This is a genomic window from Caballeronia sp. J97, from assembly GCF_905220305.1.
GTDB lineage: Bacteria > Pseudomonadota > Gammaproteobacteria > Burkholderiales > Burkholderiaceae > Caballeronia.
In genome coordinates this window covers 1-56,824 of sequence record NZ_CAJMZL010000029.1, presented here as the reverse complement: position 1 = coordinate 56,824, position 56,824 = coordinate 1, and the positions used below count along the sequence as shown (strand labels likewise).

General features: G+C 64.7%; 53 protein-coding genes, 1 pseudogene and 1 riboswitch (1 of these 55 cut by a window edge). Of the genes and pseudogenes, 26 read left to right on the top strand and 28 right to left on the bottom strand.

Annotated features, from left to right (window positions below; translation table 11 throughout):
- The 3 genes from U4Y90_RS28325 to U4Y90_RS28315 form a co-directional block, all read right to left on the bottom strand.
- Positions 1–241: the start of an AraC family transcriptional regulator gene (locus tag U4Y90_RS28325; protein ID WP_321799615.1), read on the bottom strand. 632 nt of this gene lie to the left of the window's left edge; only the first 241 of its 873 coding nucleotides appear in the window; its start codon is at positions 239–241; its stop codon lies beyond the left edge, outside the window.
- A gap of 71 nt (positions 242–312) precedes the next feature.
- Positions 313–1,119 (bottom strand): enoyl-CoA hydratase/isomerase family protein, encoded by an 807-nt coding sequence (locus tag U4Y90_RS28320; protein ID WP_321799613.1) that lies wholly within the window; start codon positions 1,117–1,119, stop codon positions 313–315.
- Positions 1,120–1,310: 191 nt separating this feature from the next.
- Positions 1,311–3,257, bottom strand: a complete 1,947-nt coding sequence (locus tag U4Y90_RS28315) for a hypothetical protein (protein WP_321799612.1) — start codon at positions 3,255–3,257, stop codon at positions 1,311–1,313.
- Here U4Y90_RS28315 and U4Y90_RS28310 point away from each other — a divergent pair.
- Complete coding sequence (locus U4Y90_RS28310) at positions 3,256–3,444, top strand: hypothetical protein (protein ID WP_321799609.1); 189 nt, start codon at positions 3,256–3,258, stop codon at positions 3,442–3,444. The two genes, U4Y90_RS28315 and U4Y90_RS28310, sit on opposite strands and share 2 nt — an antisense overlap.
- A 40-nt stretch (positions 3,445–3,484) precedes the next feature.
- On the opposite strand, the gene U4Y90_RS28305 is transcribed toward U4Y90_RS28310, so the two are convergent.
- From U4Y90_RS28305 to U4Y90_RS28255, 11 genes are all read right to left on the bottom strand, one after another.
- Positions 3,485–4,624 carry a porin gene (locus U4Y90_RS28305; protein ID WP_321799608.1) on the bottom strand — a complete coding sequence of 380 codons (1,140 nt, stop codon included), beginning with the start codon at positions 4,622–4,624 and terminating at the stop codon, positions 3,485–3,487.
- A gap of 28 nt (positions 4,625–4,652) precedes the next feature.
- Positions 4,653–6,152: an aldehyde dehydrogenase gene (locus U4Y90_RS28300; protein WP_321799606.1), complete on the bottom strand. Its 1,500-nt coding sequence runs from the start codon at positions 6,150–6,152 to the stop codon at positions 4,653–4,655.
- 62 nt (positions 6,153–6,214) lie between these two features.
- Positions 6,215–7,021, bottom strand: a complete 807-nt coding sequence (locus U4Y90_RS28295; protein WP_321799605.1) for a gamma-glutamyl-gamma-aminobutyrate hydrolase family protein — start codon at positions 7,019–7,021, stop codon at positions 6,215–6,217.
- Positions 7,022–7,069: 48 nt separating this feature from the next.
- Positions 7,070–8,026, bottom strand: coding sequence for a PDR/VanB family oxidoreductase (locus tag U4Y90_RS28290; RefSeq protein WP_321799603.1), 957 nt, complete (start codon positions 8,024–8,026; stop codon positions 7,070–7,072).
- Positions 8,023–9,057, bottom strand: coding sequence for a Rieske 2Fe-2S domain-containing protein (locus U4Y90_RS28285; RefSeq protein ID WP_321799601.1), 1,035 nt, complete (start codon positions 9,055–9,057; stop codon positions 8,023–8,025). Before U4Y90_RS28285 ends, U4Y90_RS28290 begins: the two co-directional genes overlap by 4 nt.
- Before the next feature lie 28 nt (positions 9,058–9,085).
- Positions 9,086–9,901 (bottom strand): SDR family NAD(P)-dependent oxidoreductase, encoded by an 816-nt coding sequence (locus U4Y90_RS28280; RefSeq protein WP_321799599.1) that lies wholly within the window; start codon positions 9,899–9,901, stop codon positions 9,086–9,088.
- Between the two features lie 17 nt (positions 9,902–9,918).
- A complete protein-coding gene (locus U4Y90_RS28275) occupies positions 9,919–10,338 on the bottom strand; it encodes a VOC family protein (RefSeq protein WP_321799597.1) in 420 nt (139 codons plus the stop codon).
- A 34-nt stretch (positions 10,339–10,372) separates the two neighbouring features.
- Complete coding sequence (locus U4Y90_RS28270; protein ID WP_321799595.1) at positions 10,373–11,446, bottom strand: C45 family peptidase; 1,074 nt, start codon at positions 11,444–11,446, stop codon at positions 10,373–10,375.
- Positions 11,443–12,282 carry a polysaccharide deacetylase gene (locus U4Y90_RS28265; RefSeq protein ID WP_321799594.1) on the bottom strand — a complete coding sequence of 280 codons (840 nt, stop codon included), beginning with the start codon at positions 12,280–12,282 and terminating at the stop codon, positions 11,443–11,445. Before U4Y90_RS28265 ends, U4Y90_RS28270 begins: the two co-directional genes overlap by 4 nt.
- 123 nt (positions 12,283–12,405) lie before the next feature.
- The gene (locus tag U4Y90_RS28260) at positions 12,406–14,049 is read right to left on the bottom strand and encodes an APC family permease (protein ID WP_415749421.1); all 1,644 of its coding nucleotides are present in this window, start codon (positions 14,047–14,049) and stop codon (positions 12,406–12,408) included.
- Between the two features lie 540 nt (positions 14,050–14,589).
- Positions 14,590–15,057 carry an Lrp/AsnC family transcriptional regulator gene (locus tag U4Y90_RS28255; RefSeq protein ID WP_321799592.1) on the bottom strand — a complete coding sequence of 156 codons (468 nt, stop codon included), beginning with the start codon at positions 15,055–15,057 and terminating at the stop codon, positions 14,590–14,592.
- Between the two features lie 284 nt (positions 15,058–15,341).
- Between U4Y90_RS28255 and U4Y90_RS28250 the strand changes: the two genes are divergently transcribed.
- The 13 genes from U4Y90_RS28250 to U4Y90_RS28190 all read left to right on the top strand — a co-directional run bounded on the left by U4Y90_RS28250 (position 15,342) and on the right by U4Y90_RS28190 (position 29,184).
- Positions 15,342–15,503, top strand: a complete 162-nt coding sequence (locus U4Y90_RS28250) for a hypothetical protein (RefSeq protein WP_321799591.1) — start codon at positions 15,342–15,344, stop codon at positions 15,501–15,503.
- Between the two features lie 80 nt (positions 15,504–15,583).
- Complete coding sequence (locus U4Y90_RS28245; RefSeq protein WP_321799589.1) at positions 15,584–16,954, top strand: glutamine synthetase family protein; 1,371 nt, start codon at positions 15,584–15,586, stop codon at positions 16,952–16,954.
- Positions 16,955–16,982: 28 nt separating this feature from the next.
- Complete coding sequence (locus U4Y90_RS28240) at positions 16,983–18,296, top strand: FAD-binding oxidoreductase (RefSeq protein ID WP_321799587.1); 1,314 nt, start codon at positions 16,983–16,985, stop codon at positions 18,294–18,296.
- A gap of 306 nt (positions 18,297–18,602) precedes the next feature.
- On the top strand, positions 18,603–19,016 hold the full coding sequence (locus tag U4Y90_RS28235) for a DoxX family protein (protein ID WP_321799585.1): 414 nt from the start codon (positions 18,603–18,605) through the stop codon (positions 19,014–19,016).
- A gap of 235 nt (positions 19,017–19,251) precedes the next feature.
- Positions 19,252–21,636 carry a bifunctional salicylyl-CoA 5-hydroxylase/oxidoreductase gene (locus U4Y90_RS28230; RefSeq protein WP_321799583.1) on the top strand — a complete coding sequence of 795 codons (2,385 nt, stop codon included), beginning with the start codon at positions 19,252–19,254 and terminating at the stop codon, positions 21,634–21,636.
- 2 nt (positions 21,637–21,638) lie between these two features.
- A complete protein-coding gene (locus tag U4Y90_RS28225; protein WP_321799582.1) occupies positions 21,639–22,400 on the top strand; it encodes an SDR family NAD(P)-dependent oxidoreductase in 762 nt (253 codons plus the stop codon).
- On the top strand, positions 22,397–22,957 hold the full coding sequence (locus U4Y90_RS28220; protein WP_321799580.1) for a MarR family transcriptional regulator: 561 nt from the start codon (positions 22,397–22,399) through the stop codon (positions 22,955–22,957). The genes U4Y90_RS28225 and U4Y90_RS28220 overlap by 4 nt, the downstream gene beginning before the upstream one ends.
- An 11-nt stretch (positions 22,958–22,968) precedes the next feature.
- Positions 22,969–23,820, top strand: a complete 852-nt coding sequence (locus U4Y90_RS28215) for an enoyl-CoA hydratase family protein (RefSeq protein WP_321799579.1) — start codon at positions 22,969–22,971, stop codon at positions 23,818–23,820.
- Between the two features lies 1 nt (position 23,821).
- Positions 23,822–25,003 (top strand): acyl-CoA dehydrogenase family protein, encoded by a 1,182-nt coding sequence (locus U4Y90_RS28210; RefSeq protein ID WP_321799578.1) that lies wholly within the window; start codon positions 23,822–23,824, stop codon positions 25,001–25,003.
- On the top strand, positions 25,000–25,449 hold the full coding sequence (locus tag U4Y90_RS28205) for a thioesterase family protein (protein ID WP_321799576.1): 450 nt from the start codon (positions 25,000–25,002) through the stop codon (positions 25,447–25,449). Before U4Y90_RS28210 ends, U4Y90_RS28205 begins: the two co-directional genes overlap by 4 nt.
- On the top strand, positions 25,446–25,841 hold the full coding sequence (locus U4Y90_RS28200; RefSeq protein WP_321799574.1) for a RidA family protein: 396 nt from the start codon (positions 25,446–25,448) through the stop codon (positions 25,839–25,841). Before U4Y90_RS28205 ends, U4Y90_RS28200 begins: the two co-directional genes overlap by 4 nt.
- A gap of 12 nt (positions 25,842–25,853) precedes the next feature.
- Positions 25,854–27,491: an AMP-binding protein gene (locus U4Y90_RS28195; RefSeq protein WP_321799573.1), complete on the top strand. Its 1,638-nt coding sequence runs from the start codon at positions 25,854–25,856 to the stop codon at positions 27,489–27,491.
- An 85-nt stretch (positions 27,492–27,576) separates the two neighbouring features.
- Positions 27,577–29,184: an ABC transporter substrate-binding protein gene (locus U4Y90_RS28190; protein ID WP_321799571.1), complete on the top strand. Its 1,608-nt coding sequence runs from the start codon at positions 27,577–27,579 to the stop codon at positions 29,182–29,184.
- Here U4Y90_RS28190 and U4Y90_RS28185 read toward each other — a convergent pair whose 3' ends face one another.
- The gene (locus U4Y90_RS28185; RefSeq protein ID WP_321799569.1) at positions 29,185–29,460 is read right to left on the bottom strand and encodes a hypothetical protein; all 276 of its coding nucleotides are present in this window, start codon (positions 29,458–29,460) and stop codon (positions 29,185–29,187) included.
- 328 nt (positions 29,461–29,788) lie between these two features.
- On the bottom strand, positions 29,789–30,403 hold the full coding sequence (locus U4Y90_RS28180; protein WP_321799568.1) for a DJ-1/PfpI family protein: 615 nt from the start codon (positions 30,401–30,403) through the stop codon (positions 29,789–29,791).
- Positions 30,404–30,501: 98 nt separating this feature from the next.
- Between U4Y90_RS28180 and U4Y90_RS28175 the strand changes: the two genes are divergently transcribed.
- Positions 30,502–31,839 carry a PLP-dependent aminotransferase family protein gene (locus U4Y90_RS28175; RefSeq protein ID WP_321799566.1) on the top strand — a complete coding sequence of 446 codons (1,338 nt, stop codon included), beginning with the start codon at positions 30,502–30,504 and terminating at the stop codon, positions 31,837–31,839.
- Between the two features lie 373 nt (positions 31,840–32,212).
- Positions 32,213–34,708, top strand: a complete 2,496-nt coding sequence (locus tag U4Y90_RS28170; RefSeq protein ID WP_321799564.1) for a PAS domain S-box protein — start codon at positions 32,213–32,215, stop codon at positions 34,706–34,708.
- Here the strand turns inward: U4Y90_RS28170 and U4Y90_RS28165 are convergent.
- The gene (locus tag U4Y90_RS28165) at positions 34,650–36,605 is read right to left on the bottom strand and encodes a CoA transferase (RefSeq protein WP_321799562.1); all 1,956 of its coding nucleotides are present in this window, start codon (positions 36,603–36,605) and stop codon (positions 34,650–34,652) included. The two genes, U4Y90_RS28170 and U4Y90_RS28165, sit on opposite strands and share 59 nt — an antisense overlap.
- A gap of 65 nt (positions 36,606–36,670) precedes the next feature.
- Here U4Y90_RS28165 and U4Y90_RS28160 point away from each other — a divergent pair, with 65 nt between their 5' ends.
- Positions 36,671–37,576: a LysR substrate-binding domain-containing protein gene (locus U4Y90_RS28160; protein WP_321799560.1), complete on the top strand. Its 906-nt coding sequence runs from the start codon at positions 36,671–36,673 to the stop codon at positions 37,574–37,576.
- Here the strand turns inward: U4Y90_RS28160 and U4Y90_RS28155 are convergent.
- Positions 37,573–38,376: an enoyl-CoA hydratase/isomerase family protein gene (locus U4Y90_RS28155; protein WP_321799559.1), complete on the bottom strand. Its 804-nt coding sequence runs from the start codon at positions 38,374–38,376 to the stop codon at positions 37,573–37,575. The genes U4Y90_RS28160 and U4Y90_RS28155 overlap by 4 nt on opposite strands.
- A 19-nt stretch (positions 38,377–38,395) precedes the next feature.
- The gene (locus U4Y90_RS28150; protein ID WP_321799557.1) at positions 38,396–39,151 is read right to left on the bottom strand and encodes an SDR family NAD(P)-dependent oxidoreductase; all 756 of its coding nucleotides are present in this window, start codon (positions 39,149–39,151) and stop codon (positions 38,396–38,398) included.
- Between the two features lie 191 nt (positions 39,152–39,342).
- On the opposite strand from U4Y90_RS28150, the gene U4Y90_RS28145 reads away from it, so the two are divergent.
- Positions 39,343–40,644, top strand: a complete 1,302-nt coding sequence (locus tag U4Y90_RS28145; protein WP_321799555.1) for an MFS transporter — start codon at positions 39,343–39,345, stop codon at positions 40,642–40,644.
- Between the two features lie 33 nt (positions 40,645–40,677).
- A complete protein-coding gene (locus tag U4Y90_RS28140; protein WP_321799554.1) occupies positions 40,678–41,850 on the top strand; it encodes a thiolase family protein in 1,173 nt (390 codons plus the stop codon).
- Here U4Y90_RS28140 and U4Y90_RS28135 read toward each other — a convergent pair.
- The gene (locus tag U4Y90_RS28135; RefSeq protein ID WP_321799553.1) at positions 41,831–42,610 is read right to left on the bottom strand and encodes a DeoR/GlpR family DNA-binding transcription regulator; all 780 of its coding nucleotides are present in this window, start codon (positions 42,608–42,610) and stop codon (positions 41,831–41,833) included. The genes U4Y90_RS28140 and U4Y90_RS28135 overlap by 20 nt on opposite strands.
- Positions 42,611–42,876: 266 nt before the next feature.
- Here U4Y90_RS28135 and U4Y90_RS28130 point away from each other — a divergent pair, with 266 nt between their 5' ends.
- From U4Y90_RS28130 to U4Y90_RS28115, 4 genes are all read left to right on the top strand, one after another.
- A complete protein-coding gene (locus tag U4Y90_RS28130) occupies positions 42,877–43,875 on the top strand; it encodes a 2-keto-3-deoxygluconate permease (RefSeq protein WP_321799552.1) in 999 nt (332 codons plus the stop codon).
- Complete coding sequence (locus tag U4Y90_RS28125; RefSeq protein WP_321799550.1) at positions 43,872–45,125, top strand: four-carbon acid sugar kinase family protein; 1,254 nt, start codon at positions 43,872–43,874, stop codon at positions 45,123–45,125. The genes U4Y90_RS28130 and U4Y90_RS28125 overlap by 4 nt, the downstream gene beginning before the upstream one ends.
- Positions 45,126–45,151: 26 nt before the next feature.
- Complete coding sequence (pdxA, locus tag U4Y90_RS28120; RefSeq protein ID WP_321799548.1) at positions 45,152–46,153, top strand: 4-hydroxythreonine-4-phosphate dehydrogenase PdxA; 1,002 nt, start codon at positions 45,152–45,154, stop codon at positions 46,151–46,153.
- A 64-nt stretch (positions 46,154–46,217) separates the two neighbouring features.
- Positions 46,218–47,597, top strand: a complete 1,380-nt coding sequence (locus U4Y90_RS28115; protein WP_321799546.1) for a CoA transferase — start codon at positions 46,218–46,220, stop codon at positions 47,595–47,597.
- A gap of 65 nt (positions 47,598–47,662) precedes the next feature.
- On the opposite strand, the gene U4Y90_RS28110 is transcribed toward U4Y90_RS28115, so the two are convergent.
- The 3 genes from U4Y90_RS28110 to U4Y90_RS28100 all read right to left on the bottom strand — a co-directional run bounded on the left by U4Y90_RS28110 (position 47,663) and on the right by U4Y90_RS28100 (position 49,949).
- The gene (locus U4Y90_RS28110; RefSeq protein ID WP_321799544.1) at positions 47,663–48,109 is read right to left on the bottom strand and encodes a hypothetical protein; all 447 of its coding nucleotides are present in this window, start codon (positions 48,107–48,109) and stop codon (positions 47,663–47,665) included.
- Positions 48,110–48,695: 586 nt separating this feature from the next.
- Positions 48,696–49,319, bottom strand: a complete 624-nt coding sequence (locus U4Y90_RS28105) for a LysE family translocator (protein WP_321799543.1) — start codon at positions 49,317–49,319, stop codon at positions 48,696–48,698.
- A gap of 3 nt (positions 49,320–49,322) precedes the next feature.
- A complete protein-coding gene (locus U4Y90_RS28100; protein ID WP_321799541.1) occupies positions 49,323–49,949 on the bottom strand; it encodes an FMN-binding negative transcriptional regulator in 627 nt (208 codons plus the stop codon).
- 85 nt (positions 49,950–50,034) lie between these two features.
- On the opposite strand from U4Y90_RS28100, the gene U4Y90_RS28095 reads away from it, so the two are divergent.
- Positions 50,035–51,492, top strand: a complete 1,458-nt coding sequence (locus U4Y90_RS28095; RefSeq protein ID WP_321799540.1) for a PLP-dependent aminotransferase family protein — start codon at positions 50,035–50,037, stop codon at positions 51,490–51,492.
- On the opposite strand, the gene U4Y90_RS28090 is transcribed toward U4Y90_RS28095, so the two are convergent.
- Both U4Y90_RS28090 and alr read right to left on the bottom strand, forming a co-directional pair.
- Complete coding sequence (locus U4Y90_RS28090) at positions 51,489–52,517, bottom strand: MerR family transcriptional regulator (RefSeq protein WP_321799539.1); 1,029 nt, start codon at positions 52,515–52,517, stop codon at positions 51,489–51,491. The two genes, U4Y90_RS28095 and U4Y90_RS28090, sit on opposite strands and share 4 nt — an antisense overlap.
- 55 nt (positions 52,518–52,572) lie before the next feature.
- Entirely contained in the window at positions 52,573–53,676 is a 1,104-nt protein-coding gene (gene alr, locus U4Y90_RS28085) for an alanine racemase (protein ID WP_321799538.1), read from the bottom strand.
- A gap of 175 nt (positions 53,677–53,851) precedes the next feature.
- Between alr and U4Y90_RS28080 the strand changes: the two genes are divergently transcribed.
- The gene (locus U4Y90_RS28080) at positions 53,852–54,280 is read left to right on the top strand and encodes a DUF6632 domain-containing protein (protein ID WP_321799536.1); all 429 of its coding nucleotides are present in this window, start codon (positions 53,852–53,854) and stop codon (positions 54,278–54,280) included.
- Here the strand turns inward: U4Y90_RS28080 and mntP are convergent.
- Positions 54,246–54,815: a manganese efflux pump MntP gene (mntP, locus tag U4Y90_RS28075; RefSeq protein WP_321799534.1), complete on the bottom strand. Its 570-nt coding sequence runs from the start codon at positions 54,813–54,815 to the stop codon at positions 54,246–54,248. The two genes, U4Y90_RS28080 and mntP, sit on opposite strands and share 35 nt — an antisense overlap.
- Before the next feature lie 9 nt (positions 54,816–54,824).
- Positions 54,825–54,994, bottom strand: a riboswitch (yybP-ykoY riboswitch).
- A 113-nt stretch (positions 54,995–55,107) separates the two neighbouring features.
- Here mntP and U4Y90_RS28070 point away from each other — a divergent pair.
- On the top strand, positions 55,108–55,554 hold the full coding sequence (locus tag U4Y90_RS28070; RefSeq protein ID WP_321799533.1) for an ester cyclase: 447 nt from the start codon (positions 55,108–55,110) through the stop codon (positions 55,552–55,554).
- On the opposite strand, the gene U4Y90_RS28065 is transcribed toward U4Y90_RS28070, so the two are convergent.
- Complete coding sequence (locus U4Y90_RS28065) at positions 55,551–56,036, bottom strand: hypothetical protein (RefSeq protein WP_321799531.1); 486 nt, start codon at positions 56,034–56,036, stop codon at positions 55,551–55,553. The two genes, U4Y90_RS28070 and U4Y90_RS28065, sit on opposite strands and share 4 nt — an antisense overlap.
- Before the next feature lie 76 nt (positions 56,037–56,112).
- Positions 56,113–56,824 (bottom strand): annotated as a pseudogene (locus tag U4Y90_RS28060) (pyrrolo-quinoline quinone); the annotation flags it as partial.

Sequence of the window (56,824 nt, the reverse complement as noted above, 5' to 3'; positions counted from 1 at the left end):
CCGTGCGCTGCTCGGCATGCTCGATATGACGATATGCATGCGGCTCCCACGGATTGACCAGGACCGCGGTGTCGGCGGTCAGCGGCTGGAGTTCGTCGTGAACGGAAAAGAACGTGTCCGGCCCTGCCGCCTTGATCAGAAGATGGCAGTGATGATGCGCGTGCTGAATGAGCGGCGCATCCATATCGAGCAGCGCCACTCGTCCAAAACGTCCTTGATAGATCTTGATCGCACTAGACACTCGTTTCGCCTCACTCCGTGCCGCTGCCGCTTTGCGCGGCTTATCTTGTATCGAGTCTGAATCCGTCCCGCTCAGGAGCCCTTGAACGCGGCCTTGCGTTTCTGATGAAACGCTTCGACGCCCTCGCGGAAATCGTCGGAACTGCGCAAGCGGCTGTAGTTGAGCCCCTCCAGTTCGATGGCGACGGAAAGCGGCGCATCTTCCGTATCGTTCAGCAGCTTCTTCGCGGTGCGCTGCGCGAGGGGCGAGAAGGCGAGCAATTCGCGCACGAGGGAATCGGTGGCGCTTTCCAGCTCGGCGTCGGCGACGAACTCCGTCGCGATGCCCCACTCGTAGGCCTGCGATCCGGTGATGCGGCGCGAGCGCATCACGATGTCTTTCGTGCGGCCGATACCCACCATCTTCTGCAGGCGCGCGGAGCCTCCCGAACCGGGAATCTGCCCGAGCTTTTGTTCGGGCAATGCATAGAGCGTCGTTTCTGTTGCGATGCGGAAATCGCACGCGAGCGACAGTTCGAAGCCGACCCCGAAGCAATAGCCGCGATTCGCCGCGATGACCGGCTTGCTGCAACGCGCGGGCGACGCGATGTTCCAGGCGAGCTTCGCCACATGCTCCGGCGATGCCTCGATGAAACCTTTAATATCGCCGCCGCTGGAGAAATGCTCCCCTTTCGCGCGCACGACGATCACCCGCACGGCGTCGTTGGCGTCGAGCGCTTCGAACGTCAGGCGCAATTGCTCGCGCTGATGCATCGACACGATATTGAACGGCGGCCGGTCCAGAACGATGTCGGCGCGCGAATCCGCGGAATTGAACTCGACGTGAAAGCCGTCGAGTTCAGCGAGCAGCGAATGAGCTGGGTGAGCGAGCTGAGTCATGAAATGTCCTTCGGTGAGCGATGCCTGAACGGAATCGGTTGCTTGAAGCCTTGGCTCAAGTATCGGCGCGTTGCTGACATCCTGCTTACCCGGAATTCCGGCGAGTTACCCTCGAGTCTGATTTTGCAACCGGGTAGACCTCTACTCGCGCCCGTTGTTGTGGCGCTATATTCGATCGTGTGTCATGGTTTTCACCGACCGAGCACCGTCACCGCTGGAAATCTCATCAGATACGAAACGTCGCGACTGTCTCCCAGATAACGACTCTCGAGCAGCTTCTCCGGGCGAACGGAAGCGGCCGTCATGCCGCGAGCCAGCAAGCGTTTCAGGACATCGTGACGCAACCAGAAAAGCGTCCCGTCATAAATCGCGGGCCGATAGTGCGTCTGGAATTCGGCAACGGAGTGTATGCCGCTGTCGCGGGTCCATACGCCATGCGTTTCGATGACTTCCGGGCGTTCCTCGCTCAGATAGTCCGCAAAGCCCGCGTACCCGCGACGCGCGAGCGATGGGTTGGTCAACAGCCCCGTATCCAGAATGTTCAAACGTTCACAGCACAACGCGGCGCCGCCCACGTCCGGCGTCATGAACTTGAGCGTCGGTTGCCCGAGATACTCGCGCAGCGTATCGACGGAAGTACCTGTCATCGCGAAGTTCAGTGGCGTGATACCGCGCCAGTCGCCGGGGGACTCGTGCCACACTCGTTGCCGGATCGTGCCCGCCGTGGCGCTCAGCGAAGCCGGCAGCGAGCCACGCATCGCCGCACCGAGGATGACCGTGTCGACGTTTTCGCGCAGCATCGCAACGTTGAAGAGGATGGTTCCAACGAGGCATAGCAACAGCCCGCGGAACACGCGTGGTCGGCGCATGTTCGCAAAACGTTCCGCGAGAGAAAGGACGATGATGGGCAGCACCGCCATGAACATCCGTCCGGTATAGCCCCAGTTTCTTCCCGATATGAGTGCGAATGCGCCGAAGGCAACGATCAGGAGTACGGGCATCGGATCCAGACGGCGCTCTTCGTTGCCCTTTCGGCTCAGGTAAAAGCCAGCGAGAAGCGCAGCGTTCACGAGGAAGAAATCCTTCAGCCCGCGCAGCTTTTCCAGTATGCCGTCCCACCCTTCTTTGCTGTAGGGCGCTTGAAGCTTGGCCAGGATGGTGTTCGGCAACAGCGCCCCGAAGGTCCAATAGCGCCAGGCGGTCAGCAGCAGAAAACAAAGCATGAGCCAGATACACATTCGAATGGCACGCGGCCTTTCATGCGGGCAAAGCACGACCATCCAGCCGAGCGCAAAACCCAGATAGAACACCGGTTCGAAGCGAACCAGCATGAGAAGCGGCAAGAGTGCATAGGCGAGCGTCGATTGCGCGCGCCAGGAGAGCACGAACGCGAACAGCAGCAACGCGAAGACCGTCATCTCCATGCCATTGACGATCTCGGCCTGGCAAGTGGGCAACAGCCCAAGCAGGCACACGACGACGAGGCGATGCGTCGAGCTCGGCAGGGACGGTCGAAGTGCGCGCCACACGAGCACCAGAGTGGCGCTGAGTGCAACGAAGGAGAGAATCTGCGCCGCCCTGATCGCCTCAATAAAGCCGGGATGAAACAGCCATTGCCCGATCGCCAACATCGCCGTGAAGAGCAAACTCGACGTGCCCTCGGCCGACACCGAAGCCGGCGTCAACGCAAAGACCCCGTGCCGGCCCAGCGTATGCGCGTAGGCGACAGTAACGGCGCCATCGTCCCAGCCGTAAGGGCCGACCAGCGCAATCGCAGTCAACGAGAGCGCCGCATACGCGATAACACAGAGGAGCCCGATGGAGCCCTCTTTCGCATCGATCCTGTGTGTGAGGTGCTCGGGCATGGTCAGCCGGCGCAAGTGACTTGACCGATAGTACATCGAGCAAAAACGGGCGGCCCCGTCGGCGCACACGCGCACGCCTGATTGGAGCCGGATCGCACCGGAATCGTGCAGACCTTGAAGCGCTCGCCCAGGCTCGAAGAATCCGGCGCGTTCATCGATTGTTCTGCGTGCTCCCCTCCCGTCAAGAGTAGGGCGCTTCAGCCGTCCTCGCTCGATAATCAATCCGGCTTCGAAGGACTCCAGCAAGCAAACCTCATCGAACGGATCAATCATGAAACACGAAACCGACGCAAAAAACGCAGTCCGACAGGCGAATGACGAGTGCAATCATGCGCAAAGCGGCCGCATCGGCGGTTTTGGCAAGGCGCTTTCCTCTCACGACCGAAACTGGGCGTGGACGACCTCAGGCAGCGCGTATGACTGGATGGACTCCCATGCGCCGTTCGCGCATCTCGACTAGACGTCGACGAAGGCATGTCGGCGCACCCAGGGCACAGTGCTCAAAACGAGTGGGTCATACCGATACGCGCCACCAGCTGATGCGAATTCGACGACGGACTCGCCGCTCCGGGAATGAACGCGGTATCGAGCGGCGTTCCGGTATTGCCTCCGCTCAGCTTCTGATACACCACCTGCGTGTAGATACCCGTGCGTTTAGACAGCAGGTATTGTCCCATCAAGCCGATCTGATTCCAGTGCAGCGCTGTCTCGACGCCGTTCTGCTTCAGATGCGCCATCGTGTAGGTGTACATGCCGCCCACGACCACGTCGGGCTGAATCAGGTACTTCACGTTGAACTCTGCGTTATCGAAACGCAAACTTGCATTGTTCAAGCCGAGAGTGCCGAGATATACCGACGAAGTCGGCTGCTGCAAGCTCGAATGCGTGTAGACAAGGCCGAAGGTCGCCGGCCCCGCGCCATAGCTCGCGCCGATGCCGACTATCTTCTGATTCGCCGCGACGAAGCCTGCGTCGTCGGAGGCCACCGCGCCCGCCGATGTCGCGCCGGGATTCGAAAGATCTTCATACACGGCGCCGACCGAAAAGCTTGCGTAGGTGTATTTCAGGCCGGCGCTAACCATGCGATTGCCCGCGAAGGCGCCAGCCTGATTGCTGAAGCCGTACAACGCGGTGGCCGAAAAACCGCCGTACTCGTTGCTCGTGAACTTGACCGAGTTGTTCGCATGAAACGTGGCGTCGGTGTTGTCGTTGTCGAGCGGATGCGAGAACAGATATCCGCCCCAGTTGCCATTCGCCGTCATCAGGCCGATGACATCGGTCACCGTGTCGAACTGCCGCCCGAACGTGAGCGTGCCGAACGTGTCGGAAGCAAGCCCGACATACGACTGATAGCCGAACAGACGTCCGCTGTAGTAGGCGCTGCCGTTGTCCAGCGTGAAGCCGCTTTCCAGATCGAAGATCGCGTGCAGGCCGCCGCCGAGATCCTCGCTGCCTTTCAGGCCCCATCGACTGGTCACGAGATCGACGCTCGATGTCTGCCACGCCCGGCTTCCGCCCGCGTTGCTCGTGAAGTTGAGCCCTTCGTCCAGCACGCCGAACAGCGTGACGCTGCTTTGCGCATGCGCGGCGGCGGACGCGCACAGCATCCCCGCTGCCATCACTATCATCTTGGCATTCATGGTGTTTCTCTCCGGCTTTTGGGTAAGGTCAGGCGAGGCGAATCAAGGTGGATTTGAGTTCGGTGTATTTGTCGAGCGCATGCAGCGACTTGTCGCGGCCATTGCCCGACTGCCGATAGCCGCCGAACGGAAAGTTCATGTCGCCGCCTTCGTCGTAGCAATTGACCCAGACGGTGCCCGCCCGCAGCCTGCGCGAGACGTCGTGCGCGGTGTTCAGGTCCGCGGTCCACACTGCGGCGGCCAGTCCGTAGTCGCTTGCATTGGCGAGGCGCACGGCTTCATCGATCGTGTCGAACGTGATGACCGACAGCACCGGCCCGAAGATCTCCTCGCGTGCGATGAGTGCGTTGCCGTCGGTCGTATCGAAGATGGTCGGCTCGATATAGAAGCCGCCGTCGATTACCTGCGCGCGCGAACCGCCGAGCACGAGGTTCGCCTCTTGCCGCCCTGCCTCGATGAAGCCGAGCACGCGGTCGAGTTGAGACTGATCGATGATCGCGCCCATCGCGGTAGCCGGATCGAGCGGGTTGGCCGGCGCGTAGCGCCGCGCCGCATTCACCAGCCGATCCAGAAACGCCTCCTTGATGTCGCGATGCACGAGCAGCCGCGAACCCGCCGTGCACATCTCGCCCATGTTGTAGAAGATGGCGCTCGCGGCGGTCTTCACCGCGCGGTCCATGTCGGGGCAATCGGGCAGCACGATGTTCGGCGACTTGCCGCCGAGTTCGAGCCACACGCGCTTGAGGTTCGACTCAGCGGCGTACTGCATGATCCGCTTGCCGACCGGGGTCGATCCCGTGAACGCGATGCAGTCCACGCCGCGATGCAGCGCGAGCGCCCTGCCCGCGTCGCCGTTTCCGGGCAACACGTTGAACACGCCCGGCGGGATGCCCGCTTCGAGCGCGAGCTGCGCGACACGAATCGCCGTCAACGGTGACTTCTCCGATGGTTTCAGCACGACGCTGTTGCCGGCCGCGAGCGCGGGCGCGAACTTCCAGGCGGCCATCAGCAGCGGAAAATTCCACGGCACGACGGCAGCGACGACACCGATCGGCTCGCGCGTGACGAGACCGACGAGGTGATGATCCGCGGGCGCGATGTCGCCGCCGAACTTGTCGATGGCCTCCGCGAACCATTCGATGCAATACGCGACGCCGGGCACGTCGACGCTGGTCGTATCCGCGATCGGCTTGCCGGCATCGAGCGTTTCGAGCAGCGCGAGTTCGTCGCCGTGCTCGCGGATCAGCGCGGCCCAGCGCAGCAGGATCGCCTTGCGGGCACGCGGATTCAGGCCGGCCCATATGTTCGCGTCGAATGCGCGGCGGGCGGCCGCTACCGCATCGTCGGCGTCGGCCAAGCCGCATGAGGCGATGTGCGCGAGCCACGCGCCATCGATCGGGCTCGCGCAATCGAACGTTTCATCGCTGCGCGCGTGCCGATATCGTCCATCGATAAAGGCGCGTCCCTCGATGGCGAGCGTCGCACGCAGCGCCTGCCAGTCATTCAGGTCTTTGGTTTCCGTTTCCATGCAAGGAGCCATCCCATCTTCGTTTCGGTTGTCAGTCGTAGCAGTGCGCGCAGTTCCATCGGTCAGGTCCTGGCGAACAGCGCGCCGGCATCGAGCGCGGCGCGAATCGATGCTTCGTCCTTCTTTTGCCGCCGCTCACGGCATGCCGCGCCGAACCCGCGAAAGATCGCCGTCGACAACGCGTTGTCCGCGTGCCGCCATTCCGGATGCCATTGCACGCCGAGCGCAAACGCGCGCGCCGACTTCACGCTGACGGCTTCGATCAGTCCATCCGGCGCGGTGGCTTCGACGCTCAGCCCGTCTCCCAGGCGCGCGATGCCCTGACCGTGCAGTGAATTGACGACGGCTTCGGTCATGCCGCTGCACGCATGCAGCACGCCGTCTCTTTCGATGCGCACGGCATGCGCCGGGCCGTACTGCACGTCGATGGGATCGGCCTTGTCCTCGCGATGGTCGAGCAGACCGCCGACATCGTGCACCGCCTGATGCAGCGTTCCGCCGAACACCACGTTCATCTCCTGAAAGCCGCGGCAGATCGCGAGCACGGGCACGCCGCGCTCGATTGCCGCCCGCATCAAGGGCAGCGCGGTCGCGTCGCGATGCGGGTCGTGCAAGGTGCCGGGCGCGCTCGCCGCGCCGCCATAGCGGTGCGGTTCCACGTTCGAATAACTGCCCGTGAATAGCAGACCATCGACACAGGAAAGCACCGCGTCGACCGGCTGCCGCTCGCCGAGCGCGGGCAACAGGACGGCGAGCGCTCCCGCGCCATCGGCGATCGGATCGATATACTTTTCGCCGACCGCATGCGACCAGTGCAAACCGATCTTGCTGCGATCAGCCGTGATTCCCACGATTACATTGATTTGCATGACTAATCTTATGAAGGTTCGTCATCCGCTCCACCGAGCGGACCTCGACTACATGTCGATCGTGAGCGTCGGCGTCAATGCGCGCGATACGCAGACCATCATCACGTTGCCGCGTTGCCGCTCGCTCTCGCTCAGCAGCATGTCGCGATGATCCGGCACGCCGTCCAGCACGCGCGTCTCGCACATGCCGCACACGCCCTGCTCGCACGACGAAGCCACCTCGTGACCGGCATCGCGCAGCGCCTGCATCACCGAGCAGCCATGCGGCACGTCGACCGTCGCGCCGCTGCGCGCGAGGATCACGCGCAAGGTGCCGTCCTGGCTTGCCGCCACGACAGGCGCCGCGCCGAAGCGCTCGATATGCAGACGCTCGCTCAGCCCCGCCGCCGCGAAGTGTTCCGTGAGCGCATCGAGCAGCGCGGCGGGACCGCAGCCGTAGACCTCCGCGCCCGCAGCCGCTTTCGCAACGATGCCGTCGAGATCGAGCAGGCCGACTTCATCCGCGGGCAGGATCTCGACGTGCTCGCGCCCCAGCCCTTCAAGCTCGGGCACGAACGCCATCGACGCCCGCGAGCGTCCGCCATACAGCAGACGCCATCTGGCGTTCGCTCGCTTCGCGGTGCGGATCATCGGCAGGATCGGCGTGATGCCGATGCCGCCCGCGACGAACAGGAAAGAATCCGCCGGCTGCAGCTCGAACGCGTTGCGCGGCCCGCGAATCTTCACGTGCTGGCCGAGACGCAGGCCGTGTACTTCGCGCGAGCCGCCGCGTCCGTCTGGTTCGAGCAGCACGGCGATGCGCATGCGCCGCGTGTCGTCCGGCTCGCCGCAGAGCGAATACTGGCGTGTCTGACCCGAGGGCAACACGAGGTCGATATGCGAGCCGGCCGTCCACGCGGGCAGCGCCGAACGATCGGGCCGTTGCAGCTCCAGCGAGATCACGCTGTCCGCTTCGATGCGCATGCCGGTGATCTGCACATCGAGCTCCGTGTTGCGCGCGTTCATACCGTCTCCGCCTTCGCTTGTGCGTCGAATGCCGCTGCCGGCTGCTTCGCGCGCTCCATGAACTCGCGGAACGCGCGGCGATAATTCAGTGTGAACAGATCCGCGGGCACCGAATGTTCGACGTAGCGCCCGTCCCAGTCGATCTCGCGCGGCTGAATGCCGGCGGCGATTGGCATGTCCTCCAGATACACCATCTCCTCGATGCGCAGGCACTCTTCCAGATCCGCGCCGCGATAGCCGCGCTCGTTGGCCACGCCCCAGAAGATGCGCACCTGGTCATACGCGACCGGCGACGGAAAGCCGACCACGATGCGCTTGCCGAGCCGCTCGTAGTCATAGGTGATCGACGCCATGCCCGGCGCGCTGCAGTGATAGAACATCATGCAGTCGCCGTCGTTGGCCCAGTCGCCGTCGCCCGCGTCGAGCGGACGCTCCATCCAGATGTCGAGTCCTTCGCGCCGCACTTTCAACGGCTCGACCACGTGCTTCGACGGTCCCATCGACACTTCGTGCACGAACGGAAAATGCGCGACGTCGCGGAAGTTTTCCATCGCGACGGCGACGCCCGTCGGCGATTCGAGCGGCGTCGCGGCGAGCCAGTCGAGTTCGAGATCGCGCCAGTGCGCCGGGTCGTAGAGATCGGTGACGGGCTCTTCGAGCACGGTCCACACATGCGCAAAGCGCTCGATCGTGCGATAGGTGCGGATCGCGGCTTGCGGCGGAATCTTGCACTGGTCTTCGAGCGAAGGCACATGCGTGCACTTGCCGCTCTCCGCCGAGAACTGCCAGCCGTGATACGGACACGCGATGTTCTCGCCGTGCACCTTGCCGAGCGCGAAGTCCGCGCCGCGATGCGGACAGCGCGCGTCCTGCACGACGGCCTTGCCCCACTCGGTCCGATACACGACGAGGCGCTGACCGAGCAGCGTCGCGCTTTGCGGCGTCGCCAGGTCGACGGAGCGGGCAACGGGGAACCATTGACGGCGCATCGCCAGTTCGGCTTGCGAGCGCAGGGGAAATTGCGTGGACATGGAAACCTCTGATGCGTGATAAGTGTATTCAGATGCCGACGACGAGCGCGCCGCCATTCACGGGAATCGCCTGACCGGCGATGAACGCCGCTTCGTCGGACGCGAGGAACGCGACCGTGCCGGCGATCTCTTCCGGATGCGCGAGCCTGCCGAGCGGAATCGCCTTCTGCTCGCCTTCGATGTATTCGTCCGGCACCATGCGCGTGAGAATCGCGCCGGGCGTCACGGCGTTCACGAGAATGCCCTCGCCGACGAACTCCTTCGCCATCGTCTTCATCAGGCCGAGTTGCGCGGCCTTCGCGACCATGTAACCGTACGAGTGGCCATCGGGCACCTGTCCCCACTGCGAGTTGATGAAGATCACGCGCGGCGCGCGGCTCTCGCGCAAATGCGGCAGCGCGGCCCGCGTGAGAAAGAGCGGCGCGTGCACGTTGATCGACAGCAGGCGGTCGAAGTCGGCGTCGTTCGTGTCTTCGAGGCCGGTGAGCGAATACATCATCCCCGCGTTGTGCACGAGAATATCGATGCCGCCGAAGCGCTCCGCCGCTTCGTGGATCACGCGCTCGGCCAGATCGCGGCGCGTGATGTCGGCACTCAGCGCGAGCGCGCGGCCGCCCGCCTCTTCGATTTCTTCGGCGGTCGCGCGCGCCACGTCGGCGTCGATATCGACGATCGCCACTGCCGCGCCGCGCGACGCGAGCAGCCGCGCATGCGCGCGTCCCGCGCCGCGTCCGCCACCCGTGACGAGCGCGACGCGCCCGTCGAGACGCCCCGCCGCGGGGGATAGCGCGAGCACCGTTTCGGGTGCGTGACGCGCGGGCGTGCGCCTGATTGCCTGATTCATATGCGTCACTCCCGTTCTCAGGCCGCGACCTTGTGCGGCTCGGTCACGTACAGCATGTTGCCGTCCGGATCGAACATCGGCCGATAGCGATAATGCGTGCCGTTCGGGTGCTGCCATTCGATAGGCGCGTCGGTGACCCATTGCACCTTGCCGTCGAGCGCGCGCATCGCATCATCGAGGTTATCGACTTCGAACGCGAAGGAATCGAAGCCGGGTTTGTCCTTCAGGTTCACGGCCGTGCGGCGCGCGACGGGCGTCGTGTCTTCGGTGCGGAAGACATAGAGCGTCACGTTGCCCATTTCGAGCGCGGCCCAATGCTCGTCCGGCTGATACGGCAGGAAGAACGCGAGACCGAGCGTGCCGTGATAGAAGTCGACGAGACGCTGCACGTCGGGCGTCAGGATGTCCATGTTGTCGATGCGCTTGAGTTTGAGCATGGCGAACTCCTTGTTGTCTGTGTGATGGAAGAAATCAGGCTGCCGCGAGCAGTCGAACGTGATGGCACGGGCCGCCGCGCAGCGCGCGCAGCGTGCCGCTCGCCACGTCGATGACGATCGTCGCGAGCGTCGCGTACTGGCCGCTCTCCGGCGATGCAGGATCGGGATGGCAGCACACCGCCCCGGTCGCGCCGAGATGGTTGTTCATCGCGCCGATCACCTGCGGCGCGGATAGCTTCGCGCGGCCGCCGAGCCTGCGCGTGAGCAGGTCGTGGCGGACCAGCGTGTCCGGATACTGGCGCGGCTCGGTGTCGCCCGCCGCGGCCGGCGATGAGAGAAAGTGATTGGTATGCACGAGCAGTCCATCGGCGTTCGGGAACACGAAGCCGGGTCCGCCCGGATGCAGTTCGACCGATACCGCCGCGCTGCTGTCGTCGGCGGCCGCGATCACCGTCAGCGACGACGATGCGGATACGTCGGCCGATGCGAGCAGTTGCAGCGCCTCGTTGATATCGCCGCAGGTATCGAGCAACCAGCGCGACGCGACGTGCACCGGCACGCCGATGCCCGCGCCATCGCGCTCGTGGTGCAGGATGTTGAAATGCACGCCGATGCCGCGATCGTTGACGCCCGCCTTGCCGACGATGCCGAACTCCGTCACCGTCGTCGTGACGCGGCCGTCGGCGTGGGGAATCTCCCACGTCAGCCATTGATCGGCGAATTCGGCGTACCAGTCCCAGGTCTGCACGGCCACCGCATGCGCGCTGTGGGCGTCGATCTGCACGACGGTCGAGCATTCGCCGCGCAAGCTCGCACCGAGCGCCGCGAGAATCTCGGTGCGCGCATTGAGCGCGCCGAGCAGCCGCACGTCGATGTCCGCGCCTTCGGCCATGCCCGCGATCTCCGCATGCAAGAGCGGCGCGAAGCGCGCGATGCAGTCGAGCGCCTGCGCACCGAGCGCGTGGAGATCGAACGGACGCTGTGCGGCGCGTTCGAACAGCGCACGATAGCGCTCGACGCCCGCATGAATTCGACGCGCGTGCGCCGCGCCGAATTCGCGGCCGCGTGCGGCGGGTTCGGTCGGGGTCGAACGGAACACGACGCTCATGCCGCCACCCGTTCGAGTTGCGGCGACACATGGCGCGCCACTTCATCGAGCCGCGCGAACCACACGTCGCCATCGGCGACGAGCCGTTCGACGAAGCGTTCGAGCTGATCGAAGCGCGCGCCGCGTCCGATCACTTCCGGATGCATCGTGAAGGTCGTATGGCGTCCGTCTCGTCGTGCGGATTCGTACTCGGCGAGCCAGGTATCGACCAGCGTGCGCGGCGCGGTGAAGTTGCCGCCGTTGTCGATGGTCCACCCGAACATCGGATAGTCATCGAGCGACCAGTGGACCGGCAGCTCCAGGATCGAGCGGCCGTTCCAGCTTTCGTAGTACGGGCGGTCGTCGCCCATGCAGCTCGAGTCGTACACGAAGCCGTTGTCGAGCACGAGGTCGAAGGTCTCGGGTGTCAGTTCCCACGACGACGAACGATAGCCCGCGGGCTTCGGCGCGCCCGCGCGGCGCAGTGCGTCGAGGCCGAGGCGCATTTCATCGGCCTGCGCGTCTGCCGAGACCCGGTCGCTGCGCAGATGCATGTGCCCATGATGGCCGATCTCGTGCCCTTCCTTCAGCAGCATGTCGACGAGATGCGGATGCTGTTCGGCTGTGAAGCCCGGCACGAAGAACGTCGCATGAATGCGATGACGGCGCAGCAGCTCCACGATGCGCGGCACGCCGCGCACCACGCCGAAGCGTCCTTCGGAGAGACTCGTCAGGCGGCGCGCATAAGTCGGGCTCTCGCCGAGATAGCCGGCTTCGGCATCGACATCGAAAGTCAGCGACACCGCCGTCGATTTCGTATTGGGCCACCTCAGGGTGGCGGCGCTTGGGGTCGTCATGATGATTGTCTCGCTCGTTGCAGGTTGAATCGGAAATTCGGCGAAAACAGTCCCCCGTCAGTGCGCCCGGCGGTCGCCGGACGCACTGCTACAGGTCATGCGGATCGGGGGATGAGTTCGGGCTTAAGTGATCACGACCAGCTTCGCGGAAATCCATACGACAGCCACCGCCGCGGCGAGCGCGAGATACGGCAGGATGCCGGCGCGCGGATGCGGCAATTCGATGTCGCGCCGCATCGACTCGGGAAAGCGGCCCTTGTCCTGGATGTAATGTCGGAAGCAGAACACGGGCACGATCAGCAGCATCGCGATCAGTCCGTTGCGCAGCGTGTTCTCGCCCTGGAAGTTCGCGCCCGCGCCGACGAACGCGAGATCGACGAAACCGCACAGCGCGCCCAGCCCGAGCAGCCAGTTGCGGCAGCGATACGGACGCGGCCAGTCCGCGCGGTCGAGCCGGTGGATCCAGCCCGACTGCAGATTGAGAAACACGAAGATCATGTAGCAGACGTTCGACAGCGCGAGCACGGTCATGTAGTCGGACATCAGCAGCAGGATCACGTTGAAGCCGAGGTCGGTCCACATCGCGCGGGTCGGCGCGCCGTGCTCGTTCACGTGCGACAGATACTTCGGCAGCCAGCCGTCCACGGATGCCTGATACAGCGTGCGCGACGAGCCCATCATCGAGGTCATCACGAGCAGCAGGATCGACAGCACCATCATCACGACGATCACGTTGAACACCACCGGCCCGCCATTGACGAAGCCCGCCATCACCGCGCCGACGCCGGAGCCGTCGACGACGCTCGGCGCGAGCATGCCCTTCAGACCGAGCTCGCCCTGAAACGCGATCGGCACCGCGATGAACATGAAGAGGCACAGCAGGCCTGACGCGAAGATCGCCTTGAACGTGTCCTTCTGCGGGTCGCGGAATTCACGCGTATAGCAGACGGCCGTTTCGAACGCGAAGGTGGACCAGCACGCGAGGAACATCGCGCCCATCGCAGTGCTCACGCCCGCCGCGTTCCAGTGGCCCATCACCGCCGCGCCGGACGCGTCGTGCGTGAGCGGCAGCATCGGCAGGAAGTGCGTGGACGGCATGTCGCCGGTGATGAGCGGCACCAGCGAAACCACGAGCAGCGGCGCAAGCGACGCGACGCCGAGGATGCGCTGCGTCTTCGCCGCCGCCGATGCGCCCGCGTGCTGCAGCTTGAACGCGATCAGCAGGAAGACGAGCGCGAGAAGGAAGGTCGCGTTGATGCGCAGCGTCAGCCCTTTGGTGATGAAACCGAGATCGACCAGCGTGAGGTGCCAGGTATTGATCGCGGCATCCGGCGGGAACAGGCAGCTCAGCATGTAGCCCGCCGCGAGGCTCGTGCCGAGCGCGAGCATCGGCGACCACGCGATCCAGTTGCACCACACCGATACCGGCGCGACGAACTTGCTGTAGCGCACCCAGCCAAGCGCGCCGTACACCGACGCGCCGCCCGATTTATGCGGATAGAGACCGGAAATTTCCGCGTAGGTGAAGCATTGCGCGAAGCCGATCAGGATCGCCAGCACCCAGACCAGCCAGGCCGGCTGGCCGATGGTCGCCGCCACGCCGCCGATCGTGAAAAGCACGCCGACCGGAACGCCGCTCGTCACCCAGAACGCATCCTTCCACGTCAGATTGCGGTGCAGCTCGTGTCGTGTGGACACCTGAGTCTCCGCCGTCGCGTCGCGCACGCCGTCCGGTGCCGACAGGATTTCTTCTTGAACGCTCATCATCGCTCTCCCTGCTGCGGCGTGGGAATCGGGCGACGAGACGCGCACGCCTCTCCCGTGGATTGCGGGGAACCGGCAATGCGCGAGGCTCGCGGCAAAGCGGCTCCGTCTTGCCGCCGGCGTGCTGATACAGCGGCCACAGGGACTGTGGCGTCTGGAAAGGCTGTTCGCATGGATGTCACTCTCATCTCGGGGTTGAACGACGGCGAGCTCGCGATGAGTGAATCCTAAGCGCTCAAATTGCGCGTGTGTATACTTTTTTACCCTAAGTACTGCGCATTGCGTATCTGTAAGCCTTGTATTTTTATTTTTGCGCAGATTGAGGGCGACATGCACCGAATCTGGGCGGCGCGGCGGCGCGGCTTCGACATCGCATGCGAGAGGCGAGCGCCAGCGCCCGTGCGAGGCTCGGCGGGCCGGAGAGATAAAAAAAGCGGGGAAGAGACGATGGCGTCCGGCGAACGAAGTGCGCCACTTTGGCGCCGGACGATCGCGCAATGCGCGAACTTTTAACGTCTGATTTGCGCAACGTCGAGAACGACGTTATTCCTCTGCTTCGACAGGCGGAATCGTGAACCGGATCTTGTGGACCTTGACCTCGTGCATCGTCCGCACGGTGCGCACGCCGGGCAACGCGCGAATGCGCTGCTGCAAGGCGAACAGGCCTTCGTCGTCGCGGCATAGCACTTGTACGCACAGGTCCGCGCCGCCGAGCATGGTCGACAGGTAACTCACTTCGGACCAGCGCCCGAGGTTGTCGACGGCGCGATCGTGATCCTGCGGATCGACTTCAACGAACAGCAGCGCCAGCTTGGCATGACCGAGCTTCGACGGATTGGTGAACGCGAGGATCTGCAGGATGCCGAGTTCCTGCAGGCGTTTGACGCGCGTGCGCACGGTGGCTTCCGGCACGTCGACGTTGCGGGCGATTTCGCGGAATGCGCGCCGCCCGTCTTCCTGCAGTTCACGGACGATCTGGAAGTCGAGAGGATCGAGTGTCGATGTCGGCATGGTGAGAGGTCGGTTGCTTCAAACGCAAGAGGTTAACAGAAACATCGCGCAGCGCAGCGGTGGCAGCCGGACCGCACGGCGGCGTACCGCTCGGTCACGCGTACGTCGATTCTTTGTTTTGCGCAGAAATAGCGACGTATTTTAACGCATTGCAATTTTAAATTATGCATAGTAGATTGAATGCGCAGGTCGACATCACCACATCACCGCGCAACGCTCAGCGGACAATGCTGCGCATTGCGCGCCCTACAACCCACACGCCAGCCGAAGAATTCGAGGCATTCATGAACACCGACACGCTCCGCCCCGTTACCGCGGGACGGCACACGCGCCTCGAAGCAGCCCGGCTCAATCCGCTTTCGAACGTGATCCTCGCGTTCTGGGCGATCTGGCATTGCCGCCACGCACGCCCTCCGTCGCGCCCGGACCCGCGGGCAACCGCTTGAGTTGACACCCCTTTTATCGATTCCGGCCGTCCGCATCGCGCGGAGGACCACGCACGCGCTCGCGCGCCAAGAGCACCGCCATGCCCATGACATTCGCCCCCGAACAGGAAGCCCTCACCTTTCTCGAACAGCATCCCGATATCGATCTGTTCGAGCTTTTCATCGTCGATGCCGCCGGGGTGCCGCGCGGCAAGCTGCTGCATCGCGAAGAGTTGCTCGCGGTGTATCGCAGCGGCCGGCCGTTGCCGAGCGCCATCATGAATCTGACGATCAACGGCGACGACACCGAGGACAGCGGCCTCGTGTGGGATGTCGGCGACATCGACTGCCGCGCGTATCCGTTGCCGGGCAGTCTCGTGCGCCTGCCGTGGCGCAAGCTGCCGACCGCCGCCGTTCAGGTGCAGATGCATCCCGAAGAAGGCCTGCCCGCGGGCGTCGCCGATCCGCGCCAGTTGCTCGGGCGCATCATCGGGCGTCTCGAAGCGGACGGGCTGTATCCCGTGATGGCGTGCGAGCTGGAGTTCTATCTGCTCGATGCGCGGCCCGACGCGCAAGGCCGCCCGCAGCCCGCGCTCGACACCGACGGACGCCGCCCGCACGCGACGCAGGTCTATGGTCTGCGCGAACTGGAACAGATCGAGCCGTTCCTGAAGGATCTCTACGACGCCTGCCGCGAGCAGCGCATTCCCGTGCGCACCGCGATCTCCGAATATGCGCCGGGTCAGGTCGAAATCACGCTGGAGCACGGTCCCGCGCTCGAAGCGATGGATCACGCCGTGCGCTACAAGCGCATCGTCAAAGGCGTCGCGAACGCGCACGGCATGAGCGCGTGCTTCATGGCCAAGCCGTTCGCGGAGATCGCCGGCTCGGGCATGCACATGCACGTGAGCCTCGCGGACGCGGCGGGCAAGAACCTGTTCGCTTCCGAAGACAAGGCCGGCACGCCGATGCTGCGCCACGCGGTAGGCGGCATGCTGCACGGCCTGCTCGACTCGATGCTGATGTTCTGTCCGAACGCGAACTCGTACCGGCGCTTTCAGGCGAACAGCTACGCGCCCTTTACGCCAACCTGGGGCGTCGACAACCGCACGGTGAGCCTGCGCGTGCCGGGCGGTCCCGCGCCGAGCCGGCATGTCGAGCATCGCGTGTGCGGCGCGGATGCCAATCCGTATCTGGCGGCCGCGGCGATTCTCGCGGCTTCGCACTATGGCGTGCGCGAGAAGCTCGATCCCGGCGCGCCCGTCGAAGGCAACGGCTACGCGCAAGCCGACACGCTGCTGCCGACCGACTGGCTGAGCGCGCTCGATGCGCTCGAACGCTCGCCGTGGGCGAAGGACATGTTCGGCGCGGCCTTCCTGAAGGTGTTTCTCGCGATCAAGCGCGCCGAGTACCGGCAGTTCATGGGCGAAGTCGGCGAGCAGGACTGGCGCTGGTATCTGAACCAGGCCTGATCGTCATCGTCATCAACGGAAAACTGTCATGAACGCAGCACTTCCCCTTCATGCGGCTGCACCCGAACGCAGCCCTTCGTACTACACCGCGACGATCGATCGCGAGACCGCTTACCCGACGCTCGAAGGCGAGCATCAGGTCGATGTCGCGATCATCGGCGGCGGCTTCACGGGCATCGCGAGCGCCGTCGAGCTCGCCGAGCGCGGACTGAAGGTCGCCATCGTCGAGGCCAACAAGATCGGCTGGGGCGCGAGCGGGCGCAACGGCGGGCAGGTCACGGGCAGCCTGTCCGGTGACAACGCGATGCGCAAGCAGATGCGCGCCACGCTCGGCGACGATGTCGACGACTTCATCTGGTGGCTGCGCTGGCGCGGGCACGACATCATCGAGTCGCGTGTCCGGCGCTATGGCATCGCGTGCGATCTGAAGCACGGGCATCTGCATGCGGCGATGAAGCCTTCGCATCTGCGCGAACTCGAAGCGAGTTACGAGGAAGCGCAGCGGCGCGGCATGGGCGCATCGGTGGAACTGCTCGACCGCGACGGCGTGAAGGCGCAGCTCGAAACCGACCTGTATCTCGGCGCGCTGAAGAACACGCGCAACATGCACGTGCATCCGCTGAACCTGTGCATCGGCGAGGCGCGCGCCGCCGAAAGCCTCGGCGCGCTGATCTTCGAGCACTCGCAGGTGCTCGACATCGTGCACGGTGCGAAGCCCGCCGTCGTGACGCCGCGCGGGCGCATCAACGCGCGCCAGATCCTGCTCGCGGGCGATGTGCATCACAAGCTCGAACGCCGCCAGCTCGAAGGCAAGATCTTTCCCGCGATGGGCGGCATCGTCGCTACCGAGCCGCTGGGCGAACGCGCGCGCCGGATCAATCCGCACGATCTCGCCGTCTACGATTGCCGCTTCGTGCTCGACTACTACCGGATGACCGCCGACGGGCGTCTGCTGTTCGGCGGCGGCGCGAATTATTCCGGCCACACGTCGCGCGATGTCGCGCAGGAACTGCTGCCGTATATCAAGCGGACTTTTCCGCGCCTGAAGGGCGTGCGCATCGACTATCAGTGGACCTGCGCGATGGGCATCGTCGTCAATCGCATTCCCCAGTTGGGCAAGCTCTCGCCCAACGTGTGGTATTGCCAGGGCTACTCGGGGCATGGCGTCGCGACGAGTCACATCATGGGCGAAATCATGGCCGAGGCGATCACGGGCACGCTCACGCGCTTCGATACGTTCGCGGCGTGCCGCCACATCCGTGTGCCGATGGGCGACGTGATCGGCAATCCGCTGCTGGCCGCGGGCATGTGGTACTACCAGATGCTGGAGCATCTCCGGTAGACGTCGAACTCAGGAAGCCAGTGCACGTGGCCGCGTCGCGAACTTCCGGACCCAGGCTTCTCCGGTGCCGGAGACGGTCGTGTCCACGCGAGATAAATCGCCTATATTGGATTGCAGGCTTATTTCCAGTGCGCTGCGATCGCGTGAAAAACAAGAGCGTGGTGCGCCGAATGGCGCCGCCACGCTCGCCGGAGCCGACGGAAGCAGAAGAAACCCGACATCGAGCGCTATCAGGGAAAGCACGTTGCCGAGAGGGCCGCCAGGCTGTTCGAGTGACATATCTCTTCATACGAGGTCGAATCCACCATGCGCTACTTCTCTTTCGAGCAACGCAAGGACGCCTTGTTTCTGCTTGCGCGCTTGCTGATGATGGTTCTGTTCGTCCTCTTCGGATGGCAGAAGCTAGTGGGGTTCTCCGGCACGGTCGCTTACATGGGTTCAGTCGGCGCGCCCGCGCCGACGCTTTCCGCGATCATCGCCGTCGTGATGGAACTCGTCGTGGGTATTGCGATCGTCATCGGCTTCTATACTCGTCCGCTCGCCTTGCTGCTCGCACTCTATACGCTAGGCACCGCGCTGATCGGCCACCACTACTGGACCATGACAGGCATGGAGCAGTACGCGAACATGATCAACTTCTATAAAAATCTCAGCATCATGGGCGGGCTCTTGCTACTCGCCGCCACTGGGCCTGGCCGATACTCGCTGGACAGGCGGTAACGTCAACAGGCACGCTTTCCCTAGTCCTGGAAAGCGGCCGCATTGTCCATACAATTAGTTATCCGAATAAACACATAACCAAAGAAGTCCGTCGGTCGGTTGCCGCATCGCCGCACCGAAACTGCGATCGCATCGATTCGACCCCGCATCTCGGCCCCGCATCGCATTTTACTTGACATCTAAACTATCTAAACCTAAATTATCGACTCAGGGAGACACGAGTCGGAGAGCAAGCATGCGCATCGTCTGCATCGGCGGGGGCCCGGCGGGCCTGTATTTCGGGCTTTTGATGAAGCACCGCCACCCCGGTTACGACATCACCGTCGTCGAACGCAACCGCCCGTACGACACCTTCGGATGGGGCGTCGTCTTCTCCGACCAGACGCTCGGCAACCTGCGCGCGGCCGACCCGCACAGCGCCGACGCCATCCTCGATGCCTTCAATCACTGGGACGACATCGAGGTGCACATCAACGGCCGCACGGTCCGCTCCTCGGGTCACGGCTTCTGCGGCATCGGCCGCAAACGTCTGCTGAATATCCTGCAGGCGCGTTGCGAAGAACTCGGCGTGAAGCTCGTATTCGAAACGCAAGTCACGAACGACGACGACTACGACGCCGATCTCATCATCGCGAGCGACGGTTTGAACAGCGCGATCCGTCAGAAATACCCGTCGACCTATCAACCCGATATCGACATGCGCGACTGCCGCTTCGTGTGGCTCGGCACCCACAAGTGCTTCGACGCGTTCACCTTCGCTTTCGAAAAGACCGAATGGGGCTGGTTTCAGGCGCATGCGTATCGCTTCGACGAGAACACGTCGACGTTCATCGTCGAGGCGCCCGAGCGCGTATGGCGCGCGGCCGGCCTCGCGGACATGAGCAAGGAAGACGGCATCGCCTTTTGCGAGAAGCTGTTCGCGAAGTATCTCGACGGCCACGCGCTCATCTCGAACGCCACGCACTTGCGCGGCTCGGCGCAATGGATTCGCTTTCCGCGCGTGGTCAATCGCGAATGGGTGCATTGGCGCGATGACGCGAACGGCAAGCGCACGCCCGTCGTGCTGATGGGCGATGCCGCGCACACCGCGCACTTCTCCATCGGTTCCGGCACGAAGCTCGCACTCGAAGATGCGATCGAGCTCGCGAACAGCGTCGACACCGCGTTCGCGAAGCAAGAGGGTGATCTTGAAGGCGCGCTCGCGCATTACACGCAGGTCCGCAGCGTCGACGTGCTGCGCATTCAGAACGCCGCGCGCAATTCGACGGAATGGTTCGAGCACGTCGACCGTTACGCGTCGTTCGAGCCCGAGCAGTTCGCGTACTCGCTGCTCACGCGTTCGCAGCGCATCTCGCATGAAAACCTGCGCGAACGCGATGCGCGCTATCTCGCTTCGTTCGAAGACTGGCTCGCCGGGCGCGCGGGTATCGAACGCGACGCGCAGCAACGCTCCGTCCCGCCGATGTTCACGCCGTTCAAGCTGCGCGGCGTCACGCTGAAGAACCGCGTGGTCGTCTCGCCGATGGCGCAGTACTCCGCCGTCGACGGCATCGCGGGCGACTATCACCTGATGCATCTGGGCGCGCGCGCGATGGGCGGCGCCGCGCTCGTGATGACCGAGATGACCTGCGTCTCGCCCGAGGCGCGCATCACGCCGGGATGTCCGGGCATGTATGCGCCGGAACATCTTGCCGCGTGGAAGCGCATCGTCGATTTCGTGCATGCGCAATCGGACGCGAAGATCGGCATGCAGCTCGGCCATGCGGGCGCGAAGGCATCGACGCGCGTGAGCTGGGAAGGCATCGACCAGCCGCTTCCCGATGGCAATTGGCCACTCGTTTCCGCTTCTCCTCAACAGTATTTGCAAGGCGTGAGCCAATGGTCGCATCAAGCATCGCATGACGAGCTGCGCGAGATCGAAGCGCAATTCGTGCGCGCGACGGAAATGGCGGCGCTGGCGGGCTTCGACTGGCTCGAATTGCACTGCGCGCACGGCTATTTCCTGTCGGGCTTCCTGTCGCCGCTGACGAATCATCGCATCGACGAATACGGCGGCGCGCTCGAAAACCGTCTGCGCTATCCGCTCGAAGTATTCAAGGCGATGCGCGCCGCATGGCCGCAAGACAAGCCGATGTCCGTTCGCATCTCCGCGCACGATTGGGTCGACGGCGGCACGACGCCCGATGACGCCGTCGAGATCGCACGCGCGTTCAAGGCCGCGGGCGCGGACATGATCGACGTGTCGTCGGGGCAAGTCAGCAAGCAGGAAAAGCCGGTGTTCGGCCGCATGTTCCAGACGCCGTTCGCCGATCGCATCCGCAATGAAGCGGGCATCGCGACGATCGCGGTCGGCGCGATATCGGAGGCGGATCATGTGAACAGCATCATCGCGGCGGGACGCGCGGATCTGTGCGCGGTGGCGCGCCCGCATCTCGCGAACCCGTCGTGGACGCTGAACGAAGCCGCGAAGATCGGTTACTTCGATGTCGCGTGGCCGAAGCAATACGCCGCCGCCAAATCGCAACTCGAACGCAATCTGGAACGCGAACGCGCGATGGCCGCCGACAATGCGCGCCTCACGCCGCAAGAACGCGCGCAACGCGCGGAAGGAACGGTCTGATCATGACAGCGCTCACCGATCAACACGCGGTCGTGACAGGCGGAGGCAGCGGCATCGGCGCATCTTGCGCGCTGGCGCTCGCACGCGCGGGCGCGCGCGTCACGCTGATGGGCCGCGATATCGCGCGCCTCGAAGCGCAACGCGAAGCGATGCGCGACTACGCCGGCGTCACATGCATCGGCGTCGACGTAACGAACGAAGCTGCCGTCGATGACGCTTTCTCGCGCGCCGGTCCGGTCGATATCCTCGTGAACAACGCAGGCCACGCGCAAGCCGCGCCCTTCGCGCATACCGACGCGGCACTTTGGCAACGCATGCTCGACGTGAACCTCACCGGCGTGTTCTTCTGCACGCGCGCCGCGCTGCCTTCGATGCTCGAACGCGGGTATGGCCGCATCGTCAGCGTCGCGAGCACGGCGGGACAGATCGGCTATGCGTATGTCGCCGCGTATTGCGCGGCGAAGCATGGCGTCATCGGTCTCACGCGCGCGCTCGCCGCCGAAGTCGCGACCAAAGGCGTCACGGTCAACGCGGTGTGTCCGGGCTACACCGAAACCGAACTGCTGCGCGCATCGCTCGATCAGATCATGTCGAAAACCTCGCGCAGCGAACAGGACGCACGCGATGCGCTCGTGCGCAACAACCCGCAGCGCCGCTTCGTGCAGCCGGACGAAGTCGCCAACGCCGTGTTATGGCTTTGCGCGCCCGGCTCCGATTCAATGAACGGCCAATCGATATCCGTATCCGGTGGAGAAGTCACGTGAGCAATATCGCGGGCAACAAGAAGACGAACGCCGCAGCGGAGCAGAAAGCGCCGCGCAAGGGCGTGGAGAAACCGGCGGACAACGTCGTCGATCTGGAGATGAGCACGGGCGCCGACAGCCACATGGGATTGCGCTTGTGGCTGCGCATGCTGACGACGACCAACCTCGTGCAGGCCGAATTGCGCAAGCGCCTGCGCACCGAATTCGATACGACGCTGCCGCGCTTCGATCTGATGGCGCAGCTCGAACGTCATCCCGAAGGCCTGAAGATGACCGAGCTGTCGCGCCGCATGATGGTCACGGGCGGCAACGTGACGGGCATCACGGATCAACTCGAAAAGGAAGGACTGGTATCGCGCTATACCGATCCGAACGATCGCCGCTCGACGAGCGTGCGGCTCACGCCGCAAGGCCGCGCCGCATTCGACAAGATGGCGGGCGCGCACGAGCAATGGGTCGTCGAAATGTTCGGCGGTCTCGAACTCAATGAAAAATCGCAGACGCATCAGCGGCTCGGCAAGCTGAAGCAGCATCTGATGAAGACGCTGAAGGACTGAAGGAGACAACGATGACCTCATCCGCCGCCGACGCGCTTCTCGCCGGCAACCGCATCACGCTCGCGGACTATCGCGCGACGCATTTCGGCTGGACCGTGACGAACGGCGTCGCGACCATCATGCTGAACCGGCCTGAGCGCAAGAACCCGCTGACCTTCGAATCGTATGCGGAGTTGCGCGACCTGTTTCGCCGCCTCGCCTATGCGACCGATGTGAAAGCCGTCGTGATCCACGGCGCGGGCGATAACTTCTGTTCCGGCGGCGACGTGCACGAAATCATCGCGCCGCTCATCGATCTGCCGATGCCCGAGCTCCTGCTCTTCACGCGCATGACGGGCGATCTCGTCAAGGCGATGCGTCATTGCCCGCAGCCGATCGTCGCCGCCGTCGATGGCGTGTGCGCGGGCGCGGGCGCGATTCTCGCGATGGCGTCGGACATGCGTCTCGGCACGTCGCGCAGCAAGCTCGCATTCCTGTTCGCGCGCGTCGGTCTCGCGGGCTGCGACATGGGCGCGTGCTCGATTCTGCCGCGCATCATCGGCCAGGGACGCGCGGCGGAACTGCTCTTCACGGGCCGCGCCGCGAGCGGCGAAGAAGGCCGCGACTGGGGTTTCTACAACCGTCTGTGCGCGCCCGAAACCTTGCTCGACGAAGCCGCGAAGCTCGCCTCCGAACTCGTCGCGGGCCCGACGTTCGCGCACGGCATCACCAAGAAGATGCTGCATCAGGAATGGAGCATGAGCATCGACGAAGCGATCGAATCGGAAGCGCAGGCGCAAGCCATCTGCATGAGCACACGCGATTTCGAACGCGCCTATCGCGCGTTCGCGGCGAAGTCGCGCCCTGTCTTCGAAGGAGACTGATTTGAACGCCGATCTGCACAGCGCGCTCGCCTGGCCCTTCTTCGATGACCGGCATCGCGAACTCGCGCGCGACGCGGATGCATGGGCCGGCGCGCATCTGAAGCACATCGATCATGACGATACCGACGCGGCCTGCACGCGTCTCGTGCGCATGCTCGGCGAGGCGGGATGGCTCAGGCATTGCATCGGCGGGACACGATATGGCGCGTCGAACGATACGATCGACACGCGCGCGGTGTGTCTGCTGCGCGAAACGCTCGCGAAGCACGATGGCCTTGCGGACTTCGCGTTCGCGATGCAAGGTCTCGGCTCCGGCGCGATCTCGCTCGCGGGCACCGACGAACAGAAGTCGCGCTATCTGCCGCGCGTCGCGAACGGCACCGCATTGGCGGCGTTCGCGCTATCGGAACCCGAAGCGGGATCGGACGTCGCGGCGATGTCACTCGATGCCCGCGCCGATGGCGATGCGTGGGTGCTCAACGGCGAGAAGACGTGGATCTCTAACGGCGGCATCGCGGACTTCTATGTCGTGTTCGCGCGCACCGGTGAAGCGCCGGGCGCGCGCGGCATCAGCGCGTTCATCGTCGATGCGGACACGCCGGGTCTGCATATCGCCGAACGCATCGACGTGATCGCGCCGCATCCCCTCGCGCGCCTGCGCTTCACCGACGCGCGCGTGCCACGCACCCAGATGCTCGGCGTAGCGGGCGAAGGCTTCAAGATCGCGATGCGCACGCTCGATATCTTCCGCACGTCGGTGGCGGCCGCATCGCTCGGCTTCGCGCGTCACGCGATGCAGGAAGGGCTCGATCGCGCCGCATCGCGCAAGATGTTCGGCCAGACGCTCGGCGACTTTCAATTGACGCAGGCCAAACTCGCGCAGATGGCGTTGACCATCGATACGAGCGCGCTGCTCGTCTATCGCGCCGCGTGGCTGCGCGATCAGGGCGAGAGTGTGACGCGCGAAGCCGCGATGGCGAAATGGCACGCGAGCGAAGGCGCGCAACAGGTAATCGACGCCGCCGTGCAGCTATGGGGCGGCCTCGGCGTGAAGCACGGCACCGTGGTGGAATCGCTGTATCGCGAGATACGCGCGCTGCGCATCTATGAAGGCGCGACCGAAGTGCAGCAGTTGATCGTCGGACGCGACTTGCTCAAAGCGCATGGAGAACAACAACGATGACGCGAACCTTCGACATGCCGATGCGCGTGCGCTTCTCGCACTGCGACCCGGCGGGAATCGTCTACTTTCCCCAGTACCTCGTGATGACGAACGTGCTGGTCGAGGACTGGTTCAACGAAGCGCTCGGCATCGACTACGCGAGAATGATTTCCGTGCGCCGCGTCGGGCTTCCCATCGTGAAGCTCAATTGCGATTTTTCGCGGCCGAGCCGCATGGGCGAGACGGTGACGCTGTCGCTCGCGGTGGATTCCGTCGGACATCGCTCGATCCGCATCGACATCGTCTGTCATTGCGATGGCGAAGTGCGCTTTCGCGCGAAGCAGGTACTGGTGACGACATCGCTCGACGATGGCCGCTCGATCGACATTCCCGGCGACATTGCCCGCGCGATCGAGCAGTTCGCGCCGGGCACGAGCCGCGCATTGCAAGAGGAGACACGTTCATGAAAAAGACGCTTCTGCCTTCGGGCTGGATCAAGCCGCGCGGCTACGCGAATGGCGTCGCGGTGCGCGGCACGCAGGTGTATATCGCCGGTCAGATCGGCTGGGACGACGAGGCGCGCTTCGTCGGCAAGGAGTTCGGCGCGCAAGCCGCGCAGGCCTTGCGCAACATCGTGGCCGTGCTGCGCGAAGCGGGCGGCAGACCCGAGCATCTCGTGCGCATGACCTGGTACGTGACCGACAAGCGCGCCTATCTCGCGGCGGCGAAGGAAATCGGCGCGGCGTTCCGCGAGCTGATCGGCGATTACGACATCGCGATGAGCGCGGTGCAGGTCGTCGCGCTCATCGAAGACGATGCACTGGTGGAAATCGAAGCCACGGCTGTCATCCCCGACTAAGCGGAGAGCACGATGGAACGGTCAGCACACGTCGATACATTCGCGCGCGATCATCTGCCGCCGCAGGAACAGTGGCCGGTGTTCATGCTCGACCACGCGGATGTCGCCTACCCCGCGCGCATCAATTGCGCGACGGAACTGCTGGATCGCGCGATCGAAAGCGGACATGGCGAGCGCCCCGCGATCTGGTCCGAAGCGAACGGCGAGCCGCATGCAACGAGTTATCGCGAGTTGCGCGCGCTCGTGAATCGCAGTGCGCACGTGCTAGTCGATGAAATGGGCTTGCGTCCGGGCAATCGCGTGCTGCTGCGCGGCCCGAATACCTTGCAGATGGCGGTCGCGTTCTTCGCGGCGTTGAAGGCGGGCCTCGTCGTCGTGCCGACCATGCCGCTTCTGCGCGCGAAGGAGTTGAAGCAGATCATCGACAAGGCGCGGATATCGGCGGCGCTGTGCGATGTGCGCCTGACGGAAGAGCTGAAGCGCTGCGAGACGAAAGACGACGAATTTCATTGCGAAGGCCTCGCGCAAGTCCTCACGTTTCACGACGACGCGCCCAGCTCGCTCGAATCGCTTGCGCGCGACAAGTCCGATCATTTCGATGCCTGCGATACCGCCGCCGATGACGTGTGCCTCATCGCCTTCACGAGCGGCACGACCGGTGCGCCGAAAGGCTGCATGCACTTTCATCGCGACGTGCTCGCGATGTGCGATCTCTTCCCGCGGCACGTGCTGAAGCCCACCGCCGACGACGTGTTCTGCGGCACGCCGCCGCTCGCGTTCACGTTCGGTCTCGGCGGCCTGCTGTGCTTTCCACTGCGCGTGGGCGCATCGACGGTATTGCTGGAGAAGCTCACGCCCGAAACGCTGTTGCAGACGGTCGAGCGTCATCGCGCGACGATCATGTTCACCGCGCCGACCTTCTATCGGCAGATGGCGCCGCTCATCAAAGGCTACGACGTATCGAGCCTGAAGAAGACCGTGTCGGCGGGCGAAGCGCTGCCCGACTCCACGCGCGCGTCATGGCGCGAAGCGAGCGGCATCGAGATGATCGACGGCATCGGCGGCACCGAGATGATTCATATCTTCATCTCGTCGGCGGGCGCGGACGTGCGCGAACATGCGATCGGACGCGCTGTGCCGGGCTATGTCGTGCAAGCCGTCGACGATGCGATGCAGCCCGTGCCGCCCGGCACGATCGGCAAGCTCGCGGTGCGCGGCCCGACGGGTTGCCGTTATCTCGCCGACGAGCGTCAGGCGAAGTTCGTGCGCGACGGCTGGAATCTGCCCGGCGATTCCGTCGTGATCGATGAAGACGGCTACGTGTTCTATCAGGCACGCGCCGACGACATGATCGTGTCGGCAGGCTACAACATTTCCGGGCCGGAAGTCGAAAGCGTGCTGATGCAGCACGAAGCGGTGGCGGAATGCGGCGTGATCGGCGTGCCCGATGAAACGCGTGGGCAAGTGGTGAAGGCCTTCGTCGTGCTCAATCCCGGCTTCAACGGCGACGATGCGCTCATCGCCGAATTGCAGGACTTCGTGAAGCGCAACGTCGCGCCCTATAAGTATCCGCGCGTCGTGACCTTCCTCAACGCCTTGCCGCGCACCGAAACGGGCAAGCTCAAGCGCTTCGCGTTGCGCTCGATGTAGCGAGCTCGCAGAACGTTTGCTTGGTAGAGTATGGCCCACGCCCGCCGCGAGGCGGCTCGCCCACTCTTCCGAGCAAACAAGAAAAATGATTTCGACGCACCGACTTCTTGCTGTTTCTCTCCTGACCGCATGCGCACTGAGCTCGCAAACGGCATCGGCCGCGAGCAAAACGCTCGTGTTCTGTTCCGAAGGCAGTCCCGCCGGTTTCGATTCCGCGCAGTACACGACCAGCACCGATTTCGACGCGGGCGCGCACGCCGTCTATGACCAGCTCGTCGAATTCAAGCGCGGCACGCTCGATCTCGTGCCCGGTCTCGCAGAAAAGTGGGATGAGTCGCCCGATGCGAAGACGTTCACCTTTCATCTCCGGCGCGGCGTGAAGTTCCAGTCGACCTCGTGGTTCAAGCCTGCGCGCGACTTCAACGCGGACGATGTCGTGTTCACGTTCCGGCGCATGATCGATCCGAACGAGCCGTTCCAGAAGGCGCATCCGGTCAGCTTTCCGTATCTGACCGATCTCGGCTACGACAAGAACATCGCATCCGTCGACAAGCTCGACGACTACACCGTGCGCTTCACGCTGAAGACGCAGGATGTCGTGTTCGTGCGCAACATCGCGATGGAATTCGCTTCGATCGTATCGGCGGAATACGCCGCGCAATTGCTGAAGCAGGGCAAGCCGGAAGACCTCAATCAGAAGCCGGTCGGCACCGGCGCGTTCGTGTTCCGCGACTATCAGAAGGACGCGACGATCCGCTACGACGCGAATCCGACTTACTGGAACCGGAAAGACGTGCATATCGACAAGCTCGTCTTCTCGATCACGCCCGATGCCGCCGTGCGCCAGCAAAAGCTGTCGAACGGCGAGTGCCAGGTGACGTCGTTCCCGCGCCCCGCCGACATCGCCGCGTCGAAGCAGGACCCGAAACTCACGGTGCTGTCGGGCGTCGGCTTCAACGTCGCATATGTAGGCTACAACACGACGCATAAGCCGCTCGACAACGTGAACGTGCGCCGCGCGCTCGACATGGCGATCGACAAGCAGGCGATCATCAAGACCGTGTACGAGGGCGCGGCGGCCATCGCGACAAATCCGATGCCGCCTTCGCAATGGTCGTATAACAAGGCGTTGAAAGACGCACCGCGCGATCCCGCGAAGGCGAAGGAGCTGCTCAAGGAAGCCGGCTTTCCGAACGGTTTCACGATCACGCTATGGGCGATGCCGGTGCAGCGCGGCTACAACCCGAATGCGCGTCTGATGGCGCAACTGATTCAATCGGACTGGGCGAAGATCGGCGTGAAGGCGAACATCGTCACTTACGAATGGGCCGAGTACAACAAGCGCGCGAAGACGAACGGCGAGCACGATGCGATTCTCTACGGCTGGCTCGGCGACAACGGCGATCCCGACAACTGGCTCGGCACGACGCTGGGCTGCGACGCGGTTCACGGCAGCAACATGGCGAAGTGGTGCAACAGGCAGTTCGACGATCTGCTCGCGAAAGCGCGCCTCATCACCGATCAGAACGCGCGCACGAAACTTTATGAAGAAGCACAAGTGGTCTTCAAGGACCAGGTGCCGTACACGCCCCTCGCGCACGCCAATATCTTTCAGCCGATATCGAAGCGCGTGCACGGCTATCTGATCAGCCCGCTCGGCGGACATCGCTTCGACGGCATCACGCTCGACTGATCAGCCTCCGCGATACGACGCATCGATGCTGTCGTGCTGCTCGCGCTTGCCCGACTGCGTCTTGTACGCATCGGCGCCTCCCACCGCGGAGGTGCCGGCGTCGGGCATGTCGTGCGTGCGGCGTGTCGCGTTCATCGCATGAACGGCGGGCGTGTCGTGCATGTCGTGCACTGCGTTCGATGGCAGCGGGCCCGCGCTGCATTCGTCCGCGAGCGCTGGAACGGCGGTCAACGCTGCGCTCGCGAGAACAAGAGCGGCGAGGGTCTTCGCTTTCATGGCAACTCCGTGAGACGTGTCGATAAAAAGAGACGCGACCGATCAACACGCTTACCGGAATCGAATCATCGTGCCGACAGCATCGCGCCCGCTTCGTCAAGTGCATGGGCCGTGCCAATGACGTCCTGATTCGCTGCGAGCCTTTTAAACAAAGGGGATCGGGGTGGCGCGCGGGCATCGCCGGAGGGTGGGTATGTCGGTATGCGGCCAACGATTGCGTGATGTCTGTGCGATGGGAGCCGACAGCGCATACTCGTTGCCGACAAGTTTCAGTCTCAAGCCATCAAACGCGAACGCGAAGCCGTCCCGCAGAAGAAGCGTGCATGAATCAGCCGACGGCAGCGACATCGAGAAACGGCGTGACGTTGTTCATCGCGCGTTCCACATAGATCTCTTTTTCTCCGACGGGCGCGACGTAATGCATCGCGTGACGTGCCGCATCGACGCCTTCGAGGCGCGCAATCACCCAGGCCGCGAGATATTGCGAAGCGAGGCATCCGCCTGCCGTGGCCACGTTGCCATGCGCGACGAACGGCCGATCGAGCGTGCGCACGCCCGCTTCCTCCACCCACGGCTTCGTCGTCAGATCCGTGCAGGCGGGAACGTCCTGAAGCAGGCCCAGCTTCGCGAGGACGAGCGTGCCCGAGCACTGCGCCGCCAGCAACTGGCGTGCGGGATCGAGCGTGATGCGCGCCATCAATGACGCATCGGCGACGACTTCGCGCGTGAGCATGCCGCTGCCGACGATCACGGCATCGGCGTTCGCGGCATCTTCGAGTGTGGCTTGCGCTTTCAGCACGACGCCGTTCATCGAGCGCACTTCACTCGACGGACACGCGATCGACACCTTCCATCCCGGTCTTTTCACGCGATTGAGAATGCCGAGCGCGATCAGCGAATCGAGCTCGTTGAAGCCTTCGAACGTGAGAATGGCGATGTGCATGAAGTTCTCCTTTCGGCGATGAATCGCATGAGGCCATGCTACGGCCTTAAACGAATACAATCAAAATATTGTCATGGATACATCCGGGGCGCCCGCTCATGCCGAAACCGCCGCGCTACAAGCAGATCGTCGACCGGTTCGTCGACGACATCCGTTCTGGTCGCCTCAAACCGGGCACGCGCCTGCCGACGCATCGTGAGCTGGCCGCGCGCGAAGGACTCGGCATCGTGACCGCAACACGCGTATATGCCGAACTGAACGCAATGGGCCTCGTCAGCGGCGAAACAGGGCGCGGCACCTTCGTGAAGGAAACCACGCTCGCGCGGGAACTCGGCATCGATCAGGTTGCCATCGCCGCGGACATGGTCGATCTGAACTTCAACTATCCGGCGCTGGCCGGTCAGGCCGAGTTGCTGCGCAACGCGTTGCGCCAATTGTCGTCGTCCGGCGATCTGGAAGCGCTGTTGCGATATCAGCCGCACGGCGGGCGGGGGCGCGATCGCGCGACGGTCGCGCATCATCTGGCGGGTCGCGGTCTCGATGTGAGCGGAGATCGCGTGATGCTCGTCGACGGCGCGCAACACGGTCTTGCCACCACGGTCATGGCGCTGCTGAAACCCGGCGATGTGATCGCGGTCGACACGCTGACCTATCCCGGATTCAAGTTGCTGGCCGAGGCGCATCGAATCGAACTCGCCCCTTTGCCGGCGTCCGGCACGGGCCCCGATCCCGACGCGCTCGAAGCGTTGTGCAAGCGCCGCCGCTTGCGCGCCATCTACACGATGCCGACGCTGCACAATCCGCTCGGCTGGGTGATGACGGCGACGCGGCGCAGGCAACTGGCATCGATCGCGCGCAAGCATGGCCTCTTCATCATCGAGGACGCCGCCTACGCCTTTCTCTCCGACGATGCACCGCCGCCGCTCGCCGCGATCGCGCCCGAGCTCACGGTGTACGTCTCCGGATTCTCGAAGAACGTGGCGACGGGCTTGCGGGTCGGCTATGTCGTCGCGCCGCTTGCATGGGTATCGAAGATCGAGCGCGCGATCAGGGTGACGACGTGGAACACGCCCGGCGTCATGACGGCCATCGCGTGCGGCTGGATCGAGGACGGCACGGTCGAAAGACTCGAAGCTCGGAAGCGCGCCGACGCACGGATGCGGCAGGCCATCGCGGCGAGCGCGTTGACGCGTCTGAAGCGCGTGGCGCATCCGGCGTCGTACTTCGTCTGGCTGCCGATGCCCGAGGACGTGCGCGCGGACCGCATCGCGGCGGCACTGATGGAAGAGCGCGTTTCGGTTTCGACAGCCGAGCCGTTTTGCACCGCAGCGCAGGTGCCCCATGCGTTGCGGCTGGCGCTGGGGTCAGTGGAACCCGGTACGTTGAGGGAAGCGTTGGGACGGGTTGCGGAGGTGGTGGGGCGGTATGCATATTGAACGGACTGCCGTTCACGCATCCGAGGACACGATGACGATATAAATCAGCCGACCCCAAAGGCGATTGGGATTGTCAAATGCCGGGGCCAGGAAAACAAGCCGAAATTACCGCAGCCCGCTTCTTCGACGTGGAATTCATACTCACTCGGTAAATCCCCGTGCCATCGGTTTGTCATTTATCGATGGCGCAAAATTTGCCGTCGATAATCCCGCCGCCCCGCCGTATGGGCGACAGGCGAAATCCACCTTCAAAATTCCCCCGAAAGAGCAAACCATTGCCGCTATATTATGTTTCAATCGAAGCGATTATCTGTCTTGCAAACCCCGATACCTCCGCGATTCACCATCGCGATCCATCGATTGGAAATGGCCTATGCGGACTCAATACGAGGCATCGACACCGGAAAATAAGATCAAGGCGGAACATAAGCGTCACGCGCATTTCCAGCGATGGTTCGCCACGTTCGCCAGCCTCGCCCATTCGCGGCTCCCGCTTGCCGCTTATCTGCAGAAAGTCACCGATACGCTGAAGGAAGTCGCGGGCGTCGCGTCCGCTGTCGTCGAATGGATCGAGGGCGACGAACTGGTCTATCGCGCGGCGAGCGGCGCGGCGGCGGCGCATATCGGCGTGCGGCTGCCGACGTCCGGCAGCCTGTCGGGCCTCTGCATCACGCGCCAGCAGGCGCTCATCTGCCGCGATTCGGCGACGGACCATCGCGTCGACCGCGCCGCGTGCGAGGCCGTCGGCGCCATCTCGATGGTCGTCGCGCCCGTCGTGCACGAGGGCCGCTCGGTCGCCGTGCTGAAGCTCATTTCCGGCGAGATCGATCATTTCGGGCAGTCCGACATCAGCATTCTCGATGCGTTTTGCGCCTGCATCGCGGAAACCATCGCGCGTGAGCAAATCGCGCAGGAAAATCGCAAGCTCCTGAAGGAAAACGCCAGCGTCGCCGCGGATCTTTCGATCGAGTCCTCGCTGCGCATCGAATACGAAAAGAGACTCGCCGATGCCATGCGCCGCCGTCAGACGGTGCTCGACAACGCGCACGTCGCGTTCGTGTCGATGGACGAGGCCGGCATGGTCGTCGACTGGAACGAGGCCGCGTGCACGCTCTTCGGCTGGAAGCAGTACGAGGTGACAGGCAAGGAGCTCGCGTCGTTCATCGTGCCGGAGCGCTTTCGCGATGCGCATCGCTCCGGCCTCACGCGCTATCTCGCGACCGGCGAGGCGCGCATGATCAACCGTCGCGTCGAACTGCCCGCGCTGCGCCGCGACGGCAACGAGTTCGCCGCCGAGTTGACGATCAGCGAAGTCTGGTACGAAGGCCAGCGCCAGTTCGCGTGCTTCGTGCACGACGTCACCGACCGGCACGTCGCCACCGAGGCGAACGAACGGCTGCGCCTGCTGATTAATTCGGTGAGCGATTACGCGATCTGCATGGTCGACCAGAACGGCTACGTGCGCTCCTGGAACGACGGCGCGCGCGCGATCTACGGCTTCACGGCGGCCGAGGCGATCGGCCGGCATTTCGCACTCTTCTACACCTCCGACGAGCACGGCCGCGACCGCCCCGGCGACGATCTCGCGCTCGCCGCGAAATGCGGCCGCATCGAGCACGAGGACTGGCACGTGCGCAAGGACGGCTCCGAGTTCTGGGCGCACATCATGCTGAGCGCGCTGCCGGGCGCCAACGGCGGCGAGCAGAGCTTCGTCAAGATCACGCGCGACATGACCGCGCGCCGGCGTCTCGAAGAACTGGAAGCGTCGAGCCGGCGCATGAACGAGTTTCTCGCGCTGCTCGGTCACGAATTGCGCAATCCGCTCGCGCCGATCCGCAACGCCGTGAGCATCCTCAAGCTGAAATCATCCGACGACGCCGATGTGATCCGCAGCCGTCAGATCGTCGACCGTCAGCTCGCGCATCTGACCAGGCTCGTCGACGATCTGCTCGAAGCCGGCCGCGTCAGCTCGGGCAAGATTCGCCTGACCACGAAGATCGTCGATATCGCCGATGTCGTGCATTTGAGCGTCGAGGCAAGCCAGCCGCTGTTCGATGAGCGCCGGCAACGCATCGACGTGAAGGACAGCGGCCAGTCGCTCTTCGTGAACGGCGATCCGACGCGCCTCGTGCAGGCGCTCAACAACCTGCTCAACAACGCGTCGAAGTTCAGCCCGCACGATTCGACGATCACGCTCGAAGTCGGCCCGCGCGGCGGCACGGTGATGGTTCGCGTGCTCGACGAGGGCCGCGGCATTTCTCCCGAAGCGCTCGGCACCGTGTTCGATCTGTTCGTGCAGGAGCATCCGCCGGGCGCGCATCCCGACGAGGGCGGCCTCGGCATCGGCCTCACGCTCGTGCGCGCGATCGCCGAGCTGCACGGCGGGCATGTCGAGGCGAAAAGCGCCGGCGCGGGGCAAGGCAGCGCGTTTTCGCTGTGGCTGCCGCTCGCCGAGCCGCCCGCGGGCGGCGCACCGGCTGGCGGGACGCCGTTCGCCGTCGCGAGCCGTCAGCTCGACGTGCTCGTCGTCGACGACAACCGCGATTCCGCGGACAGCATGACGCTGCTCGTCGACATGCTCGGTCACCGCGCGCGCGCCGCCTACGACGGACCGGACGCGCTCGATTCCTTCGCGGCGGCGCGGCCGCAAGTCGTGCTGCTCGATCTGTCGATGCCCGGCATGACCGGATTCGACGTGATCCGCCGCATGCGCGACGACGGCAAGCGGGTGATCGTCGCGGCGATGACCGGACTCGGCTCCGACGAGGACATCGCGCGCACGCGCGCCGCCGGTTTCGACGCGCATCTCGTCAAGCCGGTCGATCTTCCGGAACTGGAGCGCGTGCTGGCGCTGGCGGCGCGCGTCTGACGGGTTGCGGCGCACCCGGCACGGCGCGCACGCGAGCGGGCGTTTTCGTCAGGCGATACGGCACCTTCAGCACCGGCCAGAACACGCCGCTCGCGTCGCGCGCGGCGCTGAGCACGTCGGCGAGGAAGTCGCCGTCTTCCAGGAGTTCGTCGACGCGCATCACCGGCATGGCTTGCGCAATCTCCCTGGCCGCCGCCGCTTTCGGCCGCGTGATGCAGCGCGCGCGTTCGGCGTCGGAAATGTCGCCTTCGGCCCAGACATGGCCGTCGAGGCACGCGAGCGCCTGTCCGCGCGATGCGCCGTTGCCCGCCGCGAACAGCGCGCACCACGCGGCGACGTCCTGCATCGAAATTTCGACGAACGTGCCCGCTCGTTCCGTCGACGACGCGAGCCGCGCGGCGATCGCGAAAAGCGCGGCCTGTCCGCCGAGGATGTCCGCGGCCGATGCGCCGATCTTCACCGGCACGCCATCGCTCTTCGTCAGGTCCATGAGTCCGCTCATCGCCTGAATGACGGTGTCGAACGCGGGCCGCGACGGATACGCCGACGCGATGCCGAAGCCCGATATCGAGCAATAGACGAGGCGCGGATTGATCGCGCCGAGCGTCTCGCGCGTGAAGCCGAGCTTCGCGAGCGCGCCGGGGCGCAGGTTCTCGACGAGCACATCGGCGTCTTCGAGCAGCGTGCGCAGCGCGGCGCGATCGGCGTCATGCTTGAGATCGAGCGCGAGCGTTTCCTTGTCCGTGTTGTTGAGCGCGAAGAAGTAGCTCGTGCCGCCCTGCCCCGGCATCCACGAACGCGCGACCTCGCCATCGGGCGGTTCGATTTTCACGACCTGCGCGCCCAACGCCGCGAGATGTTTGCCGACGAGCGGCGCCGTCGTGTACTGCCCGATCTCGATCACCCTGACGCCCGCGAGCGGCGCCGCGTCATCGTCGCAGGGGCGCGATTCCGGCGGTGTGACGGCACACGCTTCGCTCAGCGCCGACGTCTGGAAAATCGAAACCTGCCGGTACGTGTCTGCGTCGATGCCGCGCGTTTGGATCGCTTGCGCCGCTTGCGGATGACGCATGCGGAAGTTCGGCTCGTCCGGCAAATCGTCGATGCCGACGATCGGCCCCGCCGCCACGCCGATGCGCTCGCAGATGCGCGTGCAGTCGTCCGTGACGAGCGTCGCCGTCCAGGTTTCGATGAGCGCGTCGAGTTCATCGGCATGACGCACGCGCTCGGCGAGCGTCGCGAAACGGGCGTCGTCGAGTTGCGGCACGCGCGCTTCCTGCCGGAGCTTGCGCCATTGCTCCTCGGTGCTCGTGCAGATCAGAATCCAGCCGTCGCGCGTGCGATAGGCGTTCCACGGCGCGCATGCCGGATGGCGATTGCCCACGCGCCCGGCAGTGCGCCGCGCGAACGCCGCCGGAAGGAATGTCGTGAGCGCGCTCGCGGCGCAGCCCGTCAGCGTGACGTCGATGTTCTGCACGATCCCGCGCAGGCGCTTCACGCGCACCGCCGACGCGATCGCCGCCGCCGCATACAGCGCCGCCGATATCTCCGCGAACGCAATGCCGATGCGCACCGGCGCGCCGTGCGCGAAGCCGGTCGTGTCCATGAGGCCGCTCATCGCCTGAATCTGCGCGTCGGTCCAGGGCCGGCCCGCGCGCGAGTCTTGCGGACCGGTCGCGGTGATATCGCACACGATGTGCGCGCCCGATGCCTTCCATCGCGCGATGGCGGCCGCATCGCTCCCATCGCCCATATCCGACGACGCGACGATCACGTCGTATTCCGACACGTCCGTCGCGGCGCGGGCGACATTCGCGCCCGCCCGTTCGAGCAGCGTCGCGCACAGCTTCACCGCATCGCGCGCGCCGCAGGCCAGTACCCGCAAACCGTTCAGCATGATCGTCTCCTTCCTTCGTATCTCCACCGCTGGCGCGCCTGCGCCCGCGTTGCTACCATCGTTCGATGCGAACCCTTCCGTCACTCAATGCGCTGCGCGCCTTCGAAGTCGTCGGGCGTCTGCTCAGCATCCAGCTCGCCGCCGACGAGCTGAACGTCACGCCCGCCGCCGTCAGCCGGCAGATCAAGCTGCTCGAAGACCAGCTCGGCCTGCTGCTCTTCGAGCGCGGGCATCGCGCGATCACCTTGACGCCGATGGGCTCGCGCTATCTCGCCGACGTCATTCGCAGCTTCGACACGCTGCGCACCGCGACCGTCAATCTCACCGAGGCGCGCCGCCGCCGCACGCTGAAAATCCGCGCCTACACGACGTTCTCGATGAACTGGCTGCTGCCGCGTCTCTCGACGTTTCATCGCGACCATCCGGACATCGAGGTGAGCCTGACCACGTCGCTGCAACCGGTCGACTTCAACGCCGAAGACGTCGATGCGGCGATCCGCCTCTCGCACGCGCCTTCGTCCGATCTCGGCTTCGATCGTCTCGTGCCCAACGAGCTCGTGCCGGTATGCAGCCCGGCGTTTCTCGCCGCGCATCCCGATCTCGACGATGCGACGCCCGAAGCCCTGCGCAACGTGCCGCTGCTGCATTCGCTCGCGCGCCGCGAAGACTGGGCGAAGTGGCTCGACGCGGCGAACGTTCGAGGCGTGAATCCGCTCGGCGGCCTCTCCTACGAAAGCTCGATCCTCGCGTACTTCGCGGCGACGCAAGGGCACGGCATCGCGATCGCGCAGCGCGTGCTCGTCGCGGACCAGTTGCGCGCGGGCACGCTCGTCATGCCGTTTTCCTTCGTGCTCGATCTCGGCGCGTTCACGTACTACCTGATCTATCCGCCCGCGCATCTGTCCAGTCCGGAGTTCGCCGCGTTCCGCACGTGGCTGCTTTCCACGGGCGAAGAAAGCGCGTCCGCTTAACGTCCGCTGTACACGGGCTTGCGCTTCTCCGCGAACGCCTTGCGCCCTTCCACGCGATCTTCCGATTCGCGCATCGCGCCCCACGCGAGTTCGGTGAATTCGAGCGCCTGCGCGAGCGGCACGTTCGCGCTCGTCTCGATCACCTTCTTGATCATCTGCACCGCGAGCGGCCCGTTCGATGCGATCGTGCGCGCGAGGGCGAGCGCATCGTCCATCAACGCTTCCGGTTCCGCGATATCCGATATCAGCCCGATGCGATGCGCATAGTCCGCCTCGATCCTGCAGCCGGTGAGAAGCATCTTCATCGCGATGGCCGATGGCACCGCACGCTGCAACGCCTGAATGCCGCATACGGCGGGAATGCTCGCGACGACCGCTTCGGGCAAGCCGAAGACCGCGTTCCTCGACGCGATGCGGACATCGCATTGCAGCGCGAGTTCGAGTCCGCCGCCGAGGCAATAGCCGTTGATCGCGCCGATGACCGGCTTGAAGATGCGCAACGAACTCAGCTCCATCAGCCGCACATAGATGCCTTCCGCGCCCGCGCGATCGATCGACTTCACGAACGACGATCCGAACGAGGTCGACGGCGGCAACGTGCGTTTCAGATCCGCGCCGACGCAGAAGGACTTCTCGCCCGCGCCGGTGACGACGATCACGCGCACGTCGTCGTCGTCGCGTGCTTCGGCGAGACGCGCGCGCAGTTCGACGAGCGTGTCGATATCGAGCGCGTTGAGCGCTTCCGGCCGATCGAGCGTCACGACGGCGATGTGATCGGACACGCTGTAGCGAATGTTCATGATGGGCTCCCGTCTTCGCTCACACGCTCGGCGACGCGAGCGAGCGTCCCCCGCACACATAGAGCGTCTGCCCGGTGATGTACGACGCCTCGCGCCGCGCAAAGAAGCGCACCGCTTCCGCGATATCCTCCGGCGTGCCGATGCGTTGCGCCGGCACCGACTGCTTCAGCTGCTCCTGAAGCTCGATATCGAATGCCTGAAAGAGCGGCGTATCGACGATGCCGGGCGCGACCGCGTTCACGGTCACGCCGTCCTTCGCCCATTCGAGCGCGAGACTGCGCGTGAGACTCACGACGCCGCCCTTCGCCGCCGAGTAGTTCGCCTGCCCCGCGCCGCCGAGCCACGCGCGCGACGAGATATTCACGATGCGCCCGTACTTCGCCGCGCTCATGTGCGCGAGCACCGCGCGGCAGCACAGAAACTGCGACTTCAGATTCACGTCGATGACGGCGTCCCAGTCGTCGTCGCTCATGCGCGTGATGCGCTTGTCGCGCACGATGCCCGCGTTGTTCACGAGCACGTCGATACGCCCGAAGCGTTCGATGACGGCATCGACCGCTTGATTCACCGATTCGCTTTTCGTTACGTCGACGGGCAGCGCGACGACCTCCGCGCCCGCCGAGGCGAGACGTGTCGCGGCGTCGTCGAGCGCCGTGCGATCGAGATCGAAGAGCGCGATGCACTTGCCGTCGCGTGCGAGCCCTCGCGCGATGCCGAAGCCGATGCCCTTCGCGCCGCCGGTCACGATCGCGACTTCTTTCGATGAAGCATTCATTGCTGTCTCCTTGAACGAATGCCTCGATGCTAGGAGTCTCGTCGAGCGGGCTCAAACGACTTTTTCTGCGGTGTCGATTGACTTCTTCTCAATCCAGAAAAACTCAATCGACACCGCAAAAAATGTCGTTTGAGCGCGCGAAAAGCCGAACCTACGATGCGTCCATCACATACCCACACGGAGACGACATCATGGACACCACGCTTCCGAACGTCGCGGCGCCCGCCACGACACCGCTCACCCGAACGCAGAAAAAAGCGATCGTCGCGGCGACGCTCGGCACCATCGTCGAGTTCACGGACTGGATCATTTACGCGACGTTCGCGTCGCTGTTCTCGCGGCAATTCTTTCCGGCGAACAACGCCAGCATTGCGCTGCTCGCGACCTTCGCGGTGTTCGCGGTCGGCTTCGTGATGCGGCCCATCGGCGGCGCGCTGCTCGGCGCCTATGCGGACCGTCACGGCCGCAAGAACGGCCTCGCGTTGTCGGTTGCGTTGATGGCGGGCAGCTCGCTCGTCATCGCGGCGTGTCCGGGCTATGCGTCGATCGGCGTCGCGGCGCCGCTCGTGCTCGTCGCCGCGCGGCTCGTGCAGGGCTTCGCGGCGGGCGGCGAGTTCGGCTCGGCATCGACGTTCCTGATGGAATCGGCGTCACCTTCACGACGCGGCTTCGCGGGGTCGTGGCAGCACTTCGCGGTGAACGCGGGCGTGCTCGTGGCGGCATCGATCGGCGCGCTGCTCACGTCGATGATCGATGCGCCCGCGATGGCCGCGTGGGGCTGGCGCGTCGCGTTCGCGATCGCGGGGCTGATGGGCTTCGTCGCGCTGTGGTTTCGTCTCGCGGTGGCCGAAACGGAGGCGTTCAGGCGCAGCGCATCGGCCCGGCAGCATGCTCGGCATCCGTTCGTCACCATCGTGCGCGAGCATCGGCGCGCGGCGCTGCGCGTGATCGGCATCGCGATGGCGGGCAATCTGTGCGTCTATCTGTGGCTCGTGATGTTTCCGACGCTCGCGCACATGCGCGGCCTGCCGCTGCGCGATGCGTTCAGCGCGAGCGTCGTGTCGATCGTCGCGTCGCTGGTCGCGATTCCGCTGCTCGGCATGCTCTCGGATCGCATCGGACGCAAGCCGGTATTGATCGCGTTCGCCGCCGGCTCCGCGTTGTTCGCGTATCCCGCGCTGCACTTTCTCACGAACGACTACTGGAGCGCGACGCTCATCGTCACGATCGGCATGCTGCTGTCGTCGGGATTCGCCGCGACCTGCGCCACCGTGATGGCCGAGCAGTTTCCCGCCCATGTCCGGGCGACCGGGGTCGCGCTGCCGTATGCGCTGTCGGCGGCGCTCTTCGGCGGCACGCTGCCGACCATCGTCACCGCGATGAACACCGCCGGACGCTCGCAATACCTCTGGATCTATGTGGCCGTCGTGTGCGCGGCGGGCTGCATCGTCTATGCGCGCATGCCGGAAACGCGCGGCAAGACGCTCGACTAAGACTTCCCTTTAATTGATGCAATGGAGACGACCATGCGCAAAGTAGTCATCGGCGGCGTCGGCATGACGCCATTCGGCAAGTTTCTCGAACGCAATCTGAAGTCGCTCGCGGAGGAAGCGGTGTCGCTCGCGTTGAAGGACGCGCACGTCACCGTCGACGACGTGGACCGCGTGTTCTTCGGCAATGCGGCGGCGGGCGTCGTGACGGGACAGGAGATGATTCGCGCGCAATCGTCGCTGCGTCATACCGGACTCGACGGCAAGCCGATGTTCAACGTCGAGAACGCCTGCGCGTCCGGCAGCTCGGCGCTGAACCTCGCGTGTCTAGCGGTGGCCTCGGGGCAGGCGGAGACGGCGCTCGTCGTCGGCGTCGAAAAGCTGTCGCACGAGGACAAGGCGGTATCGTTCGGCGCGTTCGCGAAGGCCGTCGATCTCGAAGAGCCGCTGCCTGAAGGCGTGACGACCGGAACCGGGTCGCTCTTCATGGACCTGTACGCCGCGAAGGCGCGCAAGTGGATGGCGCAGACCGGCGCCGAAGCGAGCGATTTCGCGCGCGTCGTCGTGAAGAGCCGTCATGCGGGCACGCTCAATCCGCACGCGCAATTCCGCAAGGAAACGAGCATCGAGGAAGTGCTGACGAGCCGCATGGTCAGCGACCCGCTGACGCTCTTCATGTGCTCGTCGATCGGCGACGGCGGCGCGGCCGTGTTCGTCTGCTCCGAGGCTTTCGCGGCGAAGCACGACATTCGTCCGGTGTACGTGCGCGCGAGCTCGATCGTGTCCGCGAAAGCCGATGGCTCCGGCGAGCTCGTCGCCGTGCGCGCGGCGCGCGAAGCGTATGAGGAAGCGGGCATCGGACCGGAGGACGTGCACGTCGTCGAACTCCACGACGCGTCCGCGCCGGCCGAGCTCATCCACTACGAGAATCTCGGCCTGTGCGCGCCCGGCGATGCGCCGAAGCTGATCCGTTCCGGCGATACGGGCATCGGCGGAAGGATTTCGGTGAACCCGAGCGGCGGCCTGCTCTCGCGCGGGCATCCGGTCGGCGCGACAGGCGTCGCGCAGATCGTCGAACTGACGCAGCAGTTGCGCGGCCGGGCGGGCGGGCGGCAACGGCCCGGCGCGAAGGTCGCGCTCGCGGAAAACAACGGCGGCCAGCTCGCGGGCGATTCCGCCGTCGCCCTGGTCACGATTCTTTCGACCTGAACTCCGCGCACTCCACCGTCACATTCCCCCGCTCCTCGAAGCGCGCGAGCACCGGCGCTTCGGCCAATGCATCGGTGACGAGCGTCCAGTCGCGCTCCAGCGGCGTCCAGTGCTGCTGGTTCGCGCGCTCCAGCTTGTTCGACGTGACCAGCACGAACACGCCCGCCGCCTGTCCGATGATGCATTCCTTCAGAAACGCCTGCTCCGCCGTCGCCTCGCACAGCCCGCGGCCCGCGACGACGCCGTCCGCGCCGAGAAACGCCTGGTCGAAGGTGACGCGCGTGAGCGCCACCTGCGCGATGGGTCCGAGCGTGCTCATGCTCGAAGGCCGCACGTCGCCGCCGATCAGCGTCACGCGCACATCCGCCGACGCAAGCAGATTCACCGCGAGCAGGTTGTTCGTCACGACGTGAATCGCCGTGCGCCCGGCGAGGCAGCGCGCGAGCGCGGCGGTCGTCGTGCCGCCGTCCAGAAAAATCGTGTCGCCGTCCTGCACGTGACGCGCCGCCGCGCGCGCGATCGCTTCCTTCTGTTCGCGAAAGCTCTCGCGCCGCGTATCGAGCGATTCTTCCGGCTCGTGCATGCCCACCGATGCGGCGCCGCCATACGTGCGCACGATGCGCCGCTCGCCGGCGAGCGCGCGCAGATCGCGACGCACCGTCGCCTCCGACATGCCGAAGTGCTCGCACAGCGCGGCGACATCGTTCATGCCGGACAGTACGGCCTTCAGCATGGCCTCGCGGCGTTTCTCGACTTTCATCCTGTTCCTTGCGTTCTTTTGCGGTTCTGACGGCGACGCACAGTGTAGCGAAGCGGCCGGGTCCGTCGAATGCTCGCGACCTGTTCTGACCGCCATCATGCCCTTTTGATCGATTCAGTCATTCGAACAGGCAAAATGATCGCCATCGATCAGCGTAAACACCAATATCGACCGATTTGCGCAAAACTGGTGTGCAGACTACACTCCGATTTGATCGATTCAATCAATTTGTGAGCGAATCGGACAGAAACCACTCTGGAGACACCATGGCTCAGATTCACATCAAGCGCGCCGTCGAGCGCGTCCCCGGCGGGATGATGATCGTCCCGCTGCTGATCGGCTCGCTGATCGCGACGTTCGCGCCGGACACGCCGAAGTTCTTCGGCTCCTTCACGAACGCGCTTTTCACCGGTGCGCTGCCGATTCTCGCGGTGTTCTATGTGTGCATGGGCGCGAGCATCGACGTGAAGGCGACGCCGTATCTGCTCAAGAAAGGCGGCGCGCTGTTCGCGACGAAGGTCGGCACGGCGATCGTCGCGGGCGTGGTGCTCGGCCATTTTCTCGGCGAGCAGCCGATCAGCTCGGGCCTGTTCGCCGGCATCTCGACACTTGCCGTCGTCGCCGCGATGAACGACACCAACGGCGGCCTCTACATGGCGCTGATGGGCCAGTACGGCCGCTCTGAAGATGTCGGCGCCTACACGATCATGTCGCTCGAATCCGGCCCGTTCCTGACGATGGTCACGCTCGGCGTCGCGGGCTTGTCGGCGTTTCCGTGGCCGACGCTCGTCGGCAGCATTTTGCCGCTCGCCGTCGGCATGTTGCTCGGCAATCTCGACCGCGAGATGCGGGAGTTCCTCGGCCGCGCGGTGCCGGTGATGATCCCGTTCTTCGCGCTGGCGCTCGGCGCGAGCCTCGATCTGCACAAGGTCTGGCAAGCCGGCTTGCTGGGCATCGGCCTGGGGCTGGCGGTCGTCATCGTGACGGGCATTCCGCTCTATTTCGCGGATCGCCTGACGGGCGGCACGGGCGTCGCGGGCGCGGCGGCGGCGAATACCGCGGGTAACGCGGCGGCCGTTCCGGCGCTGATCGCGGCGGCGAATCCGGTGTATGCCGAAGCGGCCAAGACGGCGACGCTGCTCGTCGCGGCGTGCGTCGTGGTGACGGCGATCGTGTCGCCGATCCTGACGGCATCGATCGCGAAGCGCGTGAATGCGCGTCACGATGCGCGTTCGTCCGCGAAGGCGCGGGAGGTCACGCAATGAAGAGCCTGCTGATCGTCGCCGACGATCTGTCGGGCGCCGCCGATTGCGCGATCGCGTTCGCGGCGGCGGGCCGCAGGACGGTCGTGTCGCTCGACGCGGGCGCATCGGTTGCGAACGCGACCGTCGTCGCCGCCGACACCGACACGCGCCGCCTCGCGCCCGCCGACGCGGCAAAGCGCACGGCCGACGTGTGGCAATCGCTGCGCGCGCCCGGACGGCGTCTCTACAAGAAGATCGATTCGACCTTGCGCGGCAACTGGAGCGCCGAAGTCGCGGCGTTGACGCGGCTCGCGGGACCGGCGATCGTCACGCCCGCGTTTCCCGCGACGGGCCGCACCGTGCGCGATGGCCGCGTGTTCGTGCGCGGCGTGCCGCTCGAAGACACCGAAACGTGGCAACTCGAAAACGCCGGCCAGCATGCCGGATTGCGCGAGATGCTCGATGCGGTCGGCCTGCGCGTCGCGCACGTTCCGCTCGAAGCGTTTTGCGCGGCGCCCCTGGACGTCGCCGCGATGATCGCGTCGGCGGCGGCGTCGGGCAATGGCATCGACGCGATCATCGTCGATGCCGAAACCAGCGACGATCTTGCCGCGCTCGCCCACGTGAGCGCACGGGTCGACGAGCCGTTCTTCTGGGTCGGCTCGGGCGGACTCGCGCGCGAACTGGCCGCGCTGCCCGAGCTCTTCGATGCCGATGCTTCCATGCAAGCGCCACGCGCGATCGATCCGGCGCAAGGTCCGATCCTCGCGCTCGTCGGCAGCCTCTCCGCGATCTCCGAGCGCCAATGCGCGATGCTCCGCACCGAAGCGGGCGTGGCCGAAATGATCGTGCCGCCCGCCGTGTTGCGCGACGGCGCGCGTCATCCGCAGTGGCAGACGTGGACAGAGCGCATCGGCGACGCGGTGCGCCGCAAGGAAGATGCGATCGTGCGCATCGGCCGCGACGACGCGTTCGATCCCGCCGAAGGCGCGCTGCTGTCGGGCGCGCTCGCCGCGCTCGTCGCGCCGCATTTCGACCGGCTCGGCGGGCTGATCGCGACGGGCGGCGAAACGGCGCGCGCGATGCTCGCCGCCGCGAAAGTCGGCAGCCTCGAACTCGTGCGTGAGATCGAAGCGGGCGTCGCGCTCGGGCGGCCATCGAACGGCGCTGGCCCGTCGATCGTCACGAAAGCCGGCGCGTTCGGCAGCGAGCACGCGCTGCTCGGCGCCTACCTGCATTTGCGCGTCGCGGATATTCCCGTCGCGCGTTGAAACAAGACACCACCAGACGAATCATCATGAGCAACTATCTCCCCGTAATCGGCATCACGATGGGCGACGCAAGCGGCGTCGGTCCGGAAATCGTCGTCAAGAGCCTCGCGCACGATGCGGTCTATCGGCAGTGCCGTCCGCTCGTGATCGGCGATGCGCGCCGTCTCGAACGCGCGAACGAAATCGTCGGCGGCAAGGCGATCGTGCGCCGCATCGAGGACGCGAGCGAAGCGCGCTATGAACCCGGCGTGATCGAATGCATCGACCTCGGCCTGATTCCCGACGACCTGCCCTTCGGCGAGCTGTCCGCCGTCGCGGGCGATGCGGCTTACCGGTACATCGCGCGCGCCGTGGAACTGGCGCAGGCGAATCAGATCGACGCGATCTGCACCGCGCCGCTCAACAAGGAAGCGCTGCACGCGGGCGGCCACAAGTTTCCCGGCCACACGGAAATGCTCGCGCATCTGACGGGCGTCGACGAAGTCTCGATGATGCTCGTCGCCCCGCAATTGCGCGTGATTCACGTGACGACGCACATCGGCATCATCGATGCGATCCGCAAGATCGAGCCCGGTCTCGTGCAACGCACGATCGAGCGCGGCAACGCGACGCTCGTGAAGGCGGGCATCGCGAAGCCGCGCATCGGCGTGTGCGGCATCAATCCGCACGCGGGCGAAAACGGCCTGTTCGGCTACGGCGAGGAAGAGGAAAAGATCATTCCCGCCGTGAAGGTTCTGCAGGAACGCGGTCTCGACGTGACCGGCCCGCTGCCCGCCGATACGCTGTTCTATCGCGCGGGACGCGGCGACTTCGATCTCGTGGTCGCGATGTATCACGATCAGGGACATGGCCCGGTGAAGGTGCTCGGTCTCGAAGCGGGCGTGAACGTGACGGTCGGGCTCGATGTGATCCGCACGTCGGTCGATCACGGCACGGCGTTCGATATCGCGGGCAAGGGCATCGCCGACGAAGGCAGCATGCTCGAAGCGCTGCGTCAGGGCGCGGAACTGGCGACGCGGCGTCACTGAAAGCGCGTTTTTCCGGTCGGCGCGACAATGAGTGCTTCATACGAAGCACGTGCGCCGACCGATCATGACTTCTTCTCTCGAAACGCTGCATGACATCTGGCGCATCGCCGGCCTGCCGGACGATGCGCTTTCTTTCATCGACCTTCCCGGCCGCGATCCGGTTTTTCCTTCCAGTTTCGCTGTCGGCACGGCGGCTCAGGCGAGCATCGGCGCGGCGGCGCTCGCGGCGTGCGAGCTCGGCGCCCTGCGCGGCGCGGGGCGGCAGCGCGTGTCCATCGACATGACGCATGCGGCCGTCGAATGCACCGGAGCTTTCACTGTCGATGGCAAGGAGCCGGAGACGTGGGGACGCTTCTCCGGTCTCTATCGATGCGCCGATGGCTATGTGCGCATTCATGCGAACTTCGAGCATCATCAGGATGGCGCGCTGCGTCTGCTCGGGCTCGATCCGCGCAGCGCGACGCGCGAGGATGCCGAACGCGCGCTGCTTTCATGGCGCGGCAGCGATTACGAGAACGCGGCGGCTGAGCGCGGTCTCGTCGTCACGATGCTGCGCACGTTCGACGAGTGGGATGCGACATCGCAGGCGCGCGCCATCGCCGCGCAGCCGTTGATGACGATCACGCGCATCGGCGATGCACCGCCTCTTTCCCTGCCTTCCTTGTCGGTGGACGCGAGGCCGCTCGACGGCCTGCGGGTGCTCGATTTCACGCGCATTCTCGCGGGGCCGGTCGGCGGGCGCGCGCTTGCCGCGTTCGGCGCCGATGTGATGCTCGTGAACGGGCCGCATCTGCCGAATATTCCGGCGATCGCGGACACGAGCCGCGGGAAACGCTCGGCGCTGCTCGATCTTCGCTCGCCCTCGGACCGCGACGCGCTCTGGCGTCTGATCGATGACGCGCATGTGTTTGCGCAGGGTTATCGGCCGGGCGGGATCGCGTCGCTGGGATTCGGGCCGGAAGCGGTGGCACGGCGTCGGCCCGGCATCGTCTATACGTCGTTGACCGCGTATGGCGCCGATGGTCCATGGGCCGACCGGCGCGGCTTCGATTCGCTCGTGCAGACCGCGATGGGCTTCAACGCGGCCGAAGGCGACGCGGCGGGCGCTGGCAAGCCGCGTCCGTTGCCGATGCAGATGCTCGATATGGCGAGCGGCTTCCTGATGGCGTTCGGCGCGGTGGCCGCGCTGTGGAAACAGCAGCGCGAAGGCGGAAGCTGGCATGTCGAGGTTTCGCTCGCGCAGACGGGACATTGGTTGCGGGGGCTCGGGCGTGTGGATGGCGCGTTCGAGATCGCAAAGCCGGATCTCGCGCCGTATGTCGAGCGGGTTGAATCGGGGTTCGGCGAGTTGGTCGCGGTGCGGCCGAGCGCGCAGTTGGCGCGAACGCCGGCGGGTTATGCGCGGGAATCGGCGCCGCCGGGGACGTCGGCGGCGCGGTGGTGATGACGCAGTATGTCTGTCGAAATGTGAATAGCTGTTGCTGAAACCTTCCGGCCCGCGCCAGATTGCTAATCCGTCTTCACTGACGGCGCTCGCAGTCTCAGATAAACCGCCGACGCAACATAGAAAACGAAGAGCAGAAGATCGATAACCATGGTCAGGTAGGCCATGAAACGAATCGCAACGCTCGCCAACGTGGAGCCGATCGATCTTTCCAGATAATCGACAAAGAGAAGCATGCCCACCCCTACAGCCATCCCGATCATGAATATGATCAGTCCGGCCAGAAGCATTCCCGCGAATGACGCGATTCCAACATGTATGGGCACCGCCTGTGCGGTCGGTGCAGTTGCCTCCGCCTTCGTGACGTCCTGAGTCCGGCACACGGTTACCTTCGCTTTGGAAGACGTACCAACTTTCCAGTGCCAAACCACTGCTGACAAGGGGATCAGCAATGCCGACAACCCCACGGAGTCTGCAGACCCTCCATGCGGCATTCCTGACGAACGTTCCATATTTGGCCCCTATTTCTTGAGCTGACGCGAAGTCTTGACGACTAGTATCACAAGATCCAGCAACAGCAGAAAGTTCTCGCCGACTTTAAGCATGCAGTAGACGGAAGCATCTCCGACTAACGCAATGAACTCGCGTAACGACGGAGCGAAGACCAGTGTACGCCAGGCGACTCCATCGATTAACCCAAAATGCACGAGAATGTGAGTGAACCCGTGCAAGATCAATGCCCCGAGGGCAGTAAGAACGAATTCAGCGCTTCCGACGACCGTATGAACCAGTGCGTGCCAGATGTCACTGAATTGCATGAGGATGCGAGGCTTGCGCGCAGGCGGGGTACGACCGGCATCAGACGATCCGTCCCCATGTTTCTTTTCATCGGACGAATTTTTGCCTGTGGCCGTGCTTGCACTCGAGTGCGGCCTTTTTTCTTTCGGCCCTGACAAATCGTCTGACATAGGCCAACCCATTCGGGATGCTGGTTCGGGCCATTGTAAGCGCGTTGCGGATTGAGTCAGCAGATATTCGTTTAATCACAGGCACCTGCTGCGTTCGTCGGATCACTCAGGAAGACCGGCGACGATCCCGCTAAACCGCACCCACCCGACGTGCAAACGCCAGATACCCGCCCAATCCCAGCATGACCACACCCGACGTGCGCGTGAGCATCCTCGCGCGCGCGGCACGCGCGGCGCCGGATTCGAGCAGACGCGAAGCAGCGAGTACCGCGCCCACATCGACGAGCGTATTCAGCGTCACGCAAATGCTCCCGAGCATCGCCAGTTGCGGGATCAGCGACTGTCCCGGCGCAACGAACTGCGGAAGAAACGCGAGAAAAAACAGCGCCGTCTTGACGTTGAGCGCTTCCACCAGAATGCCTTCGCGAAACGCGCGCCGCGCGCCGTGCGATGCGACCCGCCCGACAGCAAGGGCTTCGTCCTTGCGCAACAGCAGCCGGATTCCCAGATAAACCAGATAAGCGGCACCGATATATTTCACGACGCTGAAGAGCATTGCCGAGCGCGCGATCAGCAAGGACAGCCCGAGCGCCGCGGCAGCCACGTGGAACAGGCCGCCCACCGCAGTCCCGAGACAGGAGGCCATGCCTTCGGACCGCCCTCCGGCGACCGTGCGCGCGACCACATAAGCGATGCCCGGTCCGGGCGTAATGGCGAGCATGATCGCCGTGGCGAGAAACGCGATGAAGGACACGGGTCAGCTTCCCGCCCGCGACATCGCCTGAGCGAGTGCCTGCTGCCCGCGCGCATCCAGCGTATCGGCGGCGCCGATGCGATCGCGCGTCTCCTTGTTCTGGCTCAGCTTCGACTTGCCCACGATCGACGTCACGGCAATCTCGATGCCCACGATATTGCGCAACATGCCGTCGATGAAACCGGCCTCCGAATCGCCCATCTTCCACGGCTTCGGCTCGCTCGCCTCATGCCGTCGCGTCAGCCGCGCGACCAGACCGCGCACGAACGGCTCGTCGTCGCGCACGGTGAGCACGCCATGCGCATGCACGACTTCGTAGTTCCACGTCGGCACCTGCCGGTGCGTCTCGTGCTTGCTCGGATACCAGTTCGGCGAGATATAGCCCTCGGCGCCGCGAAAAACGACCATGACAGGCGTGCCGGTCGGACAACGCTGCCAGATATCGTTGGCGCGCGCGACGTGAGCCGTCAGCAGGCCGTGCTCGCCCTGCGCCGGGTCGAATTCGAACGGAATGTGATTCGCGTCAAGACCGGCGTCGTCACGCGTCACGAGGATGCCCAGCGGATACTCGCGAATGATCCGTTGCAACGCTTCGGGGCGCGTCTCGGCGAAGTGCGGCGGAATATACATCGTGATGTCTCGGCGAAAGGTAACGGACTGCGTCACTATCGCGCGAAACAGGCACAATAAGAAGATCCAGTTTCGATCGATTTACATGGTCCAGTCGAACGACACCATCGGCACGGGACGCCGGATCTACGATCTCCTGCGCGGCCAGATCGCCGACGGCACGCTGCCCCCGGGCGCCCCCGCGCCATCGACGCGCGCACTGGCGGCTGACCTGGGCGTGTCGCGCACCACGGTCACGGCGGCCTACGAACAGCTCGCGGCCGAGGGCTTTCTCGTGACCTCCGCGGGACGCGTCGCGCGCGTCGCCACGCCGCCGATGCCCCTCGCACCGCCCAATCCGGTCCGCCCCGAACGCACTGCACCCGCGCTTTCGGCGTACGGCCGCCGTATGTCGACGCTGCCCGTGCCGGCTCTCGCCCGGCCGAAGGACGGCAGCGTCGATTTCCTGTACGGCGCGGTGTCCGCGCGCGACTTCCCGTCGTTGCTCTGGAAGCGCGCGTATCAGGCCGAATTGCTGCACCAACCGGAGAGCCTTTACTACGTCGCGCCCGAAGGCGATGCCTCGCTGCGCCGCGCGCTGCAGGCGTATCTGGGCCGCGCGCGCGGACTCGTCTGCGACAGCGAGCAGATCGTCGTGGTGAACGGCACGCAGCAGGCGCTCGATCTGTGCGCGCGCGTGCTGCTCGATCCCGGCGACGCCTTCGCGTTCGAAGATCCCGGCTATCTGATCGCGCGCCACTGCCTCGAAGCGTCGGGCGGCGTGCCGCTGCCCGTTCCCGTCGACGAACATGGTCTCGATACGCGGCGTCTGCCCGGGGATGCCCGTGCGCGTCTCGCGTACGTGACGCCATCGCATCAGTTTCCGCTCGGCGGCGTATTGCCGATCGGACGCCGGCTCGAATTGCTCGACTGGGCGCAACGGCACGATGCGTGGATCATCGAAGATGACTACGACGGCGAGTTCCGTTACGGCCAGCGTCCGATCGATGCATTGCAATCGATCGATTCGAATGGCCGCGTGATCTACATCGGCACGTTTTCGAAGGCGCTCTCGCCGCATCTTCGGCTGGGCTACATGATCCTGCCGCACGATCTCGTGGCTGCGTTCCGTCAGGCCAAACGGCTCGCCGATCGTCATTCGGCGGTCATCGATCAACGAGTGCTCGCCTCGCTGGTCGAGAGCGGCGCGTACGAGCGTCATGTGCGCCGCGTGCGCCGGGAATACGAACGGCGTCGCGCGGCATTGCTCGATGCGATCGCGGAGCTTCTGCCCGAGCGTGCACGGGTGACCGGCACGGCGGCCGGACTGCATGTCGCGCTGTGGCTGCCGTTCGTCGATTCGACTGATGAAGCCGCGCTCGTCGCCGCCGCGCATGCAGCGGGCGTGGGCGTCTATCCGGTGTCGCCGCTCCATGTCGCGCCTTGCGTTTCGTCGCACATCCGGCCGGCCGGGCTCATCCTCGGCTACGCGAGCGTGCCGGTCGAAGAGATTCGCAAAGGCATTCGAATTCTCGCCGGCGTGATCGCGCGTGCGGGACGCTAGACAGCGCTTTCGAGACGCCTCATCGCGTCGCGCATGAAGTCGAGCAGCGCCTCGTTCGTCCAGGAGCCTTTGGTCAGTTCCGGCTCGTTCTGCAGCGCGTGGCGAATCTTCGCGTGCGTTCGCGGATCGTCGCCGGCGTAGCTGCGAAAGAGCGACATCCAGCGTCGCGCCAGTTCCCGCGCGCGCGGCGAATCGGGCGTCGCGCCTTCGTCGATCGCGTCGCGCACATCGGCCATCAGCTCGGGCCACTCCATCGCGCGCTTTCCGTAGTTCTCGCGCAAAAAGCGAAACTCCGCGGGCGACAGATAGCGCTCGTAGATCGCGATCTTCGTCGCCGAGAAAGCGCGGATCACGTAATCCCGCAATTCAGGCGAAATGCCGATGCTCGCCTGCATCGAAGGCTCGTTGTCGTGCATGCGGTTCAGCTTCGCGAGCAGGCGCGGATCGTCGTTGGTGTCGCGGGCGAGCAGCGTCATCCAGCGGTCGGCGAGCACACGCGAACGCGCGTCGTCGGGCGGCACGCCTGCGTCCATCAGCGCGCGCACATCGGCGACGAGCTCCGTCCATTCCGAGGTCTGCGTCTGCGTTTTGCGGTACATCGGCATGCGGTCGAGTTCTTCTTGCGAGAAGTAGCGGTCGAACATCGTCATCAACTCCAGCGTGTTGAGCCAGTCGGCCAGCTCCGGATCCTTGCCGTCGATCAGCATGCCGCGCAAATCCTGCAGACGGCCGCGCAGACGCACCGCCTTCTCGATCTGCCGATCGAGCATGACGATCTGCCGCGCGATGAGTTCGGCGAGAGGCGTATCGGGCTGGGAAAGATAAGCGCCGATGTCGGCAAGCGAAAGGCCGAAGCCGCGCAGCGCCTGGATGCGATGCAGCCGGGCGATGTCGTCGCGGTTGTACAGCCGGTAGCCGTTATCGGCGCGCGCCGAAGGCGTGAGCAGACCGATGGCGTCGTAGTGATGCAGCGTGCGGACGGTGAGTCCGCTCTTCTTCGCCAGTTCTCCCACTTTCAACAGCATGCGAGCCTCCGTTCAGTGCGCACGATGGAGGCTAGAACCTTACGCTACGTGAGGGTCAAGCGGAATGCGCGTGCGCCTCGCTCGACACGCCGGCATCGACGCTCACCGGCACGCGCCGCGCGAGCGCGCACATGAGTTCGTAGCCGATCGTGCCGGACGGCTCGGCCACTTCGTCCACCCTGATCCGCTCGCCCCACAATTCGACCGCCGAACCGATGCCCGCCGCCGGGCACGGCGTGAGATCGACGGTGAGCATGTCCATCGACACGCGTCCGACGATGCGCGTGCGTACGCCGTCGACCATCACGGGCGTGCCCGTCGGCGCATGACGCGGATAGCCGTCCGCATAGCCGCATGCGACCACGCCGATCTTCATCGCGCGATCGGCGGTGAAGGTGCGGCCATAGCCGATCGTCTCGTTCGGCTCGAGCGTCTGCACGCCGATGATGCGGCTTTCGAGCGTCATCGCCGCGCGCAATGGAAAGCCTTCGATGTGCCGCGCGCAGCCCGTCGGCGACGCGCCGTAGAGGATCGTGCCGGGACGCACCCAGTCGCGATGCGCGCGCGGATGCCACAGCACCGCCGCGGAATTCGACAGCGAGCGCGTGCCGGGAAAATCGCGCGTGGCGGCGTCGAATTCGTCGATCTGCCAGTCGATTGCGCCGTCGTCGGCGTTCGCGAAATGGCTCATCAAACCGATCGAGCCGATGGCCTCGATGGCCGACGCGCGCTCCCACGCCGCCGCATACTCGCCCGGCCGATATCCGAGCCGGTTCATGCCCGAGTTCATCTTCAACTGGATGTCGATGCGCTCGTCGGGCCGCGCCGCTTTCAGCAACGCGAGTTGCTCGTCGCAATGAACCGTGACCGTCAGCCGATGCCGATCCGCCGTCGCGACGTCCGCCGGTTCGAAGATGCCTTCGAGCAAGAGAATCGGCTTCTTCCACCCGAGTTCGCGCACGCGCACCGCTTCGTCGAGATCGAGCAGCGCGATGCCGTCGGCATCCGCGAGCGCCGGGTAGATGCGCTCGATGCCGTGACCATACGCATTCGCCTTGATCACGGACCACACGCGCGAGGACGGCGCCGCACGTTTGACGAGCTGAAGATTCTGGCGAATGGCATCGAGATGAATCCGCGCGGAAATTGGACGTGGCATGACGTGCTGAGTTTGGAGTTAAAGACAGTGGATTGACGCATCGTATCGGCCAAATGACAGTGTTTGTTATTTTATTTCTTAAAGTTTTTGGTCGAAACACCTGCGTCGATCAGTGACCATCGGCAAGCGCTTCGCTGTATCGTGTCGCTCATGCCGCGCCGCCGAGGAGCCCGCCATGAACGACGTCCGCCGTCTCGCCTGTTTGCGCATCGTGCTCGTGATCGTCGGGCTGATCGCGCTCTTCGCGCTCTATCCGCTGATGCTGCTCTGGCCTTCGGGATGGGCGTGGGAATCGGGCCACGAAGGCCACTCTGAGTATGGGCTGATGATTGCCGGCATCTACGCGACGCTCGGCGTGTTTCTGCTGATCGCGTCGCGCGAGCCGATGAAGCATCTGAGCCTCATCTGGTTCACGGTGTGGTCGAGCATCGTGCACGGCGCGATCATGGCCGTGCAATCGTTCGGCGGCGCGGGACATCTCGGCCATCTGACGGGCGATGTTCCCGCGCTCTTCATCGTCGCCGCCGCGCTCGCGATCTTTACGCCGCGCGGTGACAAGGCGCGCCTGCTCAGCTCAGATAGCCGAGATGCTCGGCCAGAATGACGCTGCCGACGGCGATAAGAATCAGCCCGCCGACGATTTCCGCGCGCTTGCCGATCGTCGCGCCGACGAGCCGGCCGACCATCACGCCGATCGTCACCATCAGCATGGTCGCGAAGCCGATGGTCGCGGCCGTCGAAAAGATATCGACATCGATGAACGCGAGGCCCGCGCCGACCGCCATCGCGTCGATGCTGGTCGCGAAGCCGGTGAGCGCGAGCACCCAGAACGAATGCGAGTTCGGCTTTTCCTCTTCGTGGCTCGCGCTGCCGAAGCCTTCGCGGATCATGCGCGCGCCGAGCAGGAACAAAAGGCCGAACGCGATCCAGTGATCCCACGCGGTCACGTACTGCGCGGCGGCCCTGCCGAGCGCCCAGCCGACGAGCGGAGTCAACGCCTCGATCACGCCGAAGATCAGGCCGGTCTTGAGCGCTTCCGCGATGCGCGGCTTGTGCAGGGTCGCGCCCTTGCCGACGGCGGCGGCGAACGCGTCGGTGGACATGGCGAAGGCTAGAAAAATCGTGGAAGCGAGGTTCATCGAGTAGCGCTCTGGTCGGGCAAGATGGAACGACAGAACGCGCGCCCGACCGGTCGCGAATTCTGTCGATGGTCTTGCCAACCTGTGATGGTTGCCCATGCCACGGCCTGAACGACCGAGCATGTTGACATGGGCGCTTTCCCGGGCGGAAAAGCCGGCTACTCCCCAGCGAAGAAACGTGAGCTTAACACGGCCGCGCGAGCGTCCAGCGTCGAGCAGGCCGGTTGAGGTACAGTGAGTGCGCATTGCCGCCGTTCCCCTCTCATGCAGACAGCGCAGTGAAGGAGGCACCATGCAGGCAGGTCAACCGACGCGATCGGCCGCGCGCGAAGCGGTCGAGCGTCTCTATCGCGCGTTCTCCACCAAGGACGTCGCGCTCTTGCGGCAGGCCGTCACGCCCGACTGGCAGTACATTCCCGAGCCGCCCGGACAGAAGCCGGGGCCGGACCAGATGATCCCGATCTTCGAAGATCTCGCCACCGCGCTGCCCGACATGCGCATCGAGATACTCGACTTGCTGGTGCAGGACGATCGCGTCGGCGTGCGCGCGGAAGTGAGCGGCACGCAGTCCGGGCCGCTGCTCGGCATCGCCGCGACGAAGAAGCCGATCCGCTTCGCGATCCATTCGTTTCACGAACTGCGCGACGGCCTCGTATCGAAGACCTGGCATCTGGAGGACTGGCTGAGCGTGTTCCGGCAACTCGACGCAGTGCCGCCCGGCGCGAATCCGCCGGTCTAGCCGCGTCGCGCTCGCGTCTTCGCGCCCGGTGACGTGTTCGCGCGCAGCACGTGCTCGACGCACAATCCGACGAGCGTCGCGTCCAGCCGCTCCAGCGCGCGCGCCGCATCGCGCAACGCCGGCACATCGGTGCCGAAGGAATCGAAGAAGAGCCATTCGCGCTGCCGCGCCGCCACGCGTGCTTCCTGCACGGCCGCGCTCAACTCGCGCATGCGCCCGAATCCCGCCGAACGCGCCTTTTTCTCCAGCATGCCGACGAGCGCCTCGAGCGTCTGCGGCGCACTACGCGCGACGTTCACCCGTCTGTCGTCGAAAAGCGAAAGAAAACGCAGCACGCTGCCCTGCAACCGGCGATGCGCATCGACGAGATCGCGTATCGATTCGGCCCGATCGTGATCGCGCGCCGCGTTCACGGTGATGATGGTCGCGCCGTAGCCGCTGTCGGCCAGTTCGCGGCCGGGTGCGTCGAGGGATGTCAGCATGGTGCCCGGAAAACAGAGTGCGCTCGCTATATATTTGCAAATATAACGCATCCCGATTGCGGTGCGTAATCCCGGTCTATTTCGACAACAATCCGAACACGGCGACGCCGTTCTTCGTGCCGACATACACCTTGCCGTTCGCGATCATCGGCGTGATGAACTTGTTGCCCTGGCCGAACTGGTCGCGCGTCCCGGCATCGTTGCTGCTGTAGAGCTGGCGGCCGAGATTGGTCGCGTCGTAAGCGCGCAGCGCGCCGGTCGTGCCGTTCTCCGCCGCCCAAAGGATGCCGTTCGACGTGCCGTTCGCGGAAATGCCCGGCGTCGCGCCCGGAAAGGCGAAGGCATTCGATGTCTGGCTCGCCGACGTGCCCGAAAGCAGCGCGTTGCTGACCGGGAACGCTCTGATGCTGTCGTTGACCGCGCCGAAATAAACCGTGTTGTTGAAATAGGCCGGCGCGCCGAACATCGGTCCCCGTATCTGCCCGACGAGTTCCTGATAAATGTGGTCCGCGTTTGAATCGAACTTGCCCATCGAGAAGCGGTTCACGACATAGATCGTCGAGTTCTTGCCCGCGCCGATCGCGAGATGCCGGACCGCGCCGTTCGCGTCGGCGAAATCTGGCAGCACCATCGCGCCGCCCGAGCCGAGATCCTCGTCGATGTTCGATTCCTGCACCGTGTTCGACGGCTGGAAATAGTCCTGCACGCTGAGCGGCGACGTGTTGAGCCTGAGAAAGCCATTGCCGAAGTTGCCGTTGATCGGCATTTCCTGTGCGTTTTGCGTCGGA

Coding starts and splice junctions, on each gene's coding strand:
- U4Y90_RS28245 (WP_321799589.1), top strand. CDS start 15,584: ATGCCCATGACATTCGCCCCCGAACAGGAAGCCCTCACCTTTCTCGAA.
- U4Y90_RS28100 (WP_321799541.1), bottom strand. CDS start 49,949: ATGTATATTCCGCCGCACTTCGCCGAGACGCGCCCCGAAGCGTTGCAA.
- U4Y90_RS28175 (WP_321799566.1), top strand. CDS start 30,502: ATGCCGAAACCGCCGCGCTACAAGCAGATCGTCGACCGGTTCGTCGAC.
- U4Y90_RS28250 (WP_321799591.1), top strand. CDS start 15,342: ATGAACACCGACACGCTCCGCCCCGTTACCGCGGGACGGCACACGCGC.
- U4Y90_RS28285 (WP_321799601.1), bottom strand. CDS start 9,057: ATGTCCACGCAATTTCCCCTGCGCTCGCAAGCCGAACTGGCGATGCGC.
- U4Y90_RS28260 (WP_415749421.1), bottom strand. CDS start 14,049: ATGATGAGCGTTCAAGAAGAAATCCTGTCGGCACCGGACGGCGTGCGC.
- U4Y90_RS28145 (WP_321799555.1), top strand. CDS start 39,343: ATGGACACCACGCTTCCGAACGTCGCGGCGCCCGCCACGACACCGCTC.
- U4Y90_RS28320 (WP_321799613.1), bottom strand. CDS start 1,119: ATGACTCAGCTCGCTCACCCAGCTCATTCGCTGCTCGCTGAACTCGAC.
- U4Y90_RS28265 (WP_321799594.1), bottom strand. CDS start 12,282: ATGACGACCCCAAGCGCCGCCACCCTGAGGTGGCCCAATACGAAATCG.
- U4Y90_RS28115 (WP_321799546.1), top strand. CDS start 46,218: ATGACTTCTTCTCTCGAAACGCTGCATGACATCTGGCGCATCGCCGGC.
- U4Y90_RS28140 (WP_321799554.1), top strand. CDS start 40,678: ATGCGCAAAGTAGTCATCGGCGGCGTCGGCATGACGCCATTCGGCAAG.
- U4Y90_RS28280 (WP_321799599.1), bottom strand. CDS start 9,901: ATGAATCAGGCAATCAGGCGCACGCCCGCGCGTCACGCACCCGAAACG.
- U4Y90_RS28170 (WP_321799564.1), top strand. CDS start 32,213: ATGCGGACTCAATACGAGGCATCGACACCGGAAAATAAGATCAAGGCG.
- U4Y90_RS28080 (WP_321799536.1), top strand. CDS start 53,852: ATGAACGACGTCCGCCGTCTCGCCTGTTTGCGCATCGTGCTCGTGATC.
- mntP (WP_321799534.1), bottom strand. CDS start 54,815: ATGAACCTCGCTTCCACGATTTTTCTAGCCTTCGCCATGTCCACCGAC.
- U4Y90_RS28070 (WP_321799533.1), top strand. CDS start 55,108: ATGCAGGCAGGTCAACCGACGCGATCGGCCGCGCGCGAAGCGGTCGAG.
- U4Y90_RS28190 (WP_321799571.1), top strand. CDS start 27,577: ATGATTTCGACGCACCGACTTCTTGCTGTTTCTCTCCTGACCGCATGC.
- U4Y90_RS28225 (WP_321799582.1), top strand. CDS start 21,639: ATGACAGCGCTCACCGATCAACACGCGGTCGTGACAGGCGGAGGCAGC.
- U4Y90_RS28275 (WP_321799597.1), bottom strand. CDS start 10,338: ATGCTCAAACTCAAGCGCATCGACAACATGGACATCCTGACGCCCGAC.
- U4Y90_RS28165 (WP_321799562.1), bottom strand. CDS start 36,605: ATGCTGAACGGTTTGCGGGTACTGGCCTGCGGCGCGCGCGATGCGGTG.
- U4Y90_RS28095 (WP_321799540.1), top strand. CDS start 50,035: ATGGTCCAGTCGAACGACACCATCGGCACGGGACGCCGGATCTACGAT.
- U4Y90_RS28135 (WP_321799553.1), bottom strand. CDS start 42,610: ATGAAAGTCGAGAAACGCCGCGAGGCCATGCTGAAGGCCGTACTGTCC.
- U4Y90_RS28310 (WP_321799609.1), top strand. CDS start 3,256: ATGAAACACGAAACCGACGCAAAAAACGCAGTCCGACAGGCGAATGAC.
- U4Y90_RS28110 (WP_321799544.1), bottom strand. CDS start 48,109: ATGGAACGTTCGTCAGGAATGCCGCATGGAGGGTCTGCAGACTCCGTG.
- U4Y90_RS28125 (WP_321799550.1), top strand. CDS start 43,872: ATGAAGAGCCTGCTGATCGTCGCCGACGATCTGTCGGGCGCCGCCGAT.
- U4Y90_RS28160 (WP_321799560.1), top strand. CDS start 36,671: ATGCGAACCCTTCCGTCACTCAATGCGCTGCGCGCCTTCGAAGTCGTC.
- U4Y90_RS28295 (WP_321799605.1), bottom strand. CDS start 7,021: ATGCAAATCAATGTAATCGTGGGAATCACGGCTGATCGCAGCAAGATC.
- U4Y90_RS28150 (WP_321799557.1), bottom strand. CDS start 39,151: ATGAATGCTTCATCGAAAGAAGTCGCGATCGTGACCGGCGGCGCGAAG.
- U4Y90_RS28205 (WP_321799576.1), top strand. CDS start 25,000: ATGACGCGAACCTTCGACATGCCGATGCGCGTGCGCTTCTCGCACTGC.
- U4Y90_RS28270 (WP_321799595.1), bottom strand. CDS start 11,446: ATGAGCGTCGTGTTCCGTTCGACCCCGACCGAACCCGCCGCACGCGGC.
- U4Y90_RS28215 (WP_321799579.1), top strand. CDS start 22,969: ATGACCTCATCCGCCGCCGACGCGCTTCTCGCCGGCAACCGCATCACG.
- U4Y90_RS28200 (WP_321799574.1), top strand. CDS start 25,446: ATGAAAAAGACGCTTCTGCCTTCGGGCTGGATCAAGCCGCGCGGCTAC.
- U4Y90_RS28315 (WP_321799612.1), bottom strand. CDS start 3,257: ATGATTGATCCGTTCGATGAGGTTTGCTTGCTGGAGTCCTTCGAAGCC.
- U4Y90_RS28155 (WP_321799559.1), bottom strand. CDS start 38,376: ATGAACATTCGCTACAGCGTGTCCGATCACATCGCCGTCGTGACGCTC.
- U4Y90_RS28230 (WP_321799583.1), top strand. CDS start 19,252: ATGCGCATCGTCTGCATCGGCGGGGGCCCGGCGGGCCTGTATTTCGGG.
- U4Y90_RS28195 (WP_321799573.1), top strand. CDS start 25,854: ATGGAACGGTCAGCACACGTCGATACATTCGCGCGCGATCATCTGCCG.
- U4Y90_RS28130 (WP_321799552.1), top strand. CDS start 42,877: ATGGCTCAGATTCACATCAAGCGCGCCGTCGAGCGCGTCCCCGGCGGG.
- U4Y90_RS28065 (WP_321799531.1), bottom strand. CDS start 56,036: ATGCTGACATCCCTCGACGCACCCGGCCGCGAACTGGCCGACAGCGGC.
- alr (WP_321799538.1), bottom strand. CDS start 53,676: ATGCCACGTCCAATTTCCGCGCGGATTCATCTCGATGCCATTCGCCAG.
- U4Y90_RS28255 (WP_321799592.1), bottom strand. CDS start 15,057: ATGCCGACATCGACACTCGATCCTCTCGACTTCCAGATCGTCCGTGAA.
- U4Y90_RS28185 (WP_321799569.1), bottom strand. CDS start 29,460: ATGAAAGCGAAGACCCTCGCCGCTCTTGTTCTCGCGAGCGCAGCGTTG.
- U4Y90_RS28240 (WP_321799587.1), top strand. CDS start 16,983: ATGAACGCAGCACTTCCCCTTCATGCGGCTGCACCCGAACGCAGCCCT.
- U4Y90_RS28305 (WP_321799608.1), bottom strand. CDS start 4,624: ATGAATGCCAAGATGATAGTGATGGCAGCGGGGATGCTGTGCGCGTCC.
- U4Y90_RS28235 (WP_321799585.1), top strand. CDS start 18,603: ATGCGCTACTTCTCTTTCGAGCAACGCAAGGACGCCTTGTTTCTGCTT.
- pdxA (WP_321799548.1), top strand. CDS start 45,152: ATGAGCAACTATCTCCCCGTAATCGGCATCACGATGGGCGACGCAAGC.
- U4Y90_RS28180 (WP_321799568.1), bottom strand. CDS start 30,403: ATGCACATCGCCATTCTCACGTTCGAAGGCTTCAACGAGCTCGATTCG.
- U4Y90_RS28300 (WP_321799606.1), bottom strand. CDS start 6,152: ATGGAAACGGAAACCAAAGACCTGAATGACTGGCAGGCGCTGCGTGCG.
- U4Y90_RS28090 (WP_321799539.1), bottom strand. CDS start 52,517: ATGCTGTTGAAAGTGGGAGAACTGGCGAAGAAGAGCGGACTCACCGTC.
- U4Y90_RS28290 (WP_321799603.1), bottom strand. CDS start 8,026: ATGAACGCGCGCAACACGGAGCTCGATGTGCAGATCACCGGCATGCGC.